Raw genomic sequence first — 54505 nt, forward strand, 5'->3', positions numbered from 1 at the left:
GATGGTCTGCATCGCATCCACCGCCCGGCCCACGGCGGCGCCGCTGGCCTCGGCGTCCTTGGCCGACTGGCGCGCGATGGTCTCGGTCTGGCTGGCGTTGTCGGCGTTCTGCTTCACGTTGGCCGCCATCTCCTCCATCGAAGCCGAGGCTTCCTCCGTGGACGAGGCCTGCTCGGTGGAGCCCTGCGACAGCTGCTCGGCCGAGGCCGACAGTTCCTGCGAGCCCGACGACACGTTCCCCGCCGCAGCCAGGGCCTCGCTCACGACGGCGCGCAGCTTGACCGTCATGGTCTGGACCGCCTTGAGCAGGTCGGTGATCTCATCGCGGCCGCTCACCACCACGTCGCGGGTGAGGTCGCCGGCGGCGATGCTCTGGGTCGCGGCGACCGCCTTCGACAGACCACGGGAAATCGAGACCGCGATCCAGGACGCCATGACGACGCCGAGCAGGACCGCACCGGCCGCGACCGCGATCGTGATCATGCGGGTCGTTTCATAGGCCGACTGCGTGTCGCGGACGAAAGCCTGGGCCACGCTCTCCTCGTAGGCACGCAGCTTCGCCACGTCCTCGACGACCGCCTTCCGGCCGTCGGTGAAGGGACCCACGTAGAAGCGCAGGGCTTTGGCGTCGGTGTTGGCGACGCCGAGGGCGAAGACCTTGTCGGCCACCGCCGTCCACTGCCTCACCGTCGTGTTGAGGGCGCCGACTCCATCGGCGGTTCCACCGGTTCCGTTGAGTTCGGCGAGCTTGACGAGGTCGCGAAGGAGAACGCCGCGAGTCTCGGCGTAGGCGGCGGCGGCCTTCGCCAGCGTGGCGTCGTCGGTGATCACGACCGCGCGGAAGACGTCGCCGCGCAGCTGATACATCTTGACTTCGATCCCCTCGACCAGGCTACGGCCGTCGCCGGAGAAATCCGCGCGATTCTTGAGTTCGGCGATCCGCGCCGTCATGTCGGCGAAAGCCGCCAACAGGTCGCTGGTCGCCATGTTGGACGCCGTATTGGTTCCGTTCAGGACGCCGAACTCCATCCCCTTCGTCACGGCCTCGCTCATCTTGCTCCAGTCATCGCGCAGGGGCTGGATCCGGGCACGCTCCTCCACCGGCACGAGGTCGGTGTATTCCTTCAGGATTGCCTGGAACTTGGCGTCGTGCGCCTTGAAATCGGCGAACAGCTTTTCGCGGGCGGCATTCGTGGGTTCGAGCAGGGAGCGCGCGAACATGCGCGCGGCATCGAAGGCCATCGACTCGAAGCGCAGGACCCGCTGGATCTGTGAGAAGGGTCGAGCCGCGAAGGCCTGCATCCGGTCGTTGGAGCCGCTCAGGCTCGCGATGGCGAGATAGCCGATGCCTCCGAGCATCAGAAGGATCATCGTGAAGGCGATCCCGAGTTTTGCCTTGATCGTAAAACGCATGTTCCTTCTCCAATTCAATGGTTTATTTCAATTCAGGATGCGCTCGATATCCGGAATGATGACGAAATCATCGCCGAACTTGACGATGGTCTTGATGTATTCAGGCCGCCAGTTGGTCCCGATCTTCGGGATGGCCTGACGTTGATCGAAGTGGATTTCGGTCACTTCGAAAACCTTGTCGGCGATGAGCGCGACCACGACGGGATCGCCCTCGATCGCCACCTCGATCACCACGAAACGGGTGTCGCGTGTCGCCGCGACCGGCGGCATGCCGAAGCGCTCGCGGATGTCGGCGAGGGGCACCACGTTCCCGCGCACGTTCACGACGCTGGCGAGGTGGCCACGCGCGCCCGCGACCCGCGTCGCGGGAATCGGATCGATGATCTCGCGCACCATCCCGGCGTCGAGGGCGAAGGTCTCGGCCCCGATGCGCAGCATCACGACCTGCAGGGCGCCGTCGTGTCCGACGGCTTCGGCAATCTCGGCCATCACGCCACCTCCTGAAATTCTTGAAGTCTCTCGGGTCGGCCGCCGGTCACGAGCTGGCCGACGTCGATGATGAGCGCGGCGGTGCCGTCGCCGAGGATCGTCGCCCCGGAGAAGGTCGCGACATCCGCATGCAGCTTCGACAGCGACTTGATCACCGTCTGGTGGTTGCCGATGATCTGATCGGCCACGAGCCCGATCCGGACCCCGCCGGCGGCGATGACGATCACCTTCTGGTGCGGGTCGGACTCGCCCTCGGCCTCGAACAGGGTGCGCAGGCGCAGGAACGGCACGAGTTCGCCGCGGATATTCAGGAAGTCGCGCCCCCGCGTCTCCCGCTCCAGCGCCGGCAGCTCGACGCATTCCTCGACCGCCGAGAGCGGGATGACGTAGCGCCCCTCCCCCACCCGGATCAGCAGGCCTTCGATGATCGCGAGCGTCAGGGGCAGCCGCAGGGAGACGGTGGTGCCCGCTCCCGGCTCCGTGGCGATGTCGATGGAGCCGCGCAGACCCTCGATGGTCTTCTTGACCACGTCCATGCCGACGCCGCGGCCCGACAGGGCCGAGATGGTCGCGGCGGTCGAGAAGCCGGGCGCGAACAGGAACTGGTAGATCTGCTGGTCGGTGAGGGGCGTTCCCGGCGCCACCAGCCCCTTCTCCTCGGCCTTGGCCCGGATGCGGGCCGCGTCGAGGCCGGCACCGTCGTCGCGCACGCTGACCAGCACCTGCGCGCCGACATGCTCGGCGGTGAGCGCGATGCGGCCCGTCGGTCCCTTGCCGCCGCCGCGCTGCGCCGGGCTCTCGATGCCGTGGTCGATGGCGTTGCGGATCAGGTGGACGAGCGGGTCGGCGAGGCGCTCGATCATGGTCTTGTCGAGTTCGGTGTCCTCACCCTCCGTGACGAAGTCGACGGGCTTGCCGAGATCGCGCGAGAGGTCGTGGACGAGGCGCCGGAAGCGGCCGAAGAGCGAGCCGATGGGCACCATGCGGATGCCCATCGTGGTGTCGCGCAGGCGGGAGGACAGCCGTTCGATCTCCTCGGAGATCGACTTGATCCCCGCATCGGTCTGGAGGCCGGCGAGCTGGCTGAGGCGGGCCTGGGCGATGACGAGTTCGCCCACCCGGTCCATCAGCTCGTCGAGGCGGCCGGCCTCGACCCGCACGGTCGCCGACGGCCTGTCCTCGGGACGCCGGGTGCCCGGGCGTGCCTCGGGGGCGGATCCGGCCGCCTCGGCCGGCACGGGCGCCTGCGGGGTGGGGGCGAGGACGGCTTGCCGCTCAGGCTCGGAGGCCGGCGCGCACGCCGGCACGGGCGCCGTCTCCGGGGAGGCCGCCGCATCGAGGGGCGTGAGGATGAGGCGAACCTCGTCGCCGACGAAGATGAAGACGTCCTCGATCGCCTCGCGGCTCGCGTCACCGCGCAGCGTCACGTCCCAGGCGAGCGTCAGGGCCTCGGGATCGAGGGCGGCGAGATCCGGAACCGCGTCGAGCCGGGGGACGATCTCGCAAGGCCCGAGATCCCGCAGGTCGTCGAGAAGCGCGAGGGGATTGGTGCCGTTGCGCAGGATGTCGGGATCGAACACGAGGCCGATGCGCCATCCCGCCGCCGCGTCCGCGCCTTGCGTCGGCTCATGCGTGAGCGCGGCGCCGCCGTTCACGCCCGTCGGGGCTGCCTCGGTCCGGGGCGCGGGTGGGGCGGCCGCGGACGCATGACCGACGCCGCCGACGAGGCGCCGCAACTCGTCGAGGACGGCATCGCCGATGATGGAGGAGGTGTTGTCCGGATCCTCGATCAGCATCCGGATGTAGTCCTTGGCGGACAAGGAGACGTTCACGAGCTCGACGCTCGCCGGGACCTTGCCCTGACGCACGAGATCGAAGGCCGTCTCGAAATCGTGGGTGAACGCCGCCACGGTGTCGAAGCCGAACATCGCGCCCGACCCCTTGATCGTGTGCAGCGCCCGGAAGGCGGTGTCGACGAGGGCTCCACTGTCGGGCTTCTCGCCGAGGTCGAGGAGCGTCGCCTCGAGGCAATCCAGAAGCTCGGCGGCCTCTGTCCGGAAGACGTCAATGGGATCGAGGCTGCTCATCTCTTCTCCGGACCTGTTCGCGAGCGGGGCTTGTCTCATGGGTAGCCGGCATCACCGGACGGCCTCGGCGCGCCGGGAATCCCGGCTCGTCGGATCGTCCGGCCGTGCGACCGGCCTCTTTCATGACTGAGGCTACAGATAATATTACAATGGCTAAAAGAACCTTACCGGAAAACATAGTTGGATAAATTTCAGGATAGATTGTGCTTTGACAAATAATCTGATCACATATTCAAGTCATCGCTTGATGCACGGATCACAGGATCACCGGCCGCGTCGCGCGGCGGTCGCTCCGCTCGCGGGAGCCCGCGCGGGCGATGGCGGCACGCGGATGCGCACCGGGCCGAGGGCGGCCGGTTCGGTTCAGGATGTGACGGAGAAGGCGCGCGCCGGGCTTCCGGGCAGGGCCGGTCAGCGATCGGCGTAGGCGTGCTTGGCTTCGAGGATGCGCCGGCGCCCGGCCAGGAACGCCTGGACGCAGGTCGGGTCGAAGTGCTTGCCGCGCTCGCTCTCGATATGGGCCAGGGCCTCGTCGAAGGACTGGGCCGCCTTGTAGGGGCGCACGGTGGTCAAGGCATCGAACACGTCGGCCACCGCCACGATGCGGGCCGCGAGAGGGATCAGACGCCCCCTGAGCCCGGCGGGATACCCGCTGCCGTCCCAGCGCTCGTGGTGCGCGCCGGCGATCTCGGCGGCGAGCTGGATCAGCCCGCTCCGGCTCCCCGCCAGGATCTCGTGACCGAGGGCGGCATGGCCCTGGATGCGGATGAATTCCTCGGGATCGAGGCGGCCCGGCTTGAGCAGGATCGCGTCCGGGATCGCCACCTTGCCGACATCGTGCAGGGGCGCCGCGAGGTAGATCGACCGGCAGGTGTCCGGCGGAAGCCCGAGCTCCTCGGCGATGATCCGGCTGTAGGCCGCCACCCGCAGGGTGTGGCCGCCTGTGTCGTTGTCGCGGTACTCGACGGCCCGCGACAGGCGAAGGATCATCTCCTCCTCGCGCTCGAGGAGTTCGTGCGTCGCGACGCTCAGGGCGTGCTCCAGCCACGCCGCCTGGTCGTTCACCCAGCGCAGGGACGCCGAGAGCTGGATGAGGTTGCGCAGGCGGGCCTTGAGTTCCGTCTGTCCGACGGATTTCGAGAGGAAGTCCGTCGCGCCGGCCTCGATGGCGGCGAGCTTCACCGCCTCGTTGACACGCCCGGTGACCATGACGATGGGAATGGAAGCGTGGGTCGGCTGCCTGCGCAGGTGCCGGATCACGTCGAGGCCATCCATGATCGGCATGAGGTAGTCGACGACGACGATGTCGAAGGCCGTCTCCCCGGCGGCCGCGATCGCCGCGACTGGGTCGGTGAAGCCGTGGCAGGTGACGTCGCTGACGCTCCGGATCAGCGCCTGCAAGTGGCCGAGATTCGCGCGACTGTCGTCGATCACGAGGGCGCGCATGGCCGGAAGCACCCGCCCGATCGTCTCGGCGCGCATCACGACCGGATGGGCGAGCGTTGTCGAGCGAACGGGGCCTGGATGCGTGCTCATCGTCGAGGGTTACGCCGTCGGTCGGGGGCTGAAATTCACGGGACGCGCCTGCCACGGGGTGACCGCCGGCTCAGGTTCCTCGACACCCGGCTTTCCGCAAGGATCGGCTCGGCCCCGCGCCGTGCTTCGGCCGGGACCGCCGGCAGGCGCCCCACATCCGTCGTCCTGCGGACGTGGAACGGGCGGCGATCAAGCCCGGGTGAGCTTCTCCACGACGGCGAGCAGTTGCTCGGGCTTGAACGGCTTGGTGATCCACCCCGTCGCGCCCGCCGCCTTGGCCTGCTGCTTGATCCCGTCGTCGGACTCGGTGCTCAGGAACAGGATCGGCACGCCCGTGACCGAGGGCAGCCCACGCAGGTTCTTGATCATGTCGAGGCCGTTCATCACCGGCATGTTCAGGTCGGTGATGACGAGGTTGAGCGCGTTGCTCTTGGCCTTGGCGACGCCTTCGGCCCCATCGGCGGCCTCGATGACCGTATGGCCGGCGGGTCCTAGGACGACCTTGATCATCTGCCGGATGCTGGCGGAATCGTCGACGGCGAGAATGGTGGCCATGTGAATTACTCCGAGACTGCAAATCAGGAGACGGGACAATCGGGGCCGCGCGGCGGCACGCCCGCGCGCTGGAACGCGGCCTCGACGGTCGGGGACATGTTGGCGAGCCGCACGTGCTTGGCCTCGCGGGCCGCCGTCCTGACCGCCGAGACGACCAGTTGGACGAGGGCGATGTCGGCGCGCGCGACATCGGCGCAATCGAGCGTCAGGTCCGCCGTGCCGGCGAAAGCTTCGCTCACCTCGCCATGCAGCGACCGGATCGTCCTGACGCTGCATTCATCGGGAAGTCTGAGAATCTGGGAAGCGGACATGGCGGACCGGAAGGGCTTAGGCCCGACAGGGGCCGGGCGGGGACGCCGGATAGGACCACGGCGGTTGTAAATCTTCTATGAAGCCACGCTGGATATCTATTCTGTCCTCGTCGCTAATCTTTTTGAAAGTGCGACAGACGAGACTGCGACGATACGGTCCGATGCCAACAGAATTCTGGTGTTAGCCGGACCAGACAGTAGACGAGATGAAGGCGTTAAAGGATGGCCATGAAGGCTCCCACCGAAGCTCGCAAACGCTTTCCCTCGTCTTGGTCGCCCTGGCACAAGAAAGCCGCGCCACAAGACGGGACGCCCCATGAATTGGCCTCCACGTTCGAACATCCTTCGGATGTCCTCGAAAGCATAGCTATTACGGACGACGGTACCGAACGGGCCCAGGATGGGCCGAGCGCCGTCGATCTTCTTGACGCTTGGCTCGGACTCTCGGGCCTGCAACGGCGCGCGCTCGAGGCACTGATCGACGAGATCGGCCTCACCTCGGAGCATGTGGAGCACAACGTCCACAACCTTTCGGAGCGCTTCCAGAACATCTGCGCGACGACGCAGGATCAGGCCGACATCGTGCAGGATCTCGTCAGATCGATCCAGACCGTTCAGATCGACGGCCAGTCGCTTCACCTCGCCGACGTCGCCTCCGGCCTCGGGGAGACGCTCTCGGCGCTGATGGAGAAGATCACCTTCCTGTCGTCGCGGGGCGGCGAAACCGCCCACGCCCTCGACGGTGTGTTGACCGAACTCGTCTCGGTCGAGGGCAGCGTCGTGCAGATCGAGCGGATCAACCGGCAGACGAACCTGCTCGCCCTCAATGCCAAGATCGAGGCGGCGCGGGCGGGCGAGGCCGGGCGCGCCTTCGCCGTCGTCGCCGACGAGGTCCGCGCGCTCGCCGGTTCGATCAACGGCCTTTCGGAGACGATCAAGCAACAGATCGGCACCATCGCCACCGGGCTGCGCAGCAGCCGCGGGCTTCTGAACGACATCGCGGCCGTCAACATGTCGGAAGAGAGCCACCTCGCCGACGCCCGCGTGCGCATGGTGATGCAGACGCTCGTCGAGCGGAACAACAGCGTCTCCGACGTGCTCCGGCAGACCGCCGAGACCACGCAGGCGATCACCACCGAGGTGGCGGCCGCCATCGTGGGGATGCAGTTTCAGGATCTGGCGAAGCAACGCCTGCAGAACACGGGGCAGATGCTCCAGGCCCTGGGCACGGCGATGGAACAGCTCCAGAACCGTACCGCCTCGGATGCCCCGCGCGTGACCGTGTCCGAACTGGACCAGGGCTGGCTGGAGGCGGCCGTCGCGCGCTGTACCCTCGGGGAAGTGCGCGGGCGTCTCCAGCAGCGTCTCCTGCCGGGCCTCGTCGTCGCGGCGCCCGCGGGCGCCACGTCCAACGACAACGACAACCTGGATGGCATCGACCTGTTCTGAGAGGCTGGCGCCCGATGGCAGGACGGAGGTCCCGTTCCCGATCCTCGATGCGGTGATGCGCGCCTTCAGCCGCATCCGGGCACCCTGCGCGCATCGCCGCCCCTGACCGGATCGGCGCGGTTGGCCGTCTCAGACCAAATCCGGTCGATCCCTTCGGGATGGCGGATATGGGCTTCGCTCGGGCTGAGCGAGAGCGTCTCCGCTTGGATTCAAGCGGCGACGGTCTCGGGGACGCTCTCGATGGCGCGAGGCCGGGTGGCTCTCAGGACCAGACGCGCAGCACGATCAGCAGCCCGACCGGGACCACGAACATCAGTGCGATCGCCCACTGGATGTCGTTCCGCGCGCTCTTCACCTCGGCTTCCAATGCGGTGATGCGCGCCTCCAGAGCGCGAAACCTCGCATCGTCCATGCGCGACTCCATCGGTTCGGCTGATCCTTGGTCTCGATGAGCCCGACCCATCGGTCGGCCTCACCGAGGTTCGGCGGACGTCCGCCGCCGCGCGGTCTCGCGGAGCAGGCCTCGACGCGTCATACTCACCGAGGCCTGGTCCGCTGGGGGCCACGGAATGCGCGGATGGAGCGGATCCGTCCGTCAGGCGCAAATGCGAAGAGATCGAGCACATCGAGATCGCTCGTGCCGTCGATGGCGATCACGATGTCGGCCGCCGCATTCGGCTCGGCCACGAGAAGGCCGCGCACCGTGATGTGGAGGGCCGCGCCGGACACGATCCTGGACGTGGTGGCGAGCACGTCGTCCCGGCCCGATGCGGACACGTCCCAATCCACCAGGGTCACGTCCTCGGTCAGGGTGCGCCCGAGCGCGTCGAGATCCTTCGCATTGAAGGCCGCCATATAGGCGTCGATCGTTGCGCGGCACCGCTGTTCGAAATCGTCCGCCATCATCGTCCTCATCCAGGTCTGCCGGTTCCGGGCGCCGGTTCTATCACCGGGAGGCCCGCGATGACGATCACCGACATCCGGTTCGCGCAGATCGAGCACCCAAACGCCCGCAACAGGTCGGAGGGGATCTTTCGCGCGGGTCGCCGGATTGTCGCTGCGAATCGGAGGGAGACGATGTCGGGCTCAGGGGCGCCGAGGTCTGCGTCCGGTCCACCGTCGCCCTCGCCATCGAACCCGCCCGGCATCAGCCCGTGGCGGGTTTTTTCCATTCTCAGGACCGAGGCGCACGCTTGTCGACGGACGGGTGACGGGGCTTCATTCTGGCGTATCGTGGGCCGAGGACCTTCGGGCGCGGGCCGCTCAGGCGCATGTCTCCGTAATAATCGTTGCCGCTGGGGCCGAAGGAGCCGCCATGCACCACGCCCGGGGCATCCGGGATGCCGCCGAGGAAATCCATCGGGCCCGCGAAGGCTCCGGTGGCGCACAGCATGAGGGCGGCGGCGAATGTGTAGCGCATGGATCTTTCATAGGCCGACATGCTGCACGAACAATGAACGGCGCCCCGATACGTGACCGGCCCCGCCGAGCCGACCTGATCGTACAGGTCGGCCTCGCCGGATCGATCACCGAACTTTCCAAGTCTTCTTCTCGCCAAGTCTTCTCCTCGAGCCTCCTCGGGCGCTGTGCCGAGACTGAGCAAGCGACCAGGGTCCGCGCGACAGCGCGCGTCACGCCCGCCGCCAAAGCCCCGGGCCTCACGGGTCGGAGCGGCCGTCCCTTATCTTGAAAAGGAACCGAAGCCCTCGAAGGCGCCCGGAGCCGGCGGTGCGGCGTCCGGCTCCGGGCGCTCGATCGGCGCGACCTCACGCTTGGGGACACGCTGGGCGGCGGCGTCCCCTCCGGCCTCGGTATCCGGCGGCGCGAGCGTATCCGGAACGGAGGGCCAGATCGGGCGGTCCGGCTTCAGGGTCTGAGTCATCGATGCACCCATCGGTATGATGCGGGAACGCGACTGGAATACGATATACCAAGACACTTGGAAATGGCGACGTGCGCGGACGTCCCATCCCGAACGCGATTGGCGGGGGATCGGCCCTCGGCCTTGTCGCCCTGCCCCATCCTCACGACGCCCATCGGATCGGTGTCGTCCTCGCCCGAGGCCCCACCGCCGTGCCCCTGCGACGTCAGGCAGGAGCCGTCGACGGGCACTCTCACGATCAATCGCGCTGGCGCTCAGTCGCCCGTGGGACGCATCGTAGGCCGCGTCGGCGAAGAACTCGCTCGAGATGTGAGGCGTCCTCGCCAAGAACCGATCCTCCCCTGTGAGGATTCAACGCCTCTGACGTGGGGCGGGTTCGACGCGCGGCCGCGCCGATCGGCGCGGAGCCGGCGACGGGTCGCGCTTCCCGGCTCACGTGCCGCAGAAGGTGCGCAGCACGCGCTCGTGCGCCTGCGGCGGCTCGGCATAGGCCGCGAAGGCGGGCTGGTCGTCGTAGGGGTTGGCGAGCACCGTCACGAGGTCGTGGAAGGGGGCGAAGTCGTCGCGGGCGATCGCCGCCTCGATCACGGCCTCGATCCGGTGGTTGCGCGGGATGAAGGCCGGGTTCACCCGGTTCATCGCCGCTCGGCGGATCGCCGAGTCGACGGGCTCGGCCGCGAGCCGCGCCCGCCAGCGGGTCGCCCAAGCCCCGTAGGCCGCGGGGTCGTCGAACAGGGCGGCCACGGCCGCGTCACCCTCGGCCGAGAGGGCCGCGTCGCCCAGGCGCCGGAAGGTCAGGGTGAAGTCGGCGCGGTTGGCGCCCATCGTCTCGAGGAGGGCGCGGGCGAGGTCGCCGTCGCCGTCCTGCACCGTGGTCAGGCCGAGCTTGGCCCGCAATCCTGCGTAATAGGACGCCTCGAAGCGGGGACCGAAGGCGGCCAGAACGTCCTGCGCCACGGCGATGCCGTCCTCCGTCTCGGGCGCGAGGAGGGGCAGCATCGCCTCGGCGAGGCGGGTGAGGTTCCAGTGCAGGATGCCGGGCTGGTTGCCGTAGGCGTAGCGGCCATACTCGTCGATGGCGCTGAAGACGGCGGCCGGGTCGTAGGCGTCGAGGAAGGCGCAGGGACCGAAATCGATGGTCTCGCCCGACACGGCGCAGTTGTCGGTGTTCATCACCCCGTGGATGAAGCCGACGAGGAGCCAGCGGGCGACGAGGTCCGCCTGGCGCGCGACCACGCGCGCGAGCAGGGCCCGGTAGGGGTCCGGCGCCTCCGCGAGGTCGGGGTCGTGCCGGCCGATGACGTGGTCGGCGAGGGCGCGCACGCCGTCGAGGTCGCCCCGCATGGCGAAGAACTGGAAGGTGCCGACGCGGATGTGGCTGGTGGCGACCCGCGTCAGCACCGCGCCGGGCAGCACGGTCTCGCGCATCACGGAATCGCCGGTGAGCACCGCCGCCAGGGCGCGGGTGGTCGGGATGCCGAGGGCCGCCATGGCCTCGCTGACCACGTATTCGCGCAGGACCGGCCCCAGGGCGGCGCGGCCGTCGCCGCGCCGCGAGAATGGCGTCGGGCCCGCCCCCTTCAGCTGGATGTCGCGGCGGACCCCGTCCCGGCCGACCACCTCACCGAGCAGGATCGCGCGGCCGTCGCCGAGTTGCGGCACGCGGTTGCCGAACTGGTGGCCCGCATACGCCATGGCGAGGGGCTCGGCGCCCTCCGGAACCCGGTTGCCCGACAGCACCGCGACGCCCTCCGGGCCGGCGAGCCAATCCGGGTCGATCCCGAGTAGATCGGCGAGGTCCCGGTTCACGCGGATGAGACGGGGCGCGGCGACCGGCGTCGGCGGAACCTCCGCGAAGAAGCGCTCCGGCAGCCGGGCATAGGTGTTGGCGAAGGGTATGGCGGCTGTCATCGCGGTGGGTGATCCCGGCTGGTGCGCGTCTCTCGTCTCGAGGTCTGCCCGCGCGACCGCGCGGCGGCGGGCGTCCGCCGAACCTCGGTGAGACCGCGTATGACCTGGGGTTCGCGGGCTCCCGAGGCAACACATGGCAGCCATCGTGGCAGCCATCGTGGCAGCCATCGTGCGGGCGGGCGACATCCCTCCGCTCAGCGCCGGGGGTGCCCGTCCCCATGCGGATGCGCCAGGATTCAGGCCCGCGGACGTGGCCCCGCATCGGGGCGTGCGAGGGCCAGCCCGGCGAACCGTCGGCGGCGCAGGACCGTGCGCCCGCCGATGACGGCAACGGAGAGGGCGACGCCCGCCAGGAGATCGGGCAGGTAATGGCCGCCGGCTCCCAGGGTCGCCACCAGGATGACGGCGTTGAGGGCGATCACCACGGGTCCGAGGAACGGGATCGGCGCCAGCGCCCAGGCCGTCAGGGCCGCGAGGCAGACGTGGAAGGATGGGAAGGTCACGAGGCCGCGGATGTCGCCGAGCGCGAGGCTGCGCAGCGTTCCGGCCCGCAGCTGCGCGAGGGCGTCGAGGTGCCAGAGCGCGCCCAAGGTCTCGATGGAGCCCTTGGGGAAGGCGGTGACCCCGTAATGCGCGTAGGGGCCGGCGGCCGGCACTAGGGCGGCGACCGCCACCACGGCGAGGAGGAGGAGGCCGAACATCTGCACGAAGGCCCAGAGGCGGCCGAGCCGCCGCGCGGCGCCGAGCACGATCACCGTGAGCCCGACCTGCGGCCCGCTGGTGTGATAGGCGAGCGCCAGCCACCGGGCGAGGCCCGGATGCGCCTCGAGGAACCCGATATGGGCCGTCCAGTCGAAGCCGAGGGCGGCCTCGGCCCGCGCCAGCCGCGCGTCGGCCAGCGGCAGGGCCCAGGTCGCGGTGAGGTAGTGCAGCACCGCAATGGGCAGCGTGATCGCGATGAGGGCCGCGCTCGCGAGCGCCATCGCCCGGAGCGACGGCTCGGATTTCACCGGCCCAAACAGGAGCGCGAGGCCGAGCAGCGCGACCACGAGGCCGGCGGCCAAAGCGAAGCCCTCCGGCACCAGGGCGATCCCCAAGCGCGCGAGCCACGCGGCGTCGAGGAGCGCGATCGCCAGGGCGAGCCCCCAGAGCCCCGGATGCGGGGCGGCCAGGGACGCGGACAGGCGGCGCAGGGGAATGATGGATCGTGGAAGAGCGGCGGGTGCGGACGGGAGGGGCAGCCATCGGCGCTCCCCACGGGTGGGGAGGGAGATCGGTGTCGCGTCGCTCACCCGGAATCCTTCGGTGGTTCGTCGAAGCCGGAACTCGGCTTTGCGGCCGTTGGTTGCCCGCCATCGCCGTCCCGCCGACGTTTTTCCGCGCCGTTCCCGGATCGACCCCGCCCTTGACCCGCATCGCCTTCCTGGATTTCGAGGCCTCGTCGCTGGGCAAGTCCAGCTACCCGATCGAAGTCGCCTGGGTCTTCGCGGATGGCGGCGCGGAGAGCTTCCTGATCCGCCCGGCACCGGCCTGGACCGACTGGGCTCCCGAGGCCGAGGCCGTGCACGGCATCAGCCGGCAGCGCCTCGTGCGGGACGGCGTGCCGCACGATCGGGTGGCGCTGCACATGCTGACCACCCTGCGCGGCGTCGCGCTCTACGCTTCCGCGCCCTCCTGGGACGGCAAGTGGCTGAGCCGGCTGCTGCGCTCGTCCGGCTTGCCCCGGCACGCGCTGCGCCTCGGGGCGACGGCGGAGGCTCAGCGCCGGGCGATCCTCGACATCCTGGCGGCGGGCGGCCTGGCACCGGCCGTGCGCGACGGCGTGGCGGGCAAGCTGATGACGGCTCTGCGCCAGGAGGCGAAGGACGACCCGGCCCCGGACCACCGGGCCCTGGAGGACGCCCGGCGCGAATGCCGGCGCTGGCAGCGGGCGCGGGATCGGGCCGGGGCGGTGATCCGCGCGGGCGTTCCGTCACCGGAGGCGGCCCAGACAAACCCGAGATAGGCGGCCTCGAAGCCCGGGTCGGCCGCGCGTTCGGCGCCGTGCCGGTCAGGTCCGGCAGCGCCCCTCCTGGGCGGCGGTGAGCAGGGCGGCGGCGAGGCATGCGAGCCCGACGAGCAGGGCGAGGCTCAGGCGCTCGCCCAGGAGCAGGGCCGACGAGAGCAGGCCGATCGCCGGCACCCCGAGGGTGGCGTTCGACATCGTGAAGCTGTCGATGCGCCGGCCGACCTCCGAGGAGATCACGAAGCAGAACGAGGTCGCCACCGGCCCGATGAAGGCCAGGAGCCCGACGAGGCGCGGCGACCACGCGACGGAGAGCGGCCCCTCCAGGGCGAGGGCGGCGACGATCAGCGGAATGGCGGCGAGCAGCATCTGCCAGGGCGCCAGATCCAGCGGATGCGCGACCCAGCGGTGGCGGCGGACATGCAGGATGACGACGGCCCAGCAGAGGGCGCAGAGCAGCAGCAGGCTGTTGCCCAGCAGCACGTCGGGATCGGTCCAGTCCATGCCCAGCGGCGAGCACACGACGGCGACGCCGGCGAGCCCGAGCAGGATCGCGGCGAACTGGCCCCGCGAGGGCCGCTCCCGCAGGATCAGGCAGGCCCCGAGCATGACCCAGACCGGCGTGGTGTAGGCCAGCAGCGCGGCGCGTCCCGCATCGGTGTGGCGCATGGCGACGAGGCCGAGCGCCGTGAAGGCCATCATCTGGAGCCCGCCGACGCTCGCGAGCACCGGCCAGTCGGCCCGTGGCGGCCAGCGCAGGCGGCCCGCCAGCGCGAGCACCCCGAACAGCACCAGACCGGCGGTGGAGAAGCGCAGGGCGGCGAGCCAGAGTGGCGGCACGCTGCCGAGGCAGAGCTTCATCGCCGGCCAGCTCAGGCCCCAGAGCAGCACCATCAGCCCGAGCCAGAGCCCGGTCGGCATCGCGGGGCGGGCGCGGGCCGGCGCGAGGGTCGGGACAAGGGCGGGCGTGCAGGAATCGGCCATGACGAACATCCGGGTCGCGGCGGCCTCACCGCCGCCCCGGTTTTTTATGATGGGACGCGGGGCATTTCCGCCTTGGTTGCCCCGCCATTGATCGGATATCAGCACGCCATGCCGTTTTTCGGCTCGAATGAGGATCGTCATGCCGCGCAAGGCCGTCGAGCTCGATTCCGCGTCCCTGCGCATCCTCGAGCGGCTGCAGCAGAACAGCGAGACCAGCATCGCCGACCTCGCCGAGGCGGTCGGGCTCTCCACCTCGCCGTGCTGGCGCCGGATCAACGAGATGAAGGCCAGCGGCGTCATCCAGCGCTCGGTCGCGGTGGCCGATCCGATGGCCCTCGGGCTCGCCGTCAACGTCTTCGTCCACGTCTCCCTGGAGAAGCAGACCCAGAGCGCCCTCAAGGCGTTCGACGACGCGGTGCGCCACCGGCCGGAGGTGATGGAGTGCTACCTGATGAGCGGCGAGGCCGATTACATGCTTCGCGTCGTGGTGGAGGATCTCGAGCAGTACCAGAAGCTCGTCCTCGATCATCTCACCCGCATTCCGGGCGTCGCGAGCATCCGCTCCAGCTTCGCCCTCGGTCAGGTGAAATACACCACCGCCCTGCCCCTCGCCCATCTCCACCGCTGAGGCCGGGCCGCCGCGAGGCCGGGCCGCCGCGCGGCCGACACGGCGCGGGAGAGGGTGATACCCGTGCGACGCGACCACCGAAGATCAGATCGAAAAAGAAAACATCTCCGCGTCAAAATACACTTATGATATATTCTCGATCGGATTTTTCGAAGACGATAATTTCTAACGTAAAATATTTTCCCGGCCGACACACGATCATCGAAACCTGATTACACGCGAAATTCGAGACCTCTCTGCTCGATCCATCACAATGTCGTGCAAGAAGTTCATGATGCTCCTGCAAAACCCGGACATGTCGGACTTTGGGGCGCAAGTTAACCGGGTGTTGAAAGCGTAGCCGTTATCCTGGTTCGGATCGGCAACCGAGGATTTCCCTGATGCCAACGAGGTTCGAACGCCGCAGCGGTTGGAGGGGCACCCGACGAGGTTCCGCGGCGACCCGACCCTCGGTTGACGCTCGCCCGATACAGGCGGGCGTTTGTGCGCCGTGCCGTCCCGCCCGGCCTCGATAGCCGCACCGATGGTCACCGTGTCACGATCCGCGCGCCATGCGTGCGCCGCTGCCGCGGCCCTGGTCGCGGCGATCTCGGTCGCGGCGATCCTCGTCACCGCGCGGCCGGTGCCCGCGCGAGCCGTGGAGGCGCCGGGCGCGGTATCGGGCAAGCAGGTGACCTGGGCGATCTACGACGCGGCCCCCTACATGATCACGGACGGTCCCGAGGCCGGGACCGGGATCGCCGACCAGGTCCGGCACATCCTGACGGATCGCCTCGCCGACTACACCCACAACGTCCTCGTGGTGCCGTTTCCACGCGTCGTGAGTTCGCTGAAGCAGGGCGCGGAATGGTGCTTCGTCGGCGGCGTCCGAACGCCGGAGCGCGAGGCCTTCGCGTATTTCTCGCGCCCCACGGGTCTGTTCTATCCGCTGCGCATCCTGGTGCGGGCCTCACAGCGCGCGCGCTTCGAGGCCTTGCGCCCTCTCTCCCTCGCCGGCCTGCTGCGAGAGCATCCCGAACTCCGCACCAGCGTCCTGCGCAACCGCGTCCTGGCCCCCGACATCGACGCGATCCTGCGCGCGTCCCCGGTGCCGCAGGCGCATTCGGAGTTCGGCGAGGCGTTTCGGATGCTCCAGAACGATCGCCTGGACTACCTGATCGAATTCTCGAACATCGCCGCCTACTACGCCCGGACCACGGCCAGGACCACGGGCGAACCGGCCGACTGGATCGGCCTGCCGATGACCGAGGAGCCCGAGCCGGTCTTCAGCCGGGTGATGTGCTCGCGCACGCCCTGGGGCCGTGCGATCATCGACCGGATCGACGCCATCCTGCCGGCGGAGCGGGCGACCGACCGCTATCGGCGGATCGTCGAGGCTTGGTCGGCGGAGGAGGACCTGGTCAAGCTTCGGGCCGTCTACGATTCCTCCTTCCTGTCGAGCGAGTAGCGCGCCGGATGCCGACATCGCCGTTCCGATACCGGCCACGCGCCGGACAACGGGCGGGGGCCGACGCCCCGATGCCGAGCCGCGCCCTGGCGACGCGGCTGATGCGGGTCATCTTCGGCTGCTACGTCGTGGTGGCGGTCTGCCTCACCGGCATCCAGATGGCGCTGGAGTACCGGCGCGCCAGCGACCGACTCAAGGAGGACGTCGCCGCGATGCAGCGGACGTTCAGCCCCGGTCTCGAGGATGCCTTGTGGCGCTTCAATGCCGCGGTGCTCAGCGGCATCCTCACCGGGATGAAGGAGATCCCCGTCGTCGTCGGGGTCGAGGTGCGCGACGAGAGCGGCAGGCGCGTCCAGGCGCTCGGCACCGTGACCGCGCCGGACGGCGGCCAGGCGCGGGTCGACGCCGAGGGCCGCGAGACCCCGGTCAGCCCCGGCTTCGGCCGGCCTTTCAGCCGGACCTTTCCCCTCGTCCATACCGAGCGGAACGGCCAGCTCTATCCGGTCGGGTCCTGGACGCTCTATTCCGACGATGCCATCGCCATCGATCAGGTGACGAACACTTTGATCGTGATCCTGATTAACTCGGCGCTGAAATCCCTGGTGCTCGGGCTGATCTTCTTCGCGGTCATCCGGCACATGGTCGGGCGGCCGCTGGCGCAGATCGGCAGCTTCCTGGCGCAACTCGATGCCGACACGCTCGGGGCGCGCCCCCTGACGCTGTCGTCCGGAGGGCGCCACGAACTCCATGCGCTGACGGCCACCCTCAACACCATGGTGCGCCGCCTGCGCCGGGCCTTCGAGGACAATGCCCGCCTGATGCGCGAATTGCGCGCCGCGAACGCCACCCTGCAGGCGCGCGTCGCCGAGCGCACGCGCGACCTCGAGCGCCTCGCCCACACCGACCTGCTCACGGGCCTCGACAACCGGCGCAAGCTCGACGCGGCCCTGGAAGCGGAGGGCCGGCGGGCCGAAGCGGAGGGCGGACCGCTCTGCGTGATCCTGGCCGATATCGATCACTTCAAGGCGATCAACGACCGCCATGGCCACAAGGTGGGCGATCAGGTTCTGGTCGCCCTCGCGGCGGTCCTGCGCGCGGACAACCGCCCCGGCGATACCCTCGGCCGCTGGGGCGGCGAGGAGTTCATGATCGTCTGCCCCGGGACCGGCCTGACGGACGGGACCGCCCACGCCGAGAGCCTGCGCCGACACATCGAGGCGGCGATCCTGCCGCATGTCGGGTCCCGGACCTGCTCGTTCGGCCTCGCCGAACTCCGGCCCGGAGAGAGCACGGACAGCCTCGTCGCCCGCGCGGATGCCGCGCTCTATCGGTGCAAGCGCAACGGCCGCAACCGTGTCGAGACGCAATCCGCGCTGTTGCCGGAGCGGGACGAGCGGGGACGGGGCGCGGCCTGATCGCGCCGACCGGCGACGGTGTTCCGGCGGTCGCGAGGCCCGCCCCTCGTCTTCACCCCGAGGGCGCGCGGTTCGTTTCGGCGCGGCGCCGCGCGACTTCGGCCAGGGCGGCGAGGTCCTTGTCCGCGTCTCCCTGCCGGACAGCCTCGCTCAGGGTATCGCGCAGCACGTCGGCGAACGGCATCGGCACGCCGGCCGCGCCGGCCGCCGCCAGGGCCAGGCCGATATCCTTGGCCCCGAGCTTGAGGTTGAAGCCCGGCGGCTCGTAGCTCTGGGCGGCGATCAGGGCCCCGTAGTTCTTGTAGACGGGCGACGCGAAGAGCGTGCTGGTGAGGAGCTCGAGGAGATCGGCGCCGCTCACGCCGTGCCCCTCGGCCAGGGCCGCGGCCTCGCCCATCGCCTCGATCGCCGCGATCAGCATGAAGTTGCCCGCGAGCTTGACCGCGTTGGCCCGGTGCGGCTCGGGCCCGAAATCCCAGGTCTTGCCACCCATGGCGTCGAGGAGCGGCTGGGCCCGCGCGACGGCTTGCCGGGCACCGGCCGCCAGGATGTTCAGGGCTCCCTTCTCGGCGACGTCCGGCCGCCCGAAGACCGGGGCGCCGATATAGGGCACGCCCGCGCGGGCATGGATCGCCGCCAGTTCCCGCGCCAGCGCCACCGAGATCGTGCTCATCGAGAGGTGCAGACCGGGCGGGTTGGGTCCGTCGAGGAGGCCGCCCTCGACGATCACCGCGCGCAGGGCCGCGTCGTCGGCGAGCATGGTGATGGCGGCATCCCCCGCGAAGGCCTCGGCGGCGCTGGCGACAGGCGTGACGCCCGCGAGCCCCTCGGCCGCCCCCGGCGAGCGGTTCCAGACCCGCACGGCGTGCCCGGCCCGCACGAGGCTCGCCGCCATGCCCCGTCCCATCCGGCCGAGGCCGATCAATCCGACATCCATGAACCGTCTCCCGTGTGGTCTCTCGGCCCTCAATGGCCGTTGAGGAAATCGAGCGTCAGGGCATTGAAGCGGTCCGTCGCCTCCATGTGGACGAGGTGGCCGATGCCGGGCAGCACCTCGGCGCGGGCGTTCGGCATCCGCGCGGCGAGCGCCCGCGCGTGCTCGGCGTTCCGGCCCATGCCGGCCCGCAGGGCCTCCGGCGCGAAGGGCTTGCCGGGGGCGTTGTGGTCGTTCTCGCCCATGACGAAGAGGGTCGGCTGCCGGATCAGCGGGATCTCGTGCACCACCGGCTGCCCCCAGATGGCCTGGTAGGAATTCACGAAGGACTGAAGCCAGCGCGGATACTCGCCCGACCCCTTCACCCGCTCGCGCAGCGATACGAAGGGCTCGATGGCGGAGGCCGGCAGCGACAGGGCGTAGTTCGTCATGAGCTGGCGGCGGTAGGATTCCGCCGTGGCCTCGCCCTCCAGGCGCAGCAGGGTCGCGTTCGGGACCGGCGGCACCGTGAAGCGGTAATCCTCCAGTCCGATCGGCGCTTCGAGGACGAGGCTGTTGACCCGGTCCGGCGCGTTGCGCGCGAGGCGCACCGCCAGCATCCCGCCCATCGAATGCGCCACCACGTCGACGCGCGCCAAGCCCAGCGCGTCCAGGAGTGCCACGGTGTCGGCCGCCATGGTGTCGAAGCTGTAGGGACCGACCGGCTTGGCCGACTTGCCGAAGCCGAGCTGGTCCGGGACCACGGCGCGGTAGCCGGCCTTCGTGAGGGCCTGGATCACGGGCTGCCAGTAGCTCGCGGGAAAGTTGCGCCCATGCAGCAGGAGCGCGGTGCGGCCGTTGGCCTGCCCCTCGGCGGGCACGTCCATGTAGGCGAGGCGCTGGCGTTCGCCGTCCCGCGTCAGGTCGAGGAAGCGCACCGGATGGGGATAGGCGAAGCCCTCGAGGCCGATGCCGAGCGGCGCGGCATCGTCGGCCCCCTGCGCGAGCGCGGGCGTGAGGGAGATCTGGGTCGCCAGCAGCAGGGCGGAGAGGCGGAGGAGCGCGTCCATGGTGTCTTCCCGGTCGTCGCGCGCGAGGGCGCGCAGGGCTGACATAGCGCAGGTTCCCGCTGGCCGTCGCCCGGACGAGGTGACATAGAGCACGCGCGGAATCCGAGACGCTTGCGAAACGCCGCGCAGCGTCCCACGGGTCCCCGCATGACCAACGACCCCGCCCGCCCCGCCGCACCGGATCCCGTGATGGATGGCCTGCCGGTGCGCGAACGCATGCTGGCGCTCCTGGCGATGAGCCTCGCGATGACCATGGCGGTGCTCGACGGCGCCATCGTCAACGTGGCCCTGCCGGTCATGGCCAAGGATCTGGCGGTCGAGCCATCGGCCGCGATCTTCGTGACCAACAGCTTCCAGATCGCCGTCACGGCCTCGCTGCTGCCGCTCGCCTCGCTGGGCGACATCCTCGGCTACCGCCGCGTCTATCTCACGGGCCTCGTCCTGTTCACGCTGGCCTCGCTGGCCTGCGCCCTCGCGCCCTCCCTGAACTGGCTGGTGGCGGCGCGGATCGCGCAGGGGCTGGGCGCGGCCGGCATCATGAGCGTGAACATCGCCCTGGTGCGCTTCATCTATCCGCACCGGCTGATCGGCCGGGGCGTCGGCAACGTCGCCCTGGTGGTGGCGATGGCCTCGGCCACCGGGCCGACGGTGGCGGCCGCGATCCTGTCGGTGGCGACCTGGCCCTGGCTGTTCCTCGTCAACCTGCCGGTGGGGCTGGTCGCCCTGGTCGTGGGCGCGCGCACCCTGCCGGCGACACCCCGGAGCGGCGGCCGCTTCGACGTGCGCAGCGCGCTCCTGAACGCCCTGACCTTCGGGCTCCTCATCATCGGCGTGGACGGCCTCGGCGATGCCGCCACGCGGGGCGTCGCCCTGGCCGAGATCGCCGGCGCGGTCGCGATCGGCGCGGTGTTCGTCTGGACGCAGACGCGCCTGGCGCGCCCGCTCCTGCCGGTCGACCTCCTGCGCATCCCCGCCTTCGCCCTCTCGATGGCGACCTCGATCGCCTCGTTCAGCGCGCAGATGATGGCCTACGTCGCCCTGCCCTTCTACTTCCAGGACGTGCTGCACCTCTCGGAGACCCAGACGGGCTTCCTGATGACGCCCTGGCCCATCGCCATCGCGGTGATGGCGCCGCTCTCGGGGCGCCTCGCGGACCGCTTCGCCCCCGGGCTTCTCGGCGGCCTCGGCCTCGCCCTGATGGCCACCGGCCTCATGGCGGTCGCCCTGCTGCCGCCGGACGCAGCGCATCTCGACATCGCCTGGCGCCTGACCCTGTGCGGCGCCGGCTTCGGGCTGTTCCAGTCCCCCAACAACAAGGTGATCATCACCAGCGCCCCGCGCGACCGCAGCGGCGGGGCCAGCGGCATGCAATCCACCGCCCGCCTCACCGGGCAATCCTTCGGGGCCGCCCTGGTGGCGGTGATCTTCGGCCTGCACCAGGGGGCGCCCCCCGCCGGGCCGATCGCCACCACCCTGTGGTGCGCGGTCGGGCTCGCGGCCTTCGGCGCGGTGGCGAGCGTGCTGCGGCGACAGCCGCAGGGTTGAGCACGGGATGCGCCGGGGAGATGGCGCCGGACCGCACCAATGCGCGTTCGGGGCGTTGACCCCGCAACGGCCCTCTCAAGGACGATCCCATCTCCAAGGACGCCCCCATCTCAAGGACGATCCCATGCAACTCGACCTGTCGGGCCGGCGCGCCCTCGTCACCGGTTCCACCAGCGGCATCGGTTATGCCATCGCCCGGGCGCTGGCCGGGCTCGGGGCCACCGTGGCGATCAACGGGCGCACCCCGGACCGGGTCCGCGACGCCATCGAGCGCCTCAAGTCCGAGACCGGGCACGGGGGCTTCATCGGAGCGCCGGGCGACGTCGCCAACCCGGACGGGGCGACCCGCGTGGTCGCCGGGCTCCCGGACATCGACATCCTCGTCAACAACACCGGCATCTTCGAGCCCAAACCCTTCTTCGAGATCCCGGACGAGGACTGGCACCGCTTCTTCGAGACCAACGTGATGAGCGGCGTGCGCCTCGCGCGCGCCTACACGCCCGGCATGGTCCAGCGCGGCTGGGGCCGCGTGGTCTTCATCTCCAGCGAATCCGGCGTGAACATCCCGGTGGAGATGGTGCATTACGGCATGACGAAGACGGCGCAGCTCGCGGTCTCGCGCGGCCTCGCCGAGACCGTGTCGGGCACCGGCGTCACCGTGAACAGCGTCCTGCCGGGGCCGACCCTGTCCGAGGGCGTCGCCGATTTCATGAAGAGCATGGCCCAGGACGGCGGGTCCGGTGGTGAGGTCGATCTCGACGCCGCCGGTCGGGCCTTCGTGGCCGAGCACCGGCCGACCTCGCTGATCGGCCGCCTCGCCACCGTGGACGAGGTCGCCAGCATGGTGGCCTACATCTGCAGCCCGGCCGCCAGCGCCACCAGCGGCGCCGCGCTCCGGGTGGATGGCGGCGTGGTGCGCAGCATCGTGTGAGGCGCGGTCGCTCGAGCGTTTTCCATGATCCCCGGATCACGAAAATGCTCGATCTCCTTGTAAGGTCGCATGTTCTTCACGCGATCCGGTATCCGCCCCGCCGGAAAATGCTCTAGGCCGATTCCGCCTCGCCCTCGAACATCTCGTCGAAGGAATAGCCCGAGCCGCGCACGGTGCGGATCGGGTCGCTCTGGCGCGGGCGGTTCAGGGCCTTGCGCAGGCGCCCGACATGCACGTCCACGGTGCGCTCGTCGATGTAGACGTCGTGCCCCCAGACCCCGTCGAGGAGCTGTTCGCGGGAAAAGACCCGGCCGGGGCTCTGCATCAGGAATTCGAGCAGCTTGAACTCGGTCGGCCCGAGATGGATCTCGCGGCCCTCGCGGCGGATGCGGTGGCTGACCCGGTCGAGCTCGATGTCGCCGGCGATCAGCATGTTGGCCACGTGGGCGGGCTTGGCCCGCCGCAGCAGCGCGCGCACCCGGGCCAGGAGTTCGGGCACCGAGAACGGCTTGACGATGTAGTCGTCCGCCCCCGTGCCGAGGCCTCGGATGCGGTCGCCCTCCTCGCCCCGCGCGGTGAGCATGATCACCGGCAGGCGCTCGGTCTCGCGCCGCGCCCGGATGCGGCGGCACAATTCGATGCCCGAGAGGGCGGGAAGCATCCAGTCGAGCAGGACGAGGTCGGGCACCTGCTCCTGCAGGCGCAGGTCCGCCTCGTCGCCCCGCGCGGCCGAATCCACGATGAAGCCTTCGGCCTCGAGGTTGTAGCGGAGGAGGAGGGTCAGGGCCTCCTCGTCCTCGACGATCAGGATACGCGTACTCATCGTGCGCTTTCGGTCAAACAGTCTCGCGGTCGGGCGGTCAGGCCGCGCCGGGCATCTCCACCGTCGCGTAGTTGGAGGCGTCGTTCTTCGGACGCTCCCGCTCCGCGAGGAGGTTCTCGCCGGTGACGAGGTAGTGGATCGTCTCGGCGATGTTGGTGGTGTGGTCGCCGATGCGCTCGATGTTCTTGGCGACGAACAGGAGGTGCGTGCAGAACGAGATGTTGCGCGGGTCCTCCATCATGTAGGTCAGCAATTCGCGGAACAGCGAGTTGTACAGCGCGTCGATGGCGTCGTCGCGCTCCCACACGTCGAGCGCCGCCTTGATGTCGCGGCCCGCATAGGCGTCGAGCACGTCCTTGAGCTGCTCCTGCACGAGGTCGCTCATGTGCTGCACGCCGATGACGATCTTCTGCGGCTGGACCTGGTCGGCGATCGCCACCACGCGCTTGGCGACGTTCTTGGCCAGATCGCCGATGCGCTCCAGGTCGTTCGAGACGCGGATCGCCGTCACCGTCTCGCGCAGGTCGATCGCCAGGGGCTGGCGCCGGGCGATGAGCAGGATGGCCCGCTCCTCGATCTCGCGCTGGAGCGTGTCGAGGCGCGCGTCGGCGGCGATCACCGCATGGGCCAGGGGCGCGTCCCGGCGCACCAGGGCCTCGCCGGATTCGGTCATCATCTTCTCGGCGATGCCGCCCATCTCGGAGATCGAGCGGCGCAGGTCTTCGAGGTCCGTGTCGTAGGACTTGACGATATGGTCGGGCATGGGTCGCACTCCTCGATCGGGCCCGCCTGTCAGGTGCCCGCCATGGCATTGGGGTCTGGCGCGGACCGGAAACCGGTCCGCCGAGGATCAGCCGAAACGGCCGGTGATGTAGTCCTGGGTCTGGCGCTTCTCCGGGTTCATGAAGATGCGCGTGGTGGGCCCGAATTCCACGAGTTCGCCGAGATACATGAACGCGGTGAACTGCGAGATGCGCGCCGCCTGCTGCATGTTGTGCGTCACGATGACGATCGTGAATTCCGAGCGCAACTGCTCGATCAGCTCCTCGATCCGGCCCGTCGAGATCGGGTCGAGGGCCGAGGTCGGCTCGTCGAACAGGATCACCTCGGGGCGCTGGGCCACGGTGCGGGCGATGCAGAGGCGCTGCTGCTGGCCGCCCGAGAGCCCCATGCCGGACTGCTTGAGCTTGTCCTTCACCTCGTCCCAGAGGGCGGCCTTGCGTAAGGATTCCTCGACGCGCACGTCGAGGTCGGCCTTGGGCAGCTTCTCGTAGAGGCGCAGGCCGAAGGCCACGTTGTCGTAGATCGACATCGGGAACGGCGTCGGCTTCTGGAACACCATGCCGATGCGCGAACGCAGCTCGTTGAGGTCGATCTTGGGGTCGAGCACGTTCTGGCCGTCGAGGAGGATCTCCCCTTCCGCGCGCTGCTCGGGATAGAGGCTGTAGATCCGGTTGAAGGTCCGCAGCAGGGTCGACTTCCCGCAGCCCGACGGGCCGATCAGCGCCGTGACCTGCCGGTCGTGGAAGTTGAGGTTGACCGACTTCAGGCCGTGGAAGCTGCCGTAGTAGAAGTTCAGGTCCTTCACGGCGATGCGGACGGGCGAGGTCTCGTCGGCCTTGTGGCGTCCGGTGAGCTGCGCGGCGGGGATTCCGGGGGCGGCGTTCATCGGTTCAGCATCCTGTCGATCGAAGGGCGGGCGAATGGGCGGGAGAGGCGGCGCGCCGAGGATCAGCGCGACCGCTCGGTCTTGATGACGAACCGGGCAATGACCGACAGGGCGAGGATCGTGACGGTGATGAGGAGGGCCCCGGCCCAGGCGAGCTGCTGCCAGTTCGGGTAGGGCGAGAGCGCGAACTGGTAGATCATCACCGGAAGGTTCGGGATGCCGCCCATCAGGTCGGGGCGGAACCAGCTGTTGTTGTTCAGCGCGGTGAACAGGAGCGGCGCGGTCTCGCCGGCGATGCGGGCCAGCGCCAGGATGATGCCGGTGACGATGCCGGCGCTGGCGCCGCGCCAGGTGATGCTCTTGATCACGATGGAGGGGGGAGCCCCCAGCGCCGCGCCGGCCTCGCGCAGGGTCGAGGGCACGAGGCGCAGCATGTCCTCGGTGGTGCGCACGATGACCGGGGTGGCGATGATGGCGAGCGCCACCGCGCCGGCCCAGCCCGAGTAGCTCCCCATCGGCCGCACCATCAGGGTGTAGACGAACAGGCCGATCAGGATCGAGGGCGCCGAGAGCAGGATGTCGTTGAGGAAGCGGATGAGGTCGGCGAGCTTCGAGTTGCGGCCGTACTCCGCCAGGAAGGTTCCGGCCATCACCCCGATGGGCGTCGCCACCAGGATGCCGAGGAAGGTCAGCACCAGGCTGCCGAGGATCGCGTTGGCGATGCCGCCGCCCTCGGAGCCGGGCCCCGGCGTCGGCTCGGTGAAGAGCATGGGCGAGAAGCCCTTGATGCCCTCGAACACCAGCATGAACAGGATCGAACCGAGCACGACGATGCCCACGAGGGTGGCGAGGGTGCTGGCCAGGATCAGGGTCTTGTCGGCGACCCGGCGGCCAGGACGGACCCGGCTGATCCGGGCCGGCGCGGCGGTGGCGGCGATGGGGTTGGCGGCGTCCATGACGGGTTCCTGATGTCTCGAGACGGGGGCCTCAGGCGATCGATCACGCGACCTTGGCGCGGCGGGTGAGGAGGCGCGCGATGATCAGGACGAAGAAGGTGATGACGAAGAGGATGCAGCCCAGCGCCATCAGGGAGTTCAGCTGCAGGCCGTCGGCCTCGTTGAACTCGTTGGCGATGCGGGACGCGATGGTGGAACCCGGATCGAAGACCGAGCCCGAGAGACGGTTGGCGTTGCCGATCACGAAGGTGACCGCCATGGTCTCGCCCAGCGCGCGGCCGAGGCCGAGCATGATCGCGCCGATGATCGAGACCGAGGCCTGCGGCACGAGCACGTGGCGCACCACCTCCCAGGTGGTGCAGCCGATGCCGTAGGCGCTCTCGCGCAGCACGGTCGGGATCTGATCGAGCATGTCGCGGGTGATCGAGGCCACGAAGGGCACGATCATGATGGCGAGGATGAAGCCGGCGGTGAGGATGCCGACGCCCGAGGGCACGCGAGCGTAGAACAGGGTGCCCACGATGGGCATGCCCTCGACGAGGTTCGAGACCGGCACCTGCACGAAGCGGGCGAAGAGCGGCGCGAACACGAACAGGCCCCACATGCCGTAGATGATGCTCGGCACCGAGGCGAGGAGCTCGATCGTCATCGAGACGGGCTTGCGGGCCCAGCCGGGGCAGAGCTGCGTCAGGTAGACCGCGATGCCGAGCGAGAGCGGCACGCCGATCAGCAGGGCGAGGAAGGCGGAGGCCAGGGTGCCCACGATGGCCACGAAGGCCCCGTACTGCTCCTGCCCGATGTTCCAGACGCTCGAGGTGATGAAGCCGAAGCCGAACGTCTCGAAGGCCGGCCAGGCGCCGTAGGCGATGGAGGCCAGGATGCCGGCCAGCACGAGGAGCACCAGGATCGCCGAGCCGTAGGAAGCCGCGCGGAACAGGCTGTCGCCGATGCCGCCGGGCTTCTTGCGGACGGAAGCACCCGTGCGGGTCAGGGCGATCTGATCAGTCAAGGCGGCCATCCGAAAGTCTTCTCTTCACCGTGCGGCGTCTCCTACAGCGCGCCGCCGGTCGGCGCGAGTGGGATCACCGGATCGCTCCGAAGGGGTTGGCCCGGCCTGGTGCCGGGCCGGTCTGTCTCTGGTCGTGCGGGGGCGCGGCGACTCGCCCCCGACTTTCGTGGGCCACGAGCCCGCGAAAGCCGGGCTCACAGGTCGAAGACTGGCTTACATGTTGAAGACGGGCTTGCCGTCCTTGCCCTTGATCTCCTTCCACGCGTCGTGGATCTGGCCGACGACGGCGTCGGGCAGCGGCACGTAGTCGAGGTCGGTGGCGAGCTTGTCGCCGTTCTTGTAGGCCCAGTCGAAGAACTTCAGCACGTCGGCGGCCTTGGCCGTGTCGGCCGGCTCCTTGTAGACGAGGATGAAGGTGGCGGCGGTGATCGGCCAAGCGCCCTCACCGGCCTGATCGGTCAGCGAGATGCCGAAGCCGGGGGCGGCCTTCCAGTCGGCGCTGGCGGCGGCGGCCTGGAAGGCCTTGTCGTCGGGCTGCGGGAACTTGCCGGCCTTGTTCTGGATCAGGGTGTGGCTGAGCTTGTTCTGCTTGGCGTAGGCGGACTCGACGTAGCCGATGGCGTTCGGGACCTGCTTGACGGTGGCGGTCACGCCCTCGTTGCCCTTGCCGCCCTGGCCCACCGGCCAGCTCACCGTGGTGGCCGCGCCGAATTCCTTCTTCCAGGGCTCGGAGACCTGCGAGAGGTAGGTGGTGAAGATGTTGGTCGTGCCCGACGCGTCCGAGCGGTAGACCGGGGTGATGTTGGCGTCGGGGAGCTTCACGCCCTCGTTCAGCTTGGCGATCCGGGCATCCGACCACTTGGCGATCTTGCCGGCGTAGATGTCGGCGATGATCTCGCCCGTGAGCTTCAGCTTGCCAGGCTCGACGCCGGGGATGTTCACCACGGTGACCACGCCGCCCATGACGGTCGGGAACTGGACGAGGCCGTCCTTCTCCAGGGCGGGCCCCTTCAGGGGCGCGTCGGTGGCGCCGAAATCGACGGTCTTGGCCAGGATCTGCTTGATGCCGCCGCCCGAGCCGATCGACTGGTAGTTGAGGCCCATGCCGCTGTCCTTGCGGTAGGCTTCGGCCCACTTGGAATAGACCGGGAAGGGGAAGGTCGCGCCGGCGCCCGTGATGTCGGCGGCGCGCGCCGGAACGATCGCGGCGAGGCCGAGGGCCGCGAGGGCCGCGAGGGTCGTGAACTTCATGTGCTGGTCTCCTGGGGGAGCGTGCTCCGGCCGGCGCGGCTGAGGGCGTCGTCCGTTGTGCACCGCGCCATACGGCCGGTTGGGCCAAGGCCGTATGACGCTTCCGCGACAGTTCGATGACAGAGGCCGGAGACACCCCTCCGCGCGCGCCGAACTGCGCATTCCGCCGGTGGACGGCGCCATGCGGCGACCGCCTTGTCTCGCGAAAGCCGGAGGGCTATCGCCGGGTCGCGGAGCGAATCGCCAGTGGACGGGGCAGCGCCCGCGCCGGCGCGCCGCCGGGTCCGGTCCCGCGAGGCCGGATCTCCGAAACGCCGCTCAGGGGATGCGCCATGACCGAGATCCGCCCGCGCCGTACCGTTCTCGCCATGCCGGGATCGAATCCCCGGCTGCTGGAGAAGGCCCGCACGCTGCCGGCCGACTGCATCATGATCGACCTCGAGGACGGCGTCGCCCCCGAGACCCGGGCGGCGACGCGCGAGGCCGTGGCCCGCGCGGTCGCGGAGCGGGGCTTCGGCCCGCGCGAGGTGCTGGTGCGGATCAACGCCCTCGACACGCCCTACGGCGAGGCCGACCTCGCCGCCATCGCGCCGGCCGGACCCGACGCGATCGTGGTGCCGAAGGTGACGGGGGCGGATGCCCTGGTGGCGGTGGGCTCGCGCCTGCGCCGCCTCGGCGCGCCGGAGCACACCCGGACCTGGGCGATGATCGAGAGCCCGATGGCGATCCTGCACCTGACCGACATCGCGAGTTCGGCCCGCGACGTCGACACCCGGCTCGCCTGCCTCTTGGTCGGGCCGAACGATCTGGCCAAGGCCAGCCGCCTGCGCCTCGGCGTGCCGGGCCGGCCGGCGCTGATGCCCTGGCTGATGAGCGTGATCGCGGCGGCCCGCGCCTACGAGATCGACGTGATCGACGGGATCTACAACGACTTTCGCGATGCGGTCGGGTTCGCGGCCGAGTGCGCGCAGGGGCGCGATTGCGGCTTCGACGGCAAGATGCTGATCCACCCCGATCAGATCGCCCCCGCCAACGCGGCCTTCGGCCCGAGCGCGGACGAGATCGCCTGGGCCCGGCGCATCCTGACCGCCTTCGCCGATCCGGAGAACCGGGCGCGCGGCGTCATCGCGCTGGACGGACGGATGGTGGAGCGCCTGCACATGGCGGAGGCCGCCCGCACCGTCGCCCTGGCCGACGCCATCGCGGCACGGGCCGCGTGAGCCGGGATTGCGCCGACGACCTCGACGTCGAACTGCGCCTCCTCGATCCCCGCCTCCCCGGCTGGGGCTTCCCGCGCTGGGGCTCGGCGCAGGCCGCCGGCCTCGATCTCCATGCCTGCCTGGACGCCCCCCTGATCCTGGCGCCGCAGGGGCCGCCCGCCCTGATCCCGGCGGGCTTCGCCCTGGCGATTCGCGACGCCCGCTGGTGCGGCCTGGTCTTCCCGCGCTCCGGCCTCGGTCATCGCGAGGGCCTCGTGCTCGGCAACGGCACGGGGGTGATCGATGCCGATTACGAGGGCGCGCTGATGATCTCGGCCTGGAACCGCAATCCCGCTCCCTCGCCCGCTCCCTCGCCCGCCGGCCCGGACGCGACCGGCATCCGGATCGAGCCCGGCGACCGCATCGCCCAGCTCGTCTTCACCCGCGTGACGCGCCCGACCCTGTCGGTGCGGGACGGCCCCGGCGAGCCGGAACCGCCCGGCGGGGCCGGTCGGCGCGGCTCCGATGGGTTCGGCTCCACCGGCCGGCGCTGAGGCCGTTCAGACGATGCCGCTGCCCTCGAACGGCCAGGGCCGCCCGAGTTTCGCGGCGACCCGCGCGGGCTCGTGGCCGACCGCCTCGACCGCCGCCTGGACGTCCTCGCTCGGCACCTCGAAGCGGCGCGCCCAGTAGGCCAGGGTCCAGGGCTCCGAGACGTTGACGGTGGCGGGCTCGTGGTCGTTCTCGGCTTTCGTGCTGCTGCTCATCGCTGTCCGATCCTCGCGTTTGCCGACGGGACAACGCAGCGGGGCTTTTCCGGTCGCATGTCCGGTCGCATGCGGGCGTCCTTTCACGAAAGACATCCGTCCAGCCCCGCGCAAGCCATCCTGGGTAGGTCCTGCCGCACCGGATTCCTGTGTCCCCAGCGGAGGCGTTGAGCCTTGGGCGTTCTGATCGGCCTCGTCATCGCAATCGGCTGCATGCTCGGCGGCTTCGTCGCCATGGGCGGCCACCTCGTCGTGCTCTGGCAGCCCTGGGAATTCGTCATCATCGGGGGGATGGGGGCGGGCACCTTCGTCATGGCCAACCCGATGAAGACGGTGGTGGATTCCGGCAAGGCCAGCATGGACGCGCTGACCGGCAAGGTTCCCAAGCGCAAGGATTACCTCGCCCTGCTGGGCCTGCTGCACGCCCTGATGCGCGAGTTGAAGGCCAAGCCGCGCAACGAGGTCGAGCCGCATCTCGACGACCCGGCCAATTCCGAGATCTTCAAGGCCTATCCGGACATCGCCAAGAACGCCGATCTCGTGCTGTTCATCTGCGACTACGCGCGCCTGATCCTCATCGGCAACGCCCGCGCGCACGAGATCGAGGCGCTGATGGACGAGGAGATCAGCGGCTACCGCAAGGACCGGCTCAAGCCCTACGGCGCGGTCACCACCGTGGCCGAGGCGATGCCGGCGCTCGGCATCGTGGCGGCGGTGCTCGGCATCGTGAAGGCGATGGGCGCCCTCGACCAGTCGCCCCAGATCCTCGGCGGCCTCATCGGCGCGGCGCTGGTGGGCACCTTCTTCGGCGTGTTCATGTCCTACGGCGTGCTCGCCCCCTTCGCGATCAAGATCAAGACGATCCGCGAGAAGCAGAACCACGTCTACGTCATCGTCAAGCAGAGCCTGATCGCCTACATGAGCGGGGCGGTGCCGCAGATCGCCGTCGAGCATGGCCGCAAGGGCATCTCGCTCGGGGACCGGCCCACCATCGACGAGGTCGAGAACGCCACCGTCAGCGGCGGCGCACAGAGGGAGGCCGCCTGAGCATGGACGTCCCCGCCGGGAACGCCGCCGACATCCGCGCCCGCCTGATCGATGCCGGGGGCCTGTCCCTCGACCGCATGCCGATGCTGCACGTGGTCTTCGACCGGCTCACCTCGGGCTGCTCGGACAACCTGAAGCACCTCGTCGCCTCGCCGGTCTATTTCGCCTTCAACGGCATCGCGAGCGGCCGCTTCGGCGAGATGCTGGACGCCTACGACAGCAACGCGGTGGCGGGCATCTTCCACGCCCCCGAATGGGACAGCCACATCCTCGTCGGCCTCGACCGGGACTTCCTCTTCACCATGGTGGAGGCGCTGTTCGGCGCGGACGGGGCCGAGCCGCCGGTGGAGGACGAGCGCGCCTTCTCGGCCCTCGAGATCCGGCTCGCCCACACCATCCTGGAGCAGGTCGGCAAGGCGCTGGAATCCTCGTTCTCCCTGGTCTCGACGACCCCCTTCCGCCTGGAGCGCACCGAGACCCGGATGGAGTTCGCCGTCATCGGCGGGCGCAACAACAAGGCCGTGGAGGCCAAGTTCTCGATCCAGGCCCTCAACCGGGGCGGCGAGATGTTCCTCATCCTGCCCCAATCGGTGATCAATCCGATGCGGCCGGCGCTGGCCAAGGTGCTGACCGGCGACAGCGCCGCCCGCGACCCGAAATGGACCCAGCAGATCGCCGCGGAGGTGCAGAAGGCGGAGGTCACCCTGCGGGCCGTGCTGGAGGAGCGCACCCTGACGCTCGGCGAGATCGCCGACCTCAAGGTCGGCCAGATCATCGGCCTCGACGCGACCCCGACGACGCGGGTGAAGCTCGAGGGCAACGACAGGCCCCTGTTCTGGTGCCATATGGGCCAGGCGCAGGGCTCCTACGTGCTGCGCGTCGACGAAGCCATCACTCAGGCCAAGGAAGGCGCGGACGATGACGCCGTGGGTTGATACGATCCTCCTCCTGGCGCTCGTGGCGACGAGCGCCTGCGTGGTGCCGATGTACCTCAAGCTGAAGCGCCTCGACCGGACGCAGGCCGAGTACGGCCGCATCCTCACGCAATCGGGCCGGGCCCTGGCCCAGGCGGGCGACGCGGTCCGCAACTTCAGCACCGAGGGCCGCGAGATCCTGGAGGCCCTCGACCAGCGCATCGGCGAGGCCCGCCAGACCCTGGCCGAACTCGAGGCGAGCCGACGCGACCTGAACGCAACGCGCGACCGCCAACTGGGCTGAAAGACGCCGTTCCGCTTGCGCACGGACCGACTTTCCCCGATCCTTTCCCCTTCCGCTGCAGGCCGGACCCTTTCCCCGACGTTCGATTGCAGCCCCTGACGAGCGGATGATGAGCAACAGCCCCTTCGACGATGCGGACCTCGCGTCCCCCGGAACCGCCCCGGTGTTTCCGAGCGTCTCGCCCGCCGCCGCGGCCGCTGGCCCGGATGCGCGGATCGGCGACGGCCGCAACCTCGATTCGATCCTGCGCATCCCCGTGCTGATCCAGGTGGTCCTGGGCTCGGCCACGATGCCGGTGGCGAACCTGATGAAGCTCGGGCGCGGCGCCATCGTGCCCCTCGACCATCGCGTCGGCGAACCGGTCGACGTCACCGTGAACGGCCGCGTCGTGGCGCGCGGCGAGATCGTGGTGGTCGAGGAGGACAATTCGCGCTTCGGCGTCTCCCTGACCGAGATCGTCGGACCGTCCGATTCCGGCCAGAACGGCTGAGGATAGCGAGCGTGGCGAGCGTCCCGATCCCGCATCGAGCCCAGGGGCTCCACCGCCAGCTCAACCCGGTGGACGAGGTCGCCGCCCTGCTGCTCGCCATGGGCAAGCCGGCGGCCGGGCGCCTGCTGAAGTATTTCGAGCCGGACGAGATCCGGCGCATCACCCGTTCGGCCACGCAGCTCGGCACCGTCAGCGCGAGCCAGCTCGAGGACATCGTCGAGATGTTCTCCGGGGAATTCGCCGCCGATGGCCGCCTCGTCGGCACCGCGTCGGAAGTCGAGAAGCTCCTGACCGGCCTGCTGCCGGCCGACCAGGTCGCCGAGATCCTGTCCGACGTCCGGGGCGATGCCACCCGCTCGGTCTGGGAGCGCATGTCGGGCGTCTCGGAGGGCGTGATCGCGAGCTACCTCGTCAAGGAGCATCCTCAGACGGCGGCGCTCATCCTGTCGCGCCTGAAGCCGGCGGCGGCGGCCAAGGTCATGGCCCACCTGCCCCAGCCCACCCGCAACACGGTGATGCGGCGGATGCTGAGCTTCAAGCCGGTCTGCGACGAGGTGATCGGGACCATCGAGCGCGCCCTGCACGAGGATCTGCTCGCCAACGGCGCGCGCAACGCCGGGGCCGACACCCACGCGAAGATGGCCGACATCATCAACAAGATGGAGCGGGCGCAGATCGACGAGGTGCTCACCAGCCTCTCCGAATCGCGGCCGAAATCGGTGGAGATCCTGAAGGGCCTGCTCTTCACCTTCGACGACATCGTCAAGCTGGCGCCGCGCGCCCGCACCACCCTGTTCGACGCCGTGCCCAACGACCGGCTGATCCTGGCCCTGAAGGGCACCGACGCGGAGTTCCGGGGCGTCATTCTCAGCGCGCTCTCGGCCCGCGTGCGCCGCATGGTCGAGCACGAACTGAACGGCGGCGAACCGGCGGCGCAGAAGGACGTGACGGAGGCGCGCCGCAGCATCACCGATCTCGCCCTGGAGATGGCCGGACGCGGTGATTTGGAGATCAACGCCGGGGGCGAGGTCGAGGCCCTGGTCCGCTAGGGACGCGCCCGGCTCGAAGCCGCCAGCCGGACGAAGGTCATGTCGGACGAAGATCAGGAGAGCAAGACCGAAGCCGCCACCGAGCGGAAGATCCGCGAGGCGGTCGAGAAGGGCAACGTGCCGTTCTCGCGCGAGGCGCCGGTCTTCGCCTCGATCGTCGGGCTGCTCATCGCCCTGAGCTTCGTAGTCCGCGAGGGGATGAATCCCCTGCTGCAGGCGCTGGCGCCCTTCCTCGACCACCCCCGCGACTTCGCCCTGGAGAACAACCAGGACGTGGCGCGCCTCCTCGAGGGAACCGCCCTGGCGGCGGCGCGATTCCTGATCCCCATCGTGCTGATCCTCGGTGCCTGCGGCCTCGTCTCCGCCCTGATCCAGAACGTGCCCAGCCTCGTCCTCGAGCGTATCCGGCCGCAATGGTCGCGGGTCTCGCCGATGGCGGGTTGGGGACGGATCTTCGGAAAGGCGGGTCAGGTCGAGTTCCTGAAATCGGTCCTTAAATTTTTAGGCGTCAGTCTCGTCGCCCTGCTGCTCCTGCGCTCGGAGGGCGGCAAAGCCGTGAGTGCCATGTTCGCCGACCCGAGTCAGATCCCGGATCTCATCCTGACGGTGTCGATCCGCCTCATCTCGGTCGTGTGCATCGCCACGATCGTCATCGTGGCGATCGACCTCGTCTGGTCGCGGGTCCGCTGGCAGCGCTCCCTGCGCATGTCGAAGCAGGATCTCAAGGACGAGCACAAGCAGACCGAGGGCGATCCGCTCGTGAAGAGCCGCCTGCGCTCGCTGGCGCAGGACCGTGCGCGCAAGCGCATGCTGGGCAACGTGAAGCAGGCGACGCTGGTCATCGCCAACCCGACGCATTACGCCATCGCGCTCAGATATGCCCGAGATGAACAGCCCGCTCCGATCGTCCTCGCAAAGGGCAAGGACCTCATGGCGCTGCGCATCCGAGAAATCGCAGAGGCGAACGGCATCGCGGTGGTGGAAGACAAGCCTCTGGCAAGGTCCCTGTACGACAGTGTCGAGGTGGACCAGATGATTCCGGCGGAGTTCTACAGCGCGGTGGCTCAGATCCTGTTCTTCCTGTTCTCGAAGGCTCGCTGATGACCGAGGCACCTTCCTCGACCGCGCGCGCTCCCGTGGCCGGCCCCGACGTGCTGGCCGACGCCGAGCGCGTCTTCGCCACGGCGATCCGTGACTTCATCGCCGAACTCTGCCTCCTCGACGGCGGCATCCTGATCGGCTGGGTGCAGGCGGCGCGCCACGGCAACATCGCCGACCTCGTGGCCTCCTCCGCCGAGCCCTTCTTCAAGGAAGCCACCATCGCCTATGCCGACGGGGCCGACGTGCGCTTCGACTGGGGCCGCTCGCTCACCGTGGTGCTCGACATGGAATTCGTCACCGAGCCGGTGACGGTGTTCTTCAAGCTCATCCTCGACGGCGTCTATGTCGGTGTCGCGATCCAGCGCATCCTCGCGGATCAGGGACCGGGCTTCTGCCTCGACGGCTTCGAATCGGCCCTCGCCGAGGCCCGCCTCGACCGTGCCCCGGCCTGAGCGCGGCCGGGCATGGGCCATCACGCTCGCTCCGACGCCCGCGACGCGTCGCCGGAGCGTTCCCGCCCCGATCACGACCGCGTGTGCCCTTCGGGTCATTGACGGGACGGGCCGGCGCCGACATTGCTAAATGATGGGCCGAGGGAAGCGGTTCGCCCATCCGGATCGGGCGACGGCGATGCGCCGCCGCAACCTCCCGGTGCGTTGTCCTCGTGCTCGAACGCGTCGACGCTCATGACGCGCGCGCGGTCATTTGGAGGCTGTCGATGTATGTCCTGGTCGACGAACGGCCCGCGGTCAATTCCGGCTACAAGGCCAGCTTCGATCGCGAAGGCATCTCCTCTCTGGGCCTCGATCCCCTGGAATTCACCCACTGGTTCCAGTCCTCCTCGCGCGTCGACCGGGAGGCGATCCAGGGCTTCCTCCTCGGCGACTTCGAGGGCCGCGCGAAATGCGCCAGCCTGATCCGCAAGATGTCGCGCGCGCCGATCATCGCCCTCAGCGAGGTCCGCTCCCTCGACCAGACATTGCAGCTGTTCGAGGCGGGCATCGACGACGTGCTGCCGAAACCCGTGCATATCCGCGAGATCCTCGCGCGCTCGGAGGCGATCTGGCGGCGCGTCAACGCGCAGGCCGCGCCCGCGCGGGACGTCGCGCCGGAGTCCGAGCGCCTGAAGGTGCATTTCGACGGACGCGACCCCGAAGTGGACGGCGCGGTGCTGCCGCTGCCGCGCCGCGAGCGCCATATCCTCGAATGCCTGGTGCGCAATCGCGGCCGGCGCATGACGAAGGCGCAGATCTACAACATCGTCTACGGCGTCTACAGCAACGGCGTCGAGGAGAGCGTGATCGAGGGGCACGTGAGCAAGCTGCGCAAGAAGCTCAGCCAGCGCCTCGGCTACGATCCGATCGAGGCCAAGCGCTTCATGGGATACACTTTCATCGGTTGAGCCGGCCTTCGTCTCGGCAAGGCGAACGCCGGATCGGCCGAGCGCGCAGCGCCCGAGCGATCCTGGCTCCGCTTTGATCGCGCGGCGCCAGTCTCACTGGCAGAAGCTGCGCGCGCCCGGCGTCCAGGCGCCGAAGCCCGTGGCGACCATGTTGGTGATGACCCGGCAGACGTACTGCTTCTGGGCCGGATTGTTGTTCGGACCCGCGTGGTAGCGCGCGACCGCCAGGGTCCAGCTGCCCTCCCGCGCCTTGAGCTGCTTCAGGAACAGGGTCGCGTATTCCACGTTCTGGCGCGGATCGATCATCGCCTCCAGGCTCGCGAACTTCTCGCGGTGATAGTGGTGGTTGATCTGCATGCAGCCGAGATCGACGAGCTTGATCCCGCTCGCCCGTGCCTGCGCGAGCTGGTTCATCACGTCGGCTGCGCCGGTGCCGAAATAGGCCCGTCCCTGGATGTTCATGGCATAGGGCTGCAGCGAGCCGCGCTTGCCGCTCTCGGTCAAACCGACCGCGTACAGCACGCCGAGCGGCACCCCGTGCTTGGCCGAGGCGCCCGCCATCTCCCGCTCGCAGACATTGGCCGAGGCCGGCAAAGCCGCCGCCTTGCCGGTCGCCGGCGGCACGCTGTTGGCCGAGGCGGCGCCCGCGAGGCTACAGGTAAACGCCGCTGCGGTCAGGGCTGCTCGAAACGCTCTCATGAATCCGCTCGCTGGTATCGGACGGGGCCGCCTCGCGGCCATCGGGTTGCCGGCGCCCCGATTGGTCGGGCGTGGCGCGGTCCGGGTTGGCATTCGCATCGGCCCGGGTCGGGAAGGCTTGCGCGTCGGCGGGTGTCGGCATGGCCGCCGGTGCGCCGCTGGAGATCGTGACGCGCTCGGGCTGGTATCCGCCCTGCCGCAGGAGATCGTTGAGGACCTCGCCCCCCGCGCGCAGGAGGGTCGCGGTCTCCTCGCGGCTGGCGTGCAGATTCATTTCGAGCTGCCCGTCGCGCAAGCGCATCCGCACCAGGACGACGCCGAGATCGGCCGGATGAAGCTGGAGCGTGAGGAGACGGAGCGGGCCATCGACGGTGGTCGGCACCGCGCCGGCCGGGCCGCGCGCGACCTGTCCCAGGATCGCGTCGGCGATCTGCTGCGCCGGCCCCTGTGCGGCGGTGGCAGCCTGGGTCGGACCGGGCGGTGCTGACAGGTTCGGCAGGTTCATGTCCGGCAGGCCCGTGGCGGCAGCGGTGGCGCCGGGCGCGGGATCGGCGGCCTTCGCGTTCTGGATCTCGGGCGAACGGGCCGACCCGGCATCCGAGCCGCGCCGCGCGGCAACCGGCATCACCATGCCGGTTCCGGCCGGAGCGTTGATGGCGGGCCGCGACGCCTCGGACCTCGCATCGCCGAGGGTGACCGGTGCGGGCTCGGCGCGCTTCGAGACCGGGCTCTGGGGCGAACGGCCCGCATCGGCGTCCTGTCCTGCGGCCGCCGGCATCGCGGCGGCGGCTTCGGCCGGATCGGCGCGAACCGGATCGGGCTTCGGTGGCGATGCGCCCGCTGCGCTGGAAGGCCCTGCCGCCGGGGCTTCCGGGACCCGGCCCTGCACGATCGCAGGCGCCGCCGCCGCGATGCCGGGTGCGGGCGCCTGAGGCGCGGCCCGCGCCGGAGCGTCCGTTCCCGCGGCGACGTCCGCATCGGAAACCGGCTCGTCGGGCGAGGGCCGCGCGGGTTCGGAGACCGGATTCGGTGCCGCCATGAGGGCGGGACGGAGCGGGTGGGCCTCCACCGCCCCGCGCGACGGCGATGCGGCCGAAACCGCTTGGGCATCCGCGACCGCCGATCCCGGGGTCCCGACCACTACCGAAGGCGCGCGCGCGCTGTCCGGCCGATGTTCCGTGCCGGGCAGCACCTCTGCCCGGATGTGTTCCGCGCCGCGCTCGGCGAGGGGCGTGGCCGCAGGGGCCGGCATGACCGTCACCGGACTGGCCTGAGCGGCCGGGTGCGCCGTGGTCACGCGCCCCGGCTGGGGCTCAAGGGAGGTGTCGACCGGAGCGGAGGGGACGACGGGCATCGGGTCCGGAACCCGTATGGCCGCGAGCGCGGCCACGGTCGGAGCGGACCCGGTCGAACCGAGAGGGGCGCTCGAAGGCGGCAGGGCGGGCTCTTCGGCCATCGCTTGCGTCACCGCTCCGACCATGGCCGATTGCTGGCGCGGCGGCATCGGATCGACCGGCCCGGACGACAGGGCCGTGAGGCCCCGCACCGTCTCGGAACGCGGCGACGGGACGCCCGGAGCGCGCAGGAGCGTCTCCTGGGGCTGACTCGATTCCGTGGCGGTGGTGGCGGATGCCTCCGCCGACAGCCCTGGTGCCCCTGAGGCGACCGGCGCCCTCGGCGGTGCCGCAGGGTCGCGGGCCGCCAGGATGCGCGGGAGCACCGGCGCGAAATGGGTCTCCCGCGTGACGACCACGACGCGGGTCCGCGCCTCGGCCGCCACCGGGGGCATACCGGCGGCGGGTTCGGCGGCCGGCGCTTCCGCCAAGGCTGGAACGACGTCCGTGGGATCGGACGGACCCGGTCCGGGGACCGCGTCGGGAGTTCCCGCCTGGGCCACGGCCGTGGCGCTCAGCGAGGCGCGGGCGACGAGCGCCTCAAGGGAATCGCGGGTCGGCGGGCGGGGACCCGCGCCGTTCGGGGACACGGACGGCACGACGGCGGCGAGGAGGGCGAGCGGGTTCGCGGCCTCACCCTGGATCGGCGCGGGGGCGGGCTCGGAAGGCGTCTCATCCTCACGACCGGCCGGACGATCCGGATCGAGGGAGGCCGGATCGTCCGATCCGAGCGAGCCCTTCAACGCGCCGAGCACGGCGCCGAAGAGATCGAGGGAGGCGTCCAGCGCCTCGCCCCCCTGGGGGCGGAGGCCGGTCGGTTCCGCCGGCACGCGCGGACCGGAATGGGTGGCACCGAGGGTGTTCAACGCTCACTCCTGCGCATGATCTCGTCGATTCGGCCGAGGGCCCCCTGCGCGCGGGCGATGGCGGGGGCCACGGGCACCACGCGGGGGCCGGTCGGCTCCGGATCGGCCGGACCGGGAACGGCGGTCGCGACCGCGCGGATCTCGCGCGCCGTGGACAGGGCGGCATCGAGGAGGTCGCGGTCGGCGGGATCGAGGGCGGCGCGGTCGGTCGTCCGCAGGGTCTCGAAGGAATCCTCGAAGCGTCCGTCCACCACGACGAGGGCGGCGGCGCGGTAGAGACGGGCGCGCATCGCCTCCACGGAGCCGGGCTCGGTGAGGGTGACGCCGCGCTCGGCCGCGAAGACGGCGGTGGCGGTCTTGCCCTGGTCGACGGCCGCGCGGGCGACGAGCAGGTACAGTTCGCGCCGTCCCTCGATCTCCACCTCGTCGAGCATGGCCTGGAGCCGGGCGAAGCGCGCGCCCGCGCCCGTGAAGTCGAGGCGCGTCAGGGCGGCGGCGAAGCGCTGGCGGAAATTGCCGGCATAGACCGAGTGGCGGAAGCGGCGCAGGTATTGGATCGCCAGCGCCTCGAACTTCGCTAGGTCGCCGGCCTGGGCCAGGACGAAGATCTCGCGCCGGAGGGCGCCCTCCTCCACCAGCGTGCCGGGCGCCAGCAGGCGGGCGAGGTCGAGGAGGCGGATCGACTGGGCGGGATCGTCGCGCACGACGAGGGCGGATTGCGCCATGGCGAGCTGCGCGCCGAGGCTGACCGGCACCGAGAGCGGGTCGATCTTGACCAGCAGGGCGCGCGCCTCCTTCTCACGCCCTTCCAGGTAGGCCAGCGTGCCGAAGACCAGTTGGGTATCGGCCTCCGGCACCTTGCCCGAGGCCACGAGGTGGCGCAGCAGCGTCGGCCCGCCGCCGCTAAGCGCGAAGGTCACGGCCGCCCGCAGGTTCACGGGTTCGGCCCAGGTCTCGGGCTCCAGGGCCACCATGCGCGATTCCGCGAGCGCCAGGAGCGCGCGCTGGCCGTGATGCGCCTGGGCCGAGCCCTGCGCGATCCGGTCCTGCAGCAATTGCAGGGTCCGCACGAGTTCGACGGGCACCGGATAGGGCTTGACCGGCAGCGGCTCGATCGGCGCGGCGGGGGCCGCCCCGTGGCCATCGCCCCCGTGGGAATCCGCCGCCCAGGCGGGCGCCGCCAGGGCCGCCACGCACCACGCCAGTCCGACGACGACGGCACGCATCACTCGGGCCGCCCCCGCAGCAGGATCTCGATGCGGCGGTTCTCGGCGGCCTTCGGGTCGGCCGGGTTGCGCGGTTGCCGGTCGGCATAGCCCTCGATGCGCTCCAGCCGCGCATCCGCGACGCCGCCGCGCACGAGCATGTAGGAGGCCATCTGGGCGCGGGCCGAGGACAGGCGCCAATTGTCGTAGGTCTCCGAGCGGAAGGGGCGCGCATCGGTGTGACCCCGCACCACGATCCGGCCGGGACGGTCCTTGAGGATGCGGGCGACCTGCTCGAGGGCGCGCACCACCTTGGCCTGGGGCTCGGCCGAGCCCACGCCGAACATGCTGAAATTCACCTCGTCGGTGAGGCTGATGAGGATGCCCTCGCCGGTGCGGCGAACCTCAGCGCGGGGGGCCGGCGCGTTCGCCTGCGTCGGCAGGACCCGGGCGATCTCGGCCTTGATCTCGGCCATCGCGGCGGTCTCGGCCGCGTCGGCGGCAGCCTTCGTCTCGGTGGCCTTGGCCTCAGCAGTCTTCACATCGGCGGCCTTGGCCTCCTGAGCCGACGTGTCGGCGGAAGCCTTCGCGTCGGAAGCCGATTTCTCCTTCGCGCCGGGCCCGGCCTCGGGCTTCGGGGTCGGGTCGGGTTTCTGCGGCGTCGCCAGGATCTTGATGTCCGTCTCGCCGGGCAGGGCCGAGGCGACCCGGAGCGGCGCCGGCCGCGCACCGGGCGTGGCCGCGCGGACGTCGGGCCGGGCCTCCCGCGGCAGGGGCGTGACCGTGCCGGTGCTGCCCGCCTGCTCGGTGCGGGTCTTGGCCAGGGGGGCGACCTGCCAGTAGAGCGGATCGAAGGGATCGCGCGCGGCCTCGCCGCCCTTGATGCCGGGCTCGCCGGTCTCCGTCGCGACGGCGTCGGCGGAGGCGACCTCCGGGCCGGGCTCGGCCTCGGCCGCCAGCTTGGCCAGCACCGCGTAGGGGTCCTGGAACAGGGCGGCCTCGCGGGCGCGGCTGCCGGGCGGACCGGCGGCGCCCTTGCCGTCGTCCTTGCCGCTCCCCTTGCCCTCCGCGCTGCCCTCGCCCTTGCCCGCGTCCGGCTTGCCCTCCTCGGGCGTTGGCTCGCCGGGCTTGTTCTGCGGGTCGCGCAGCCCCTTGCGGTCGAAGGTGACGTCGGCGAGCTTCACCGGATTGAAGTATTCGGCGATGGCCGTCTTGGTCTCCTTGGTGGTGGAGCCGATCAGCCACAGCACGAGGAACAGGGCCATCATCGCCGTCATGAAGTCGGCGAGCGCGATCTTCCAGGCGCCGCCGTGGTGGCCCTCCTCGTGGTCGCCGTGGCGCTTGATGATGATGATCTCGTGGTGGCCCTCGTCCGCCATGGCTCAGGCTCCCCGCACGGCGTCGGTCATCAGCCGGCCCCAGGCGCCGAGCTGGGTCTCGATCACGGTCTGGTCGGCCTGCACCGCGACGTCCGGGCCGTCGGCGGCCACGAAATCCACGGAGGCCTCGAAGGGCCCGAGCTTGCCCGCCACCGCATCGAGGAGATCGGCTGGGCCGCTCACCCGCACGGGCGCGCGGGCATCCCCCAGGATGCGGGCGAGGCTCTGGGCGAGCTCGTCCACGGCCCGGCGCCGCAGCGCCTCGGTCAGGACCGGCACGAGGAGATGGCCGACCCGGTCGGTGAGCCCGGTCCCGAGGGCCTGGAGCGCCTCGGCGAAGCCGGCGGCGAGGCGGTCGCCCTCCTCGGCGCACCAGGCCTGGCGCATCTCGACGAGGCGGGCGTCGTGATCGGCCTGCATGCAGGCGAGCACCGATGCGGTCTCGGCACCGGCCTCGGCCCGGCCCGTCTCGCGCCCGCGCTCCCAGCCACGCGCCTCGGCGGCGCGCAGCAGGGCCTCGCGATCCTCGGGCGCCTCGGCGGGTGCGGCCGGCTTGCGCAGGAAGGCGGCGAGGCCGTCCGTGGCGCGCAGGCCGGGCCGGGCGGCCGGAGCGGCGCGGGCCGGGGCCACGTCGTCGGAAAAGTCGGGCAGGAGGCGGGCGATCGCGGGGGCCATCACGCGGCCTCACGCAGGAGCCAGCGCTTCAGGATCTCGGCGGCCTGGGCCTCGTCGGTCTCGATCATCTGCTCCAGTCTCTTCTGCGGCGAGCGGTTCAGCTTCTCGGTGAGGTCTTCGATCATGCTGGCGACCGGGTTCGGGGCGGCGAGGCTCGGCACGTCGCCATTGGCCCCGACCACCTGTCCCGACGCGGCGGGAGCGGCGAGCGCCGCGTTCGGCGCGCTCGCGGCCAGGGCCTGCGCTTCGGCGGCCGCCGCGAGGGCGCGCGCCTCCTCCTGCTGCGCGGCCGGAATCTCCAGGATGGCGCGCATCGCCGGACGCAGGCCGAACCAGATCAGCAGGCCGGCCACCAGCAGGATGGTGCCCGCGTTGATCAGGGTGGCGGACTGGCGCATCAGCACGTCGGTCAGGCTGAGCGGCGCCACCGGCTCCAGGGGCTGGCCGTCGTTGACGAAGCCCACGGCGGCGACCTTCACGTTGTCGCCGCGATCCTTGTTGAAGCCGGCGGCCGAGCCGACGAGTTGCTCGATCTCGGCGACCTGGGCGTCGATGGCGGCCTTGCTCGCGTCGGGCCCGGCCAGAGCCGCGAGGCGGGCGCGGTTGACGAGGACGGCCACCGAGATCTGCTTGATGTTGTAGCCGTCGCTGACGGTCTGGATGGTCTTCGAGGAGATCTCGTAATTGGTGAGGTCCTCGCGCTTCTGGGTCTCGTTGCTGGCCGAGTCGTTGCCGTCCGAGCGGGCGCGCTGCTCGGGCAGGTTCCCTTGCGCGGAGGTCGGGCGCTGCGCGGCGTTGCGGTTCTGCGAGTTCTCGGTCTCGCGCACGGCGCGGGTCGAGCGCTCGACGCGCTGGTCGGGGTTGAAGATGGTCTCGTTCTGGACCGTCTTGTCGGTGTTGAGGCGGGCGGCGACGCTGACCTCGAAATTGCCGACGCCGAGATAGGGCGTCAGGGTCCGGCGGATGTTGTCCTGGACCTCGTGGCCGATGGTCTTCTCCAGGGTCGCCATCTTGCCGGTGGGCACGGCCGCCGCGTCGTCGCCCGAGAGCAGGAGCGAGCCGTCCGAACCGATCACGGTGACGCGGTCGGGCTTCATGCCGGGCACGGCGGAGGCGACGAGGTGGCGGATCGACTGGGCGCCGCTGACGTCGTCGGCGGGCTCGGTGCGCACGACCACGGAGGCCGAGGGCGGCTGCTGGTCGCGGCGGAACGACCCCCTATCGGGCAGCACGATGTGGACGCGGGCGGCCTTGACGCCCTTCATGCCCTGGATGGTGCGGGCGATCTCGCCCTCCAGGGCGCGGACGCGGGTCACCTCCTGCATGAACGAGGTCATGCCGAGCGACCCGAGATCGTTGAACAGCTCGTAGCCGGACTTGGCGCTCTGCGGCAGGCCCTTCTCGGCGAGCAGCATGCGGGCCTGGGCGGTGTGGCCGTAGGCGACGAGCACGGCGGCGCCGTCGGCGCTGACGTCGAAGGGGATGTTGGCGTCCTTCAGCACGCTGCCGATGCGCCCGACATCCTCGCGGCTGAGACCCGTATAGAGCGGCTCCTGGGCCGGACGGCTCAGGTAGTAGGCGCCGAGGCCGACGGCGAGGAAGACCACCACGCCGATGAGCGACAGGGCGGCGATGCGCCGCCCGCCCAGCGCGAGGATGTTGTTCCAGAGCCGTTCGGCGTGTTGGAGACCGGACATTCGGTGGGCTGCTCCGCTTCGGATCCGCGATCCGATACGGTCCTCTCACCCGCCAGCCTTGCGCGAAGGTTGCGCCGCCGTGCGGGCGCGCCGCGATGTCCGAGAGCCGGCGGCCCACCGGCCGACCGCACCCGGACGTTGTCGGGCGCGGCGCGCGCCTCAATACGGGTGGCGGTCCGTCTTGTTCATCCAGGCCTCGTAGGCCTTCAGCCCGGTCTCGCGCTCGAAATTCTCACTGACCCGGATGCGGCGCTGATCCCAGGGCTTGGCGAAATCCTCGTACTGGAACGCGTCGTCGAAGCCGATCTTGCTCGTGTCCTTGAGGCTGGCGGCGAAGTAGACGTGATCGATGCGCGACCAGTAGATGGCGCTCATGCACATCGGGCACGGCGCGCCGTTGATGTAGATCTCGCAGCCCTTCAGCATCCTGGCCCGCTCGGTCACGGGGTCCGGGGAGCCGGGCTCGCGCGGGATCATCTCCAGGATCGTCCCGGCGCCGTACTCGCTGCCGAGCAGGGCCTTCGGGTTCAGCCGGGCGGAGGCATCCATGATGGCGGTGATCTCCGCATGGAAGACCGGGATGCCGGTCAGCAGGACACGGTTCTGGCCGCGCCCGATGATCTCCCCGTCCTTCACGATCACCGCTCCGAACGGGCCGCCCCACCCCTTCTCGACGGACTCGATCGCGAGCCGTGTCGCCTCCTCCATGAACGCCTTCTTGCCGGCTGGGACCGGGGCCGCCTGCGCGACGGCCCCCGGCGCCACGGCCATCGACATGCCGACCCCGACGGCGCTCGCCAGAAAGGCGCGCCGGCCCAGAACACCCGGCATCGTACAATCGCCGGAATGTTCGGCCGAGCAGGAACAGGATCGAAACATTCAAGCTCTCCACAAATATATCGTGCGAAGACACGATACATAGTCCCGACGATCCGAGAAGCCGAAACGATCAACGTTCCCGCGCATCGGACAACATCATTTCCATCTCATGACACGAGGCCCTCGGACTTCGTCCGATGTCGACGCGAAATGATTCATGATGGTGCGAGCGATCCGGACGGGATCTTAGAAAAAGGACCGCACCAACCCGCCGACCAGCATGTTCCAGCCGTCGATGAGGATGAAGAACAACACCTTGAACGGCAGCGAGATCACGGTGGGGGGCAGCATCATCATGCCCATCGACATGATGATGGTCGACACGATCATGTCGATGACGAGGAAGGGCAGCGCGATCAGGAAGCCGATCTCGAAGCCGCGGCGCAGTTCCGAGATCATGAAGGCCGGGATCAGGATGCGCAGGTCGATCTTCTCACCGCCCTCGGCCTTGGGGATGTTGCGGCTCGCCAGATCCGTGAAGGTCTGGAGATCCTTCGGGCGCACGTGGGTCGTCATGAACTCCCGGAACGGCTCGACGAGCTTCGGAATCGCCTCCTCCTCGGAGATGCGGTTCTCGGTGAGCGGTTTCAGGCCCTCGTTCCAGGCCCGGTCGAAGGTCGGCGCCATGACGTAGAACGTCATGAACAGCGACAGGCTGACGAGGAAGATGTTGGCCGGCGTGCTCTGGAGGCCGAGACCCGAGCGCAGGAAGGAGAAGGCGATGGCGAAGCGCGTGAAGCTCGTCACCATCACGAGCAGGCCCGGCGCCAGCGAGAGCACGGTGAGCAGCGCCACGAGCTGCAGGATGCGCCCGCTCGCCGCCCCGTTGCCGGCCGGCAGCAGCGCGTCGAGGGCGGGCAGCCCCGTGGCCGATTGCGCGAGCGCCGGCCCGGTGAGGGCGAGGCCGGCGGCCAGGGTGGCGGCCAGGGCAGCGGCGACGGGGAGCGCCAGGGTGGTGAACGGTTTCATCGGGGTTCCGTCGGCTCCGCGCCCTACTGCACCACCAGCATCTCGACGATCAGCTCGTTCACCTGCCCCTTCGTGCGCAGGGCGACGCGCTCGTTGAGGTCTTCGCGCAGGTGCAAGAGGCCGCTGGCGCCCTCGATCTGCTTCATCGTGACGGTGCGCAGGTAGGCCAGGATGTCGGCGCGGATCTCGGCGAGCGCCACGTCGGGGTTCGGCACGGTGCCGGTCTTGAACACCACGGAGGATTCGAGGCGGACCCAGGCGTCGTTGGCGTCGGCGAGGTTGGTCACCACCGAACCGACGCTGCGGAGCGCGAGGTCGCCGGTGTATTTCAACACCTTCACGGCCTTGTCCTCCTCGTCCTTCTTCTTGACGTCCACGGCCTTCTCGACGGTGGAGAGAAGGTACATCCCGAGGCCGCCGCCGGTGCCGATGGCCACCAGGCTGGTGAGCGCGAGGGCCGCGATCCAGCCCTTGCCCCCCTTCTTCGGCTCCGTCTTGTCGTCCTTGGCGGCCATGGGTCGCGTCCTGCTGATCGGTTCGGGGCGGCGTCATGCCAAATCCGGTCGATCCCTTCGGGATGGTGGATCTGGGGATGGCGGATCTGGAGATGGCGGATCCGGGCTTCGCTCCGGCGCCGCGCGGGCTGAGCGATCCTGTCTCCGCTTCGATCGAGCGGAGACAGGATCAGAACGGCGCCAGGGTCTCGAAGACCTGCTGGCCGAGGCTCGGCCCCTGCACGTCGGTGATGCGGCCGCGCCCGCCATACGAGACGCGCGCCTCGGCGATCTTGTCGTAATCGATGGTGTTCTTGCGCGAGATGTCGCGCGGCCGCACGATGCCCGCGACGGTGAGCACGCGGACCTCGTTGTTCACCCGCACCTCCTGCGAGCCGCTGATGACGACGTTGCCGTTGGGCATCTGCTCGGTGACGATGGCGGCGACCGACAGGCGCAGGACCTCCGAGCGGTCGATGTTGCCCGCCCCCTTGGTCTCGGTGCCCGAGCGGATGCCCGCATCGGCGGTGGCAGCGTCCTTCAGGCCCGAGACGCCGTAGCCGAAGTCGAAGCCGAGGCTCGATTTCTGGCTGCGGGAACGGTCGCTCGAATTGCCGAACTGCGCCTTGTCGTCGATGAGGATCGACACCGTGACGACGTCGCCGACGTTGCGGGCGCGCGGGTCCTGGAAGATCTCGGCGCTGCCGGGGGCCCAGGTCGAGTGGTAGCTGCGCCGCCCCAGCGAGCCGTAGGTGGTGGGCAGCGCCTCGCGCGGCGGCTGCAACCCGGTGCCGATCGGCGTCAGGAGCGGCGGCTGGCCCATGCGGTCGAGGGAGGAATTGCAGGCGGCCAGCGCCGGGGCGAGGAGGGCCAGGAGAAGGCCGGCGCGCGCGGGGCCGGAGGCCGACGTCAGGAGATCGCGCATCAGGATTTCTCGCTCTCGCGGGCTTTCTTGCCCAGTTCGGTCATCGCCCGGGCCAACTGCGCGGCGCGCGCGGCCTCCATCTCGCTCAGGATCGCGCTCGCGGTGCGGGCGTTGAGCTTGGTCAGGATCGCGGCCGCCGCGTCGCCCGGCATGTTGGCGAGTTGCAGCGCGGCGGCATCCGCCCGCATCTTGGTGTAGATCGCCACCACGCCGTCGTCGGCCTTGGCCAGGAACTCGTTGCGGCGGGCGAGCCAGCTCTCGTATTCGGCGCGCTTGGCCTCGAGCTTGGCGATGCGCTCCTCGACCTGGCGCTCCAGGGCGGCGAGCTGCTCCTTCTGCCAGGCGAAGCGCGCATCGGCGGCGGCATCCGCGATGCTGGCGCAATAGGCGGAGGGCTTGGGCGCAGGCTTGACGGGCTCGGGCGCCGGCTCGGGCGCCTTGACGTCGGCCACCTGCACCGGCTCGGCGGGCTTTGCCATCTCGGCGCGCGGCTCGGCCGCGACCGCCGTCTCGGCGGGCCTGTCGAGGGCCTTGTCGACGGGCTTGTCGACGGGCTTGGCGGCCACGGACAGCTTCGACGCGGCGGGCTTCGCGGCGGCCTTGGGAAGCGGGCCGGGATTCATGCCCGAGACGGGCGCCCCCGAGACGGTCGGCTTGACGCCCTCGACGGCGCGGGCCGGACCGAGCCAGAGGGTCGCCGCGGCCAGGAGCCCCAGGAACAGGAGGACGCGCAGGGCCATGAGGGGGAGCCACGGGGCGGGCCCGCCGAGGGGCGGCCGCCGGACCACGAGCCGGGCCATGTCGCGCGCGCCGCTCCGCGCCATCGAGGGGACGCTCATTGCACCACGAGCTCCGCCTGGAGGGCTCCGGAGGTCTTCACCGCCTGGAGGATGGAGATGATGTCGCTGGGCTTCAGGCCGACATTGTTGAGGCCGCGCACCAGCGTCTGGAGGTCGGAGCCGCCGATGATCGCCATGCGGCCCGACTGCTCGTTGACCGAGACCTCGGTGCGCGGGACCACGGCGGTCTGGCCGTTCGAGAAGGGCGCGGGCTGGGAGACCTCGGGGGCTTCCGTCACCCGCACGGTGAGGTTGCCGTGGGTCACCGCCACCGTGGAGATCTGGACGTTGCGGCCGATCACCACCGTGCCGGTGCGCTGGTCGACGACGACCCGGGCCGGCGTGTCGGGATTGACCGTGAGGTCGCCGACCTCGGCGACGAAGCGGGTCTGGGCGATGTTGCTCGGCCGCATCAGCGCGATGGCGCGCTGGTCGCGCGGGGCGGCGACGCGGCGGCCGAAGCGGGCCAGCGCGTAGGCGTTGATGGCGTCGGCCACCATCGTGGCGGTCTTGAAGTCGGGGTTCTTCAGCTCGAAGACGAGTTCGGGCAGGTCGCGGAAGGTGCCCGGGACCTCGCGCTCGATCAGGGCGCCGTTGGGGATGCGGCCGGCCGTGGGCACGCCCTGCGTCACGCTCTCGGCTTGGCCGCCGACGACGAAGCCCGAGACCGCGAGCGGCCCCTGCGCGGCGGCGTAGGTCAGGCTGTCGCCGCCCATCAGGGGCGTCATCAGCAGGGTGCCGCCCTTGAGGGAGGTGGCGTCGCCGAGCGAGGTCACGGTCACGTCGATGCGCGAGCCGGTGCCGGTATAGGGCGGCAGGTCGGCGGTCACCATCACGGCGGCGACGTTGCGGGTGCGCAGGCGGGCGTCGCGCACGTTGATGCCCATGCGGTCGAGCATCGATTGCAGGGATTGCTCGGTGAACTGCGCGTTGCGCAGCGTATCGCCGGTGCCCTGAAGGCCGGTGACGAGGCCGTAGCCCACGAGCTGGTTGTCACGCACGCCCTTCAGGGTGGCGATGTCCTTGATCCGGGTGCCGGCCTGGGCGGGCGTCGGCAGCGCGAGGAGCACGGCCGCGACCAGTGCCGGGAATGTCGCCAGGAGGCGGCGCATCAGCGGTCCCCGGTCCGGATTCGGCCGTCGGCCATCACGGTGCCGAGGACGATGCGGTTGGTGTCGGTGTTGCGCACGCGGATGACGTCGCCGAGGCCGCCGTTCTGGAGCGGCGCCCCGACTGCGGTGATGAGGAGGCCGTGCTCCTCGAACACGATCTGCGTCGGCGTGCCCCGGCTGACGAGGCGCGGATCGTCGACGGCGTTCACCGGAACGGGCTCGCCCGGCAGCAGCATGCGCCGCGCGATGCGCCCCGCGATGGCCATCGGCGCGTCGACGACGGCGGTGCGCGCCCGGAAGGTCTCGGGATAGGCCTGCATCCGCAGCATCGATTCCTTGATCGTGTCGCCGGGATAGATCGTCACCGTCGGCACCGGCAGCATCAGGTCCTCGGCCCGCGCGGACCCAAGGCCGAGCGCGAGGCCGAGGCCGAGGGCCGCGATGTGCCCGGTGAAGCTGGGAAAACCCATGACGTGCTTGCGCCCTTGATGGAGGCCCGGACGGGCGACCGGCGGCTCCGGCGGCGGGCCGGAGCCCGCCGTCGCCGCGCGAATGTGGAGGGGTCGGAATCAGGCGCCGGCGGCGCCGGAACGGACTTGTGCCTAGCGGATGCCCTTCGAGACCGTGCCGGCCATCTCGTCGGCGGCCTGGATCACCTTCGAGTTCATCTCGAAGGCGCGCTGGGCCGTGATCATGTTGGTGATCTCCTTGACGGGATCGACGTTCGAGCTCTCGAGGTAGCCCTGCTGGAGCTTGCCGAAGCTCGGATCGCCCGGCACGCCCGTCACCGCCGCGCCCGAGGCCGGGGTCTCGCGGTAGAGCCCGTTGCCCAGGGGCTCCAGGCCGGAATCATTGGCGAAGTTCGCGATGGTGATCTGTCCGAGGTTCTGTTGCGCGACCTGCCCGTCGATCTTGGCGAAGACCTGGCCCGACTGGTTGATGGTCACGTCGACGGCGCCCGTCGGGATGAGGATCGCGGGATCGAGGGCGTAGCCTTCGAGCGTCACGATCTGGCCCGTGCTGCTGCGGTTGAACGCGCCCGCGCGGGTGTAGTTGATCTCGCCCGAGGGGCTGGTGATCTGGAAGTAGCCGCGTCCGTTCACCGCCAGGTCGAGCTGGTTCGAGGTCTGGGCGAGCGGCCCCTGGCGGTGCAGGTTGCGGATCGCGGCGGTGCGCACGCCGAGGCCCAGCATCGCCCCCTCGGGCACCGGCTCCTGGCCGGCCTGGTTCGGGGCGCCCTGCTGGCGCTCGGCCTGGTAGAGCAGGTCGGTGAACTCGGCCCGCGCGCCCTTGAACCCGGTGGTGTTCAGGTTGGCGATGTTGTTGGCGATGACCTCGAGGTTCATCTGCTGGGCGTTCATGCCCGTGGCCGCGATGGCGAGCGCTCTCATGTCGGCGGGTTCCTATCTTCTAGATCGGCATGCGGCTGAGTTCGAGATAGGCGGCGACCACCTTGTCCCGGACCGCGATGGCCGTCTGCAGGCTCTGCTCGGCATCCATCACGGCCTCGACGACCTGCTGGGTCGTGGCCTTGCCCTGGATGCCCGAGATGGCGGTGGCCTCGCCGGTGCGCAGGGAGGTGCGCAGGCCGGTGGCGAGCTGGGCCATGACCTCGCCGAAATCGGTGCCGGCGCCGGCGCTGCCGGCCGCCGGCATCACGGGGATGCTGGTGCGGGCCAGCGGTGCGGCCGCGTCCGTGCGGGTGATGCCGGCGGCCCGGTCGAAGGCGGCGAGCGAGGTGAGGGCTTCGATCATCGCGTTCGTCTCAGGTTCGCAGGAGGTCGATGACGCTGGCGACCATGGCGCGAGCCTGCTTGATCACCTGCACGTTGGCTTCGAAGGAGCGGTTGGCCTCGCGGATGTCGGCCATCTCCAGCAACACGTTGACGTTGGGCATCTTCACGTTGCCGTCGGCATCGGCCGCCGGGTTGCCGGGGTCGCGCTCGATGCGGAACGGCGCCTCGTCGGTGCCGATCTTCTGGAGCCGGACCGAGGTCCCGCCGGCGGCGCGGTCCAGCGCCGCCCGGAACGTCACGGTCTTGCGGGCATAGGGGTCGGCGCCCGGCCCGTCCCCGACGGATTGCGCGTTGGCGACGTTCTCGGCGGCGATGCGCAGGCGCAGGGACTGCGCCTCCATGCCGGCGCTGGCGAGCCGGGTCGAGGCGGCGAGCGGATCGATCATCAGCTGCCCCTCAGGGCGGCTTTGAGCATCCGGTCGAAGGCCTTGGTGATGCCCATGTTGAGGTTGTGCTGGCTGCTGACCTCGCCGGCCTTGAGCATCTCCTGCTCCAGGCTGACCGAGCTCGAGGTCGAGAGCTGGTCCCAGGCCTCGGCGGCCGAGACCGGCTTCGTCGGGATGCGGTTCTCGCCCGCGGTGACGTGGGCCTGCTCCGTCATGGTCATGCCCATGGAGGCGCTGGTGCGCGCCATCACCTCGGAGAACGGCGCCACGTCCCGCGCCTTGTAGCCGGGCGTGTTGGCGTTCGCGACGTTGCTGGCGATCGTCGCTTGCCGCACCGCGAGGTAGCGGGCCTGCTGCGAGGCCAGGTCGAAGAGGTAGACGCCTGTCACGGCCGGCTCCGGTCCCGATCTTTCATGTTCGAGGCTTTAGGGAGCCAATCTTGTCCGAAGCTGACGGGGCTCGCGGAGCGACGGCCAGCTTGACAGGGCATGGCCTCGCCCCCTCATTGATCGGGCGGCCGCGCTCCGGTCCGAGAGCCGCCCTCCGTTCCGAGAACACGCGTCAAACACAGCCGATGTCCGATCCCTCGCCGCAGACCGGGGCCGCCCCTTCCGCGAGGCGGACATGAGCGCGCGGATTCTCTTCCCCGACGCGGCCCGCTATGCGGCCGGGGCCGGTATCGGCCCCGGCGAGAGCGAGCATCTCGTCCCGGCCAAGAACCGCTGGTCGCGGGTGGTGCTGCCCTTCGCCGGCCTGACGCCGGAGGCGTGGTGCGGCTTGCGCTTCCGCCTCGCCTGGGATGCGGAGGAGACCGCCGGATCCGCCCTCGACTTCGCCCTGGCGGGGATCGACTTCCTGTCGGAGGATGGCTCCAGCCTCGATTTCGACCACGTGCCGGGCCTCGACCGGACGCTGCTCGATCCCCACGGCGCCTGGATCGTCGGCCCCACCCACCTGCCGGCCGAGACGCGCGGGACGCGCGTGGGTGTCGTCCACCTCGCCTTCCGGGTGCCGGCACCGGCGAGCCGGATCACCGTGACGATCCGCTCCTGGCGCAACAGCCGGACCTTCGCAGTGTCCGAGGTCACGCTCACGCAGGGCGCGGAGGCCCCCCCCTCGCCCGCCGAGATTCCGCGCCTCCGGCACCGGCTCGGTCCCGAGGCGACGTGGGTCGAACAGGCCCTGGTGCCCGGTTGCGGCCTCGTGCTGCGCGGGCAGCTCCACACGCCGACCCCGAGCGCCCACGCGGCCCTCGCGCGCATCGTCTACCGGGATCGGCAGGGCGAGATCCTGCCGCCGCCCTATCCCGGAACCATCTCGGTGCCGGCGCTGGGCGCGCTCATCGACCTCTCGACCCATCAGCAGGCCCGCCGCTTCACCCTGGAGCTCCAGCCTCCGGCCGGCGCCGCGCGGGTGTCGGTCGGCTTCGCAATCTGGGAATCCGGCGGCCCGGAGGTCGAACTCCTCGGCCTGCCCGAAATCGCCCTCGAGGATCGGATGCGGCTGCAGAGCCTGTGCGCCGACGATCTCCTCGATGCGACGGACTTCCTCGCCCGGCTGGCCGAGCGGCTGTCGCTCCCCGGCGCCGCCTTCGCGGGCTGGTGCCCTCAGCCGGACGCCGTGGCGGTCCTCCCGGCGGTGCTCGCGCGGGCCCGCGCGATCCAGCGCGGCCAGAGCCACCGCGCGGCCGGCCTCGACCGAACCCTGACCCTCGGATCGGCCCCGGCCTGGACCCTGCCCGAGACCCCGGACTGGACCGAGGACCCGTTCCGCTCGGTGCCCTGGCGGCTCGAATACCAGTCGCTCTCCTGGCTCGGCGCGATCGCGGAGGCGCCGGGCGGCGGCACGACGGCCCTGAACCTCGCCCTATCTTGGTCGCGCGCCAATCCCTGGGGGGCACCGGCGGACGGGCTCGCCCTGCATCCGGCGGCGCTGAGCGCGCGCACCGAGAGCTTCGTGCGGCTCCTGGCCCGGGCGGGCAAGCCCGGCGGCCCGGCCTCCCTCACCCTGACGGGCGAGGCGGTGCGGCACGGCTTCGCCCTGGCCGAGATCGTCGGCCAGAACACCTTCGGCCGCTCGATCCATCAGGTCCAGGCGGCCGCGACCCTGATGCTGGTGGCCCGCGCCCTCCCGCTGCTGCCGCTCGCCGCGCATTGGCTGGCGCTGGCCCGCGGCGCCCTGGAATCCGGTGTCGCCCGCCTCATCGACGCGGACGGGCGCTTCTTCGACCCCTCCCCGCATCAGCGCCTCGAACTGCTCACCCTGCTGCGCGCGCTGAGCCTCGGCCTCGACCCCGAGGACGAAACCCAGGCGGCGGTGAAGACCCGGCTCGACGGGGCGCTGGCGGCGGGGCTGCCTCGGGTCTCGGGCCTCCTCGACCCGGCCGGCCGGCTGCCGCCCTTCGGCGACACGCCCCACGGCGAGGACGAGGCCGGCTGGATCGGCCGGCTCGGCGCGGGCGCGAGCCGAGCCCTCGTGGCCGAGCGGTGGTCCGGCCAGGCGCGACCCCGGCGCGAGCGGCCGAGCCGGCCCGAGGCCCCGGCGGAACCGCTCAGCGGGCGCGTCGACCCGGCGGCGGGCATGATCGCCCTGCGCCACGACGCGCCGGGACGGGGCTGGGGGCACTTCGCCTGCACCT

General features: G+C 70.3%; 57 protein-coding genes (1 of these 57 cut by a window edge). 18 read left to right on the forward strand and 39 right to left on the reverse strand.

Going from position 1 to position 54505, the window contains the following annotated elements:
• From MKK54_RS18555 to MKK54_RS18580, 6 genes are all read right to left on the reverse strand, one after another.
• Positions 1-1413: methyl-accepting chemotaxis protein (locus tag MKK54_RS18555; protein ID WP_244012903.1), on the reverse strand; the 1413-nt coding region annotated here is incomplete at its 3' end.
• 27 nt (positions 1414-1440) lie between these two features.
• The gene (locus MKK54_RS18560; RefSeq protein WP_244012905.1) at positions 1441-1902 is read right to left on the reverse strand and encodes a chemotaxis protein CheW; all 462 of its coding nucleotides are present in this window, start codon (positions 1900-1902) and stop codon (positions 1441-1443) included.
• Positions 1902-3989: a chemotaxis protein CheA gene (locus MKK54_RS18565; protein WP_244012907.1), complete on the reverse strand. Its 2088-nt coding sequence runs from the start codon at positions 3987-3989 to the stop codon at positions 1902-1904. The genes MKK54_RS18560 and MKK54_RS18565 overlap by 1 nt, the downstream gene beginning before the upstream one ends.
• Before the next feature lie 411 nt (positions 3990-4400).
• Positions 4401-5525 carry an HD domain-containing phosphohydrolase gene (locus MKK54_RS18570; RefSeq protein WP_244012909.1) on the reverse strand — a complete coding sequence of 375 codons (1125 nt, stop codon included), beginning with the start codon at positions 5523-5525 and terminating at the stop codon, positions 4401-4403.
• Positions 5526-5714: 189 nt separating this feature from the next.
• Positions 5715-6080, reverse strand: coding sequence for a response regulator (locus MKK54_RS18575; protein ID WP_244012912.1), 366 nt, complete (start codon positions 6078-6080; stop codon positions 5715-5717).
• Positions 6081-6103: 23 nt separating this feature from the next.
• A complete protein-coding gene (locus MKK54_RS18580) occupies positions 6104-6391 on the reverse strand; it encodes a lipid asymmetry maintenance protein MlaB (RefSeq protein ID WP_279597445.1) in 288 nt (95 codons plus the stop codon).
• Between the two features lie 321 nt (positions 6392-6712).
• Between MKK54_RS18580 and MKK54_RS24555 the strand changes: the two genes are divergently transcribed.
• On the forward strand, positions 6713-7840 hold the full coding sequence (locus MKK54_RS24555; protein WP_279597446.1) for a methyl-accepting chemotaxis protein: 1128 nt from the start codon (positions 6713-6715) through the stop codon (positions 7838-7840).
• A 262-nt stretch (positions 7841-8102) separates the two neighbouring features.
• Here MKK54_RS24555 and MKK54_RS18590 read toward each other — a convergent pair whose 3' ends face one another.
• The 6 genes from MKK54_RS18590 to MKK54_RS18615 all read right to left on the reverse strand — a co-directional run bounded on the left by MKK54_RS18590 (position 8103) and on the right by MKK54_RS18615 (position 12925).
• Positions 8103-8252 carry a hypothetical protein gene (locus tag MKK54_RS18590; protein ID WP_244012916.1) on the reverse strand — a complete coding sequence of 50 codons (150 nt, stop codon included), beginning with the start codon at positions 8250-8252 and terminating at the stop codon, positions 8103-8105.
• A 125-nt stretch (positions 8253-8377) separates the two neighbouring features.
• Positions 8378-8842 (reverse strand): nuclear transport factor 2 family protein, encoded by a 465-nt coding sequence (locus MKK54_RS18595; RefSeq protein ID WP_244012919.1) that lies wholly within the window; start codon positions 8840-8842, stop codon positions 8378-8380.
• 172 nt (positions 8843-9014) lie between these two features.
• The gene (locus tag MKK54_RS18600) at positions 9015-9260 is read right to left on the reverse strand and encodes a hypothetical protein (protein ID WP_244012921.1); all 246 of its coding nucleotides are present in this window, start codon (positions 9258-9260) and stop codon (positions 9015-9017) included.
• A 261-nt stretch (positions 9261-9521) separates the two neighbouring features.
• Positions 9522-9722, reverse strand: coding sequence for a hypothetical protein (locus MKK54_RS18605; protein ID WP_244012923.1), 201 nt, complete (start codon positions 9720-9722; stop codon positions 9522-9524).
• 432 nt (positions 9723-10154) lie between these two features.
• On the reverse strand, positions 10155-11633 hold the full coding sequence (locus tag MKK54_RS18610) for a protein adenylyltransferase SelO (protein ID WP_244012925.1): 1479 nt from the start codon (positions 11631-11633) through the stop codon (positions 10155-10157).
• A 236-nt stretch (positions 11634-11869) separates the two neighbouring features.
• Positions 11870-12925, reverse strand: coding sequence for a phosphatase PAP2 family protein (locus MKK54_RS18615; protein ID WP_244012927.1), 1056 nt, complete (start codon positions 12923-12925; stop codon positions 11870-11872).
• 113 nt (positions 12926-13038) lie between these two features.
• On the opposite strand from MKK54_RS18615, the gene MKK54_RS18620 reads away from it, so the two are divergent.
• Positions 13039-13638: a transcriptional regulator gene (locus MKK54_RS18620; protein ID WP_244012930.1), complete on the forward strand. Its 600-nt coding sequence runs from the start codon at positions 13039-13041 to the stop codon at positions 13636-13638.
• 45 nt (positions 13639-13683) lie between these two features.
• Here the strand turns inward: MKK54_RS18620 and MKK54_RS18625 are convergent, their stop codons facing one another.
• Positions 13684-14622: a DMT family transporter gene (locus tag MKK54_RS18625; RefSeq protein WP_244012932.1), complete on the reverse strand. Its 939-nt coding sequence runs from the start codon at positions 14620-14622 to the stop codon at positions 13684-13686.
• Between the two features lie 139 nt (positions 14623-14761).
• On the opposite strand from MKK54_RS18625, the gene MKK54_RS18630 reads away from it, so the two are divergent.
• The 3 genes from MKK54_RS18630 (at position 14762) to MKK54_RS18640 (ending at position 18112) form a co-directional block, all read left to right on the forward strand.
• Entirely contained in the window at positions 14762-15250 is a 489-nt protein-coding gene (locus MKK54_RS18630; protein ID WP_244012935.1) for an Lrp/AsnC family transcriptional regulator, read from the forward strand.
• 532 nt (positions 15251-15782) lie between these two features.
• The gene (locus MKK54_RS18635; protein WP_244012937.1) at positions 15783-16697 is read left to right on the forward strand and encodes a TIGR02285 family protein; all 915 of its coding nucleotides are present in this window, start codon (positions 15783-15785) and stop codon (positions 16695-16697) included.
• A 71-nt stretch (positions 16698-16768) separates the two neighbouring features.
• Positions 16769-18112 (forward strand): GGDEF domain-containing protein, encoded by a 1344-nt coding sequence (locus tag MKK54_RS18640; protein WP_244012940.1) that lies wholly within the window; start codon positions 16769-16771, stop codon positions 18110-18112.
• Positions 18113-18164: 52 nt separating this feature from the next.
• On the opposite strand, the gene MKK54_RS18645 is transcribed toward MKK54_RS18640, so the two are convergent.
• Both MKK54_RS18645 and MKK54_RS18650 read right to left on the reverse strand, forming a co-directional pair.
• Complete coding sequence (locus MKK54_RS18645; RefSeq protein ID WP_244012942.1) at positions 18165-19049, reverse strand: NAD(P)-dependent oxidoreductase; 885 nt, start codon at positions 19047-19049, stop codon at positions 18165-18167.
• Between the two features lie 29 nt (positions 19050-19078).
• A complete protein-coding gene (locus MKK54_RS18650; RefSeq protein ID WP_244013241.1) occupies positions 19079-20095 on the reverse strand; it encodes an alpha/beta fold hydrolase in 1017 nt (338 codons plus the stop codon).
• A gap of 147 nt (positions 20096-20242) precedes the next feature.
• Here MKK54_RS18650 and MKK54_RS18655 point away from each other — a divergent pair, with 147 nt between their 5' ends.
• Both MKK54_RS18655 and MKK54_RS18660 read left to right on the forward strand, forming a co-directional pair.
• Entirely contained in the window at positions 20243-21640 is a 1398-nt protein-coding gene (locus MKK54_RS18655) for an MFS transporter (protein WP_244012944.1), read from the forward strand.
• 124 nt (positions 21641-21764) lie between these two features.
• Complete coding sequence (locus MKK54_RS18660) at positions 21765-22571, forward strand: SDR family NAD(P)-dependent oxidoreductase (RefSeq protein WP_244012947.1); 807 nt, start codon at positions 21765-21767, stop codon at positions 22569-22571.
• Positions 22572-22683: 112 nt separating this feature from the next.
• Here MKK54_RS18660 and phoB read toward each other — a convergent pair whose 3' ends face one another.
• The 6 genes from phoB to pstS all read right to left on the reverse strand — a co-directional run bounded on the left by phoB (position 22684) and on the right by pstS (position 28279).
• Positions 22684-23394: a phosphate regulon transcriptional regulator PhoB gene (gene phoB, locus MKK54_RS18665; RefSeq protein ID WP_244012950.1), complete on the reverse strand. Its 711-nt coding sequence runs from the start codon at positions 23392-23394 to the stop codon at positions 22684-22686.
• A gap of 37 nt (positions 23395-23431) precedes the next feature.
• On the reverse strand, positions 23432-24157 hold the full coding sequence (gene phoU / locus MKK54_RS18670; protein ID WP_244012952.1) for a phosphate signaling complex protein PhoU: 726 nt from the start codon (positions 24155-24157) through the stop codon (positions 23432-23434).
• Between the two features lie 87 nt (positions 24158-24244).
• Positions 24245-25063 carry a phosphate ABC transporter ATP-binding protein PstB gene (gene pstB, locus MKK54_RS18675; RefSeq protein WP_244012954.1) on the reverse strand — a complete coding sequence of 273 codons (819 nt, stop codon included), beginning with the start codon at positions 25061-25063 and terminating at the stop codon, positions 24245-24247.
• 62 nt (positions 25064-25125) lie between these two features.
• Positions 25126-26019, reverse strand: coding sequence for a phosphate ABC transporter permease PstA (gene pstA, locus MKK54_RS18680; RefSeq protein ID WP_244012956.1), 894 nt, complete (start codon positions 26017-26019; stop codon positions 25126-25128).
• Between the two features lie 43 nt (positions 26020-26062).
• Positions 26063-27037, reverse strand: coding sequence for a phosphate ABC transporter permease subunit PstC (gene pstC / locus MKK54_RS18685; RefSeq protein WP_244012958.1), 975 nt, complete (start codon positions 27035-27037; stop codon positions 26063-26065).
• A gap of 204 nt (positions 27038-27241) precedes the next feature.
• Positions 27242-28279, reverse strand: coding sequence for a phosphate ABC transporter substrate-binding protein PstS (pstS, locus tag MKK54_RS18690; RefSeq protein ID WP_244012960.1), 1038 nt, complete (start codon positions 28277-28279; stop codon positions 27242-27244).
• 332 nt (positions 28280-28611) lie between these two features.
• Here pstS and MKK54_RS18695 point away from each other — a divergent pair, with 332 nt between their 5' ends.
• Positions 28612-29499 (forward strand): HpcH/HpaI aldolase/citrate lyase family protein, encoded by an 888-nt coding sequence (locus MKK54_RS18695; RefSeq protein ID WP_244012962.1) that lies wholly within the window; start codon positions 28612-28614, stop codon positions 29497-29499.
• Positions 29496-30032 carry a dUTP diphosphatase gene (gene dut, locus MKK54_RS18700; RefSeq protein WP_244012965.1) on the forward strand — a complete coding sequence of 179 codons (537 nt, stop codon included), beginning with the start codon at positions 29496-29498 and terminating at the stop codon, positions 30030-30032. The genes MKK54_RS18695 and dut overlap by 4 nt, the downstream gene beginning before the upstream one ends.
• A 6-nt stretch (positions 30033-30038) precedes the next feature.
• Here dut and MKK54_RS18705 read toward each other — a convergent pair whose 3' ends face one another.
• Positions 30039-30245, reverse strand: coding sequence for a DUF3606 domain-containing protein (locus tag MKK54_RS18705; RefSeq protein ID WP_244012967.1), 207 nt, complete (start codon positions 30243-30245; stop codon positions 30039-30041).
• Positions 30246-30419: 174 nt separating this feature from the next.
• On the opposite strand from MKK54_RS18705, the gene motA reads away from it, so the two are divergent.
• The 8 genes from motA (at position 30420) to MKK54_RS18745 (ending at position 36552) form a co-directional block, all read left to right on the forward strand.
• Complete coding sequence (gene motA, locus MKK54_RS18710; RefSeq protein ID WP_244012969.1) at positions 30420-31292, forward strand: flagellar motor stator protein MotA; 873 nt, start codon at positions 30420-30422, stop codon at positions 31290-31292.
• A 2-nt stretch (positions 31293-31294) separates the two neighbouring features.
• A complete protein-coding gene (locus tag MKK54_RS18715; protein WP_244012971.1) occupies positions 31295-32227 on the forward strand; it encodes a flagellar motor switch protein FliM in 933 nt (310 codons plus the stop codon).
• Positions 32211-32510 (forward strand): hypothetical protein, encoded by a 300-nt coding sequence (locus tag MKK54_RS18720; RefSeq protein WP_244012973.1) that lies wholly within the window; start codon positions 32211-32213, stop codon positions 32508-32510. The genes MKK54_RS18715 and MKK54_RS18720 overlap by 17 nt, the downstream gene beginning before the upstream one ends.
• A gap of 109 nt (positions 32511-32619) precedes the next feature.
• A complete protein-coding gene (fliN, locus tag MKK54_RS18725) occupies positions 32620-33000 on the forward strand; it encodes a flagellar motor switch protein FliN (protein WP_244012975.1) in 381 nt (126 codons plus the stop codon).
• Between the two features lie 11 nt (positions 33001-33011).
• Positions 33012-34049, forward strand: coding sequence for a flagellar motor switch protein FliG (locus MKK54_RS18730; protein WP_244012977.1), 1038 nt, complete (start codon positions 33012-33014; stop codon positions 34047-34049).
• 39 nt (positions 34050-34088) lie between these two features.
• A complete protein-coding gene (gene flhB / locus MKK54_RS18735; protein ID WP_244012979.1) occupies positions 34089-35150 on the forward strand; it encodes a flagellar biosynthesis protein FlhB in 1062 nt (353 codons plus the stop codon).
• Complete coding sequence (locus MKK54_RS18740) at positions 35150-35602, forward strand: hypothetical protein (protein WP_244012981.1); 453 nt, start codon at positions 35150-35152, stop codon at positions 35600-35602. Before flhB ends, MKK54_RS18740 begins: the two co-directional genes overlap by 1 nt.
• Before the next feature lie 266 nt (positions 35603-35868).
• Positions 35869-36552: a response regulator transcription factor gene (locus MKK54_RS18745; RefSeq protein WP_244012983.1), complete on the forward strand. Its 684-nt coding sequence runs from the start codon at positions 35869-35871 to the stop codon at positions 36550-36552.
• A 93-nt stretch (positions 36553-36645) separates the two neighbouring features.
• Here MKK54_RS18745 and MKK54_RS18750 read toward each other — a convergent pair whose 3' ends face one another.
• The 17 genes from MKK54_RS18750 to flgB all read right to left on the reverse strand — a co-directional run bounded on the left by MKK54_RS18750 (position 36646) and on the right by flgB (position 52256).
• Complete coding sequence (locus tag MKK54_RS18750) at positions 36646-37251, reverse strand: transglycosylase SLT domain-containing protein (protein WP_244012985.1); 606 nt, start codon at positions 37249-37251, stop codon at positions 36646-36648.
• Positions 37205-39511 carry a flagellar hook-length control protein FliK gene (locus MKK54_RS18755; protein WP_244012987.1) on the reverse strand — a complete coding sequence of 769 codons (2307 nt, stop codon included), beginning with the start codon at positions 39509-39511 and terminating at the stop codon, positions 37205-37207. The genes MKK54_RS18750 and MKK54_RS18755 overlap by 47 nt, the downstream gene beginning before the upstream one ends.
• Entirely contained in the window at positions 39508-40737 is a 1230-nt protein-coding gene (locus MKK54_RS18760) for a chemotaxis protein MotC (RefSeq protein WP_244012990.1), read from the reverse strand. The genes MKK54_RS18755 and MKK54_RS18760 overlap by 4 nt, the downstream gene beginning before the upstream one ends.
• Positions 40737-42095, reverse strand: a complete 1359-nt coding sequence (locus tag MKK54_RS18765; protein ID WP_244012992.1) for a MotB family protein — start codon at positions 42093-42095, stop codon at positions 40737-40739. The genes MKK54_RS18760 and MKK54_RS18765 overlap by 1 nt, the downstream gene beginning before the upstream one ends.
• Positions 42096-42098: 3 nt before the next feature.
• Positions 42099-42770, reverse strand: a complete 672-nt coding sequence (locus MKK54_RS18770; RefSeq protein WP_244012994.1) for a hypothetical protein — start codon at positions 42768-42770, stop codon at positions 42099-42101.
• A complete protein-coding gene (gene fliF, locus MKK54_RS18775) occupies positions 42770-44467 on the reverse strand; it encodes a flagellar basal-body MS-ring/collar protein FliF (protein WP_244012996.1) in 1698 nt (565 codons plus the stop codon). The genes MKK54_RS18770 and fliF overlap by 1 nt, the downstream gene beginning before the upstream one ends.
• Before the next feature lie 159 nt (positions 44468-44626).
• Positions 44627-45298: a nucleoside deaminase gene (locus MKK54_RS18780; protein ID WP_244012998.1), complete on the reverse strand. Its 672-nt coding sequence runs from the start codon at positions 45296-45298 to the stop codon at positions 44627-44629.
• A 234-nt stretch (positions 45299-45532) separates the two neighbouring features.
• On the reverse strand, positions 45533-46315 hold the full coding sequence (gene fliP, locus MKK54_RS18785) for a flagellar type III secretion system pore protein FliP (protein ID WP_244013000.1): 783 nt from the start codon (positions 46313-46315) through the stop codon (positions 45533-45535).
• Between the two features lie 23 nt (positions 46316-46338).
• Positions 46339-46830 (reverse strand): flagellar basal body-associated protein FliL, encoded by a 492-nt coding sequence (fliL, locus tag MKK54_RS18790; RefSeq protein ID WP_244013002.1) that lies wholly within the window; start codon positions 46828-46830, stop codon positions 46339-46341.
• Between the two features lie 169 nt (positions 46831-46999).
• Complete coding sequence (gene flgH / locus MKK54_RS18795) at positions 47000-47734, reverse strand: flagellar basal body L-ring protein FlgH (protein WP_244013004.1); 735 nt, start codon at positions 47732-47734, stop codon at positions 47000-47002.
• Positions 47734-48573, reverse strand: a complete 840-nt coding sequence (locus tag MKK54_RS24795; protein ID WP_244013006.1) for a MotE family protein — start codon at positions 48571-48573, stop codon at positions 47734-47736. Before MKK54_RS24795 ends, flgH begins: the two co-directional genes overlap by 1 nt.
• The gene (gene flgI / locus MKK54_RS18805; RefSeq protein WP_244013008.1) at positions 48570-49685 is read right to left on the reverse strand and encodes a flagellar basal body P-ring protein FlgI; all 1116 of its coding nucleotides are present in this window, start codon (positions 49683-49685) and stop codon (positions 48570-48572) included. Before flgI ends, MKK54_RS24795 begins: the two co-directional genes overlap by 4 nt.
• On the reverse strand, positions 49685-50155 hold the full coding sequence (gene flgA, locus MKK54_RS18810; protein ID WP_409564209.1) for a flagellar basal body P-ring formation chaperone FlgA: 471 nt from the start codon (positions 50153-50155) through the stop codon (positions 49685-49687). The genes flgI and flgA overlap by 1 nt, the downstream gene beginning before the upstream one ends.
• A gap of 132 nt (positions 50156-50287) precedes the next feature.
• Positions 50288-51076 (reverse strand): flagellar basal-body rod protein FlgG, encoded by a 789-nt coding sequence (gene flgG, locus MKK54_RS18815; protein ID WP_244013010.1) that lies wholly within the window; start codon positions 51074-51076, stop codon positions 50288-50290.
• 19 nt (positions 51077-51095) lie between these two features.
• Positions 51096-51440, reverse strand: a complete 345-nt coding sequence (locus tag MKK54_RS18820) for a flagellar hook-basal body complex protein FliE (protein ID WP_244013013.1) — start codon at positions 51438-51440, stop codon at positions 51096-51098.
• Positions 51441-51450: 10 nt separating this feature from the next.
• Complete coding sequence (gene flgC, locus MKK54_RS18825; protein ID WP_244013015.1) at positions 51451-51867, reverse strand: flagellar basal body rod protein FlgC; 417 nt, start codon at positions 51865-51867, stop codon at positions 51451-51453.
• Positions 51867-52256 carry a flagellar basal body rod protein FlgB gene (gene flgB, locus MKK54_RS18830; protein ID WP_244013017.1) on the reverse strand — a complete coding sequence of 130 codons (390 nt, stop codon included), beginning with the start codon at positions 52254-52256 and terminating at the stop codon, positions 51867-51869. Before flgB ends, flgC begins: the two co-directional genes overlap by 1 nt.
• A gap of 235 nt (positions 52257-52491) precedes the next feature.
• Here flgB and MKK54_RS18835 point away from each other — a divergent pair, with 235 nt between their 5' ends.
• Positions 52492-54505 carry the 5' portion of a heparinase II/III family protein gene (locus MKK54_RS18835; protein ID WP_244013019.1) on the forward strand. It continues 716 nt past the right edge of the window, so only the first 2014 of its 2730 coding nucleotides appear in the window; its start codon is at positions 52492-52494; its stop codon lies off the right edge, out of view.

The organism is Methylobacterium sp. J-068, from assembly GCF_022829445.1.
In the GTDB taxonomy this organism is placed as follows: Bacteria; Pseudomonadota; Alphaproteobacteria; order Rhizobiales; family Beijerinckiaceae; genus Methylobacterium.

What these genes read in the sequence shown, in the direction of transcription:
- MKK54_RS18655 (WP_244012944.1), top strand. Translation starts at nt 20,243, where the DNA reads ATGACCAACGACCCCGCCCGCCCCGCCGCACCGGATCCCGTGATGGAT.
- MKK54_RS18600 (WP_244012921.1), bottom strand. Translation starts at nt 9,260, where the DNA reads ATGCGCTACACATTCGCCGCCGCCCTCATGCTGTGCGCCACCGGAGCC.
- pstA (WP_244012956.1), bottom strand. Translation starts at nt 26,019, where the DNA reads ATGGACGCCGCCAACCCCATCGCCGCCACCGCCGCGCCGGCCCGGATC.
- flhB (WP_244012979.1), top strand. Translation starts at nt 34,089, where the DNA reads ATGTCGGACGAAGATCAGGAGAGCAAGACCGAAGCCGCCACCGAGCGG.
- MKK54_RS18760 (WP_244012990.1), bottom strand. Translation starts at nt 40,737, where the DNA reads ATGCGTGCCGTCGTCGTCGGACTGGCGTGGTGCGTGGCGGCCCTGGCG.
- flgH (WP_244013004.1), bottom strand. Translation starts at nt 47,734, where the DNA reads ATGCGCGATCTCCTGACGTCGGCCTCCGGCCCCGCGCGCGCCGGCCTT.
- MKK54_RS18695 (WP_244012962.1), top strand. Translation starts at nt 28,612, where the DNA reads ATGACCGAGATCCGCCCGCGCCGTACCGTTCTCGCCATGCCGGGATCG.
- MKK54_RS18565 (WP_244012907.1), bottom strand. Translation starts at nt 3,989, where the DNA reads ATGAGCAGCCTCGATCCCATTGACGTCTTCCGGACAGAGGCCGCCGAG.
- MKK54_RS18590 (WP_244012916.1), bottom strand. Translation starts at nt 8,252, where the DNA reads ATGGACGATGCGAGGTTTCGCGCTCTGGAGGCGCGCATCACCGCATTG.
- MKK54_RS18575 (WP_244012912.1), bottom strand. Translation starts at nt 6,080, where the DNA reads ATGGCCACCATTCTCGCCGTCGACGATTCCGCCAGCATCCGGCAGATG.
- MKK54_RS18740 (WP_244012981.1), top strand. Translation starts at nt 35,150, where the DNA reads ATGACCGAGGCACCTTCCTCGACCGCGCGCGCTCCCGTGGCCGGCCCC.
- flgI (WP_244013008.1), bottom strand. Translation starts at nt 49,685, where the DNA reads ATGCGCCGCCTCCTGGCGACATTCCCGGCACTGGTCGCGGCCGTGCTC.
- MKK54_RS18745 (WP_244012983.1), top strand. Translation starts at nt 35,869, where the DNA reads ATGTATGTCCTGGTCGACGAACGGCCCGCGGTCAATTCCGGCTACAAG.
- phoB (WP_244012950.1), bottom strand. Translation starts at nt 23,394, where the DNA reads ATGAGTACGCGTATCCTGATCGTCGAGGACGAGGAGGCCCTGACCCTC.
- MKK54_RS24795 (WP_244013006.1), bottom strand. Translation starts at nt 48,573, where the DNA reads ATGAGCGTCCCCTCGATGGCGCGGAGCGGCGCGCGCGACATGGCCCGG.
- flgA (WP_409564209.1), bottom strand. Translation starts at nt 50,155, where the DNA reads ATGGGTTTTCCCAGCTTCACCGGGCACATCGCGGCCCTCGGCCTCGGC.
- MKK54_RS18625 (WP_244012932.1), bottom strand. Translation starts at nt 14,622, where the DNA reads ATGGCCGATTCCTGCACGCCCGCCCTTGTCCCGACCCTCGCGCCGGCC.
- pstC (WP_244012958.1), bottom strand. Translation starts at nt 27,037, where the DNA reads ATGGCCGCCTTGACTGATCAGATCGCCCTGACCCGCACGGGTGCTTCC.
- MKK54_RS18715 (WP_244012971.1), top strand. Translation starts at nt 31,295, where the DNA reads ATGGACGTCCCCGCCGGGAACGCCGCCGACATCCGCGCCCGCCTGATC.
- MKK54_RS18660 (WP_244012947.1), top strand. Translation starts at nt 21,765, where the DNA reads ATGCAACTCGACCTGTCGGGCCGGCGCGCCCTCGTCACCGGTTCCACC.
- MKK54_RS18640 (WP_244012940.1), top strand. Translation starts at nt 16,769, where the DNA reads ATGCCGAGCCGCGCCCTGGCGACGCGGCTGATGCGGGTCATCTTCGGC.
- MKK54_RS18765 (WP_244012992.1), bottom strand. Translation starts at nt 42,095, where the DNA reads ATGGCGGACGAGGGCCACCACGAGATCATCATCATCAAGCGCCACGGC.
- pstS (WP_244012960.1), bottom strand. Translation starts at nt 28,279, where the DNA reads ATGAAGTTCACGACCCTCGCGGCCCTCGCGGCCCTCGGCCTCGCCGCG.
- fliP (WP_244013000.1), bottom strand. Translation starts at nt 46,315, where the DNA reads ATGAAACCGTTCACCACCCTGGCGCTCCCCGTCGCCGCTGCCCTGGCC.
- MKK54_RS18650 (WP_244013241.1), bottom strand. Translation starts at nt 20,095, where the DNA reads ATGGACGCGCTCCTCCGCCTCTCCGCCCTGCTGCTGGCGACCCAGATC.
- MKK54_RS18630 (WP_244012935.1), top strand. Translation starts at nt 14,762, where the DNA reads ATGCCGCGCAAGGCCGTCGAGCTCGATTCCGCGTCCCTGCGCATCCTC.
- fliL (WP_244013002.1), bottom strand. Translation starts at nt 46,830, where the DNA reads ATGGCCGCCAAGGACGACAAGACGGAGCCGAAGAAGGGGGGCAAGGGC.
- MKK54_RS18720 (WP_244012973.1), top strand. Translation starts at nt 32,211, where the DNA reads ATGACGCCGTGGGTTGATACGATCCTCCTCCTGGCGCTCGTGGCGACG.
- MKK54_RS18750 (WP_244012985.1), bottom strand. Translation starts at nt 37,251, where the DNA reads ATGAGAGCGTTTCGAGCAGCCCTGACCGCAGCGGCGTTTACCTGTAGC.
- flgG (WP_244013010.1), bottom strand. Translation starts at nt 51,076, where the DNA reads ATGAGAGCGCTCGCCATCGCGGCCACGGGCATGAACGCCCAGCAGATG.
- MKK54_RS18560 (WP_244012905.1), bottom strand. Translation starts at nt 1,902, where the DNA reads ATGGCCGAGATTGCCGAAGCCGTCGGACACGACGGCGCCCTGCAGGTC.
- MKK54_RS18780 (WP_244012998.1), bottom strand. Translation starts at nt 45,298, where the DNA reads ATGCCGGGTGTTCTGGGCCGGCGCGCCTTTCTGGCGAGCGCCGTCGGG.
- phoU (WP_244012952.1), bottom strand. Translation starts at nt 24,157, where the DNA reads ATGCCCGACCATATCGTCAAGTCCTACGACACGGACCTCGAAGACCTG.
- MKK54_RS18580 (WP_279597445.1), bottom strand. Translation starts at nt 6,391, where the DNA reads ATGTCCGCTTCCCAGATTCTCAGACTTCCCGATGAATGCAGCGTCAGG.
- fliN (WP_244012975.1), top strand. Translation starts at nt 32,620, where the DNA reads ATGAGCAACAGCCCCTTCGACGATGCGGACCTCGCGTCCCCCGGAACC.
- MKK54_RS18770 (WP_244012994.1), bottom strand. Translation starts at nt 42,770, where the DNA reads ATGGCCCCCGCGATCGCCCGCCTCCTGCCCGACTTTTCCGACGACGTG.
- MKK54_RS18645 (WP_244012942.1), bottom strand. Translation starts at nt 19,049, where the DNA reads ATGGATGTCGGATTGATCGGCCTCGGCCGGATGGGACGGGGCATGGCG.
- MKK54_RS18820 (WP_244013013.1), bottom strand. Translation starts at nt 51,440, where the DNA reads ATGATCGAAGCCCTCACCTCGCTCGCCGCCTTCGACCGGGCCGCCGGC.
- pstB (WP_244012954.1), bottom strand. Translation starts at nt 25,063, where the DNA reads ATGAACGCCGCCCCCGGAATCCCCGCCGCGCAGCTCACCGGACGCCAC.
- MKK54_RS18610 (WP_244012925.1), bottom strand. Translation starts at nt 11,633, where the DNA reads ATGACAGCCGCCATACCCTTCGCCAACACCTATGCCCGGCTGCCGGAG.
- fliF (WP_244012996.1), bottom strand. Translation starts at nt 44,467, where the DNA reads ATGTCCGGTCTCCAACACGCCGAACGGCTCTGGAACAACATCCTCGCG.
- MKK54_RS18705 (WP_244012967.1), bottom strand. Translation starts at nt 30,245, where the DNA reads ATGAGCAGCAGCACGAAAGCCGAGAACGACCACGAGCCCGCCACCGTC.
- flgC (WP_244013015.1), bottom strand. Translation starts at nt 51,867, where the DNA reads ATGATCGATCCGCTCGCCGCCTCGACCCGGCTCGCCAGCGCCGGCATG.
- MKK54_RS18605 (WP_244012923.1), bottom strand. Translation starts at nt 9,722, where the DNA reads ATGACTCAGACCCTGAAGCCGGACCGCCCGATCTGGCCCTCCGTTCCG.
- MKK54_RS18570 (WP_244012909.1), bottom strand. Translation starts at nt 5,525, where the DNA reads ATGAGCACGCATCCAGGCCCCGTTCGCTCGACAACGCTCGCCCATCCG.